Here is a 57671-nt window from a genome sequence, read left to right on the forward strand (position 1 = left end):
TCGTTCAGTATCGATGGCATCGATAATCAGGCGGTTTATGAGGCGCTGCAACAGCAACAGGTGGTGTGCATCCCCCGCGGCCCCGGAGTTAGATTTTCACCGCATTTCTATACCGAAAAACGCGTGATCGACGAAACTCTCGCCATTGTGGCTGACATCGCCCGGCAATGAGAACTCAAGCGAAGCGCTCGTATTCCAAATTTGTTTAAAAAACGAGCAAGGCCAACTGGACTGAATTCAATAGTGATCAATACTTGAACTGTCGGCGTGACATCTCCCCCAAGTGAAGCGCCGATGAAGGTACCAAGGGATGGCGTGCCTTTGTTTTACTCCTAATGGTCTTAACCCGGATTCACCCCCCAGAACCCGGGTTTTTTTTGCCTGCGATTCAGCCCTTGACGTGCGCCAGCGGGAACAGACGCTTGAAGTTCTCGGTGGTCTGCTCGGCAAAACGCTCGTAGGGCTCCCCACGCAACATGGCCAGGAACTCGGCGACTTCACGCACATACTGCGGCAGGTTGGGCTTGCCGCGATAAGGAATCGGCGCCAGGTACGGCGAATCGGTTTCCACCAGCAAACGGTCGGCCGGCACCTGGCGTGCCACGTCCCGCAGCGCATCGGCATTGCGGAAGGTGACGATTCCAGACAGGGAAATGTAGAAACCCAGGTCCAGAGCGGCCTTGGCCATGTCCCAGTCTTCGGTGAAGCAGTGCAGGACCCCGGCTTGCGGCAACGCCGCTTCGCGCAGCAGGGTCAGGGTATCGGCGCGCGCGCCACGGGTATGGACGATCACCGGCTTGCCGGTCTGCTGGGCGGCTTGCAGGTGCAGGCGGAAAGACTCCTGCTGCAACTGCGCGGCTTCCGGTTCGTAGTGGTAATCCAGGCCGGTCTCGCCGATGGCCACCACCCGCGGGTGGTTCAGTTCCTGCAGCAGCCAGTCGAGGGCTGGTGCGGCGCCGGGCTGGACATCCAGGGGATGGACACCCACCGAGCAGTCGACATCGTCATAACGCTCGGCCAGGGCTTTGACGTCGGCCGCATTGTCGGCACTGACGCCAATACACAGGAAATGCCCGACACCGCGCTGACGAGCCGCGTCCAGGGCGGCGTCAAGGGAGCCGTCGTGCGCGGCAAGGTCGAGGCGATCGAGGTGACAATGGGAATCTACAAGCATAAGAAGCGACAACCACATTCGGTCAATGAACAGGCCGGCCCGAGCGGCAGCCGGCGATTCGGTTTGTTTCCAGGTGCCGCCGTCAGTTGCGGCCAGGCAGTGCGGCCCACTGCACCAGCAAGGCTTCGAGCAACAGCACCCGATTGAGGTTGGCCTTGTTCAACACCTTCTGGCGTTGCGCAAGGATCCAGTCCTGGATCTCCAGAACCTTGGCCTGGGAGGATTTCTGCGCGAGGTACTGCACCACTTTGCGCATATCGGCCAACCCCAGCCCCTCCTCGTCCTGCGTCAGCTGATAACGCAGGATCAGGCTCGACCAGTCGCAAAACCAGTCGAACAGCAACAGCAAGGGTATCGCATTCCAGCCTTCGGCCAGCTGGGTCGGCGATTGCTGCTGCTTGAGCAACTTCTTCACCCCGTCGACCACCTGCGCCCGCTGCTCGCGCGCGCCCTGGGCTTGCAGGCTGACAGCTGCCAGGGGCGAACCGGCCGCCAGGGTCAACAGCTCGACCCGCTCCTCTTCCGAGCAGTCCGGCAGGGCCTTGCTCAGCCATTGCAGGCTCATGGCCTCACTGGGCAGAGGACAGGCCTGCTGCACGCAGCGACTCTTGATGGTCGGCAACAAGCGGCTCGGCTGGTGGCTGACCAGCAGTAACACCGTATCGCCGGACGGCTCTTCGAGGCTTTTCAGCAGCGCGTTGGAAGCGTTGATGTTCATCGACTCCACCGGCTCGATCAGCACCACCTTGCGCCCGCCCAGCTGCGCGGTCTGCACCACGAAGCTGACCAATTCGCGCACCTGATCGACCTTGATCGCCTTGTCCGCTTCTTCCGGCTCCAGCACGTAGTTGTCCGGGTGGCTGCCGGCCTGCAGCAGCAGGCACGATTTGCACTGCCCGCAGGCATCCAGCCCCGCCGGATGCTGGCACAGCAGGCGCGCCATCAGGCGCTCGGCCAGCGCACGCTTGCCGATGCCCGCCGGACCATGGAGCAGATAGGCATGGGCATGCTGCGCACGGCCCGCCAGTTGCTGCCAGAGCTCGTCCTGCCAGGGAAAGGCCTCAGCCACGGTGCAACTCCAGCAATTTCGGCAACAGGGCGTCCAGCGCCTGCTGGACCTGGGACAGTGGTTGCGCCGCATCCACCAACAGGTAACGCGCCGGGTCGGCCGCCGCACGCTTCAGGTAGGCCTGGCGTACCGCGTCGAAGAACACCCGACCTTCCTGCTCGAAACGATCCAGGCGGCCACGGGCGCTAGCGCGGGCCAGCCCCACCTCGACCGGCAGGTCGAACACCAGGGTCAAATCAGGCCGCAGCTCACCCTGAACGAACTGCTCCAGGGTCGCGATGCGCTCGACGGACAAACCACGACCACCGCCCTGGTAGGCGTAGGTGGAATCGGTAAAACGGTCGCACAACACCACTGCGCCACGCGCCAGTGCCGGACGAATCACCTCGGCCAGATGCTGGGCGCGCGCGGCGAACACCAGCAACAACTCGGTATCGGGATTCATGACCTCGTCGCCGGGGGTCAGCAGTACCTCGCGGATCCGCTCGGCCAAAGGCGTGCCGCCCGGCTCGCGGGTCAGCAAGACCTCGATGCCGGCCGCGCGCAGGCGCTCGGCCAGGTATTCGCGGTTGGTGCTTTTACCCGCGCCTTCCGGGCCTTCCAGAGTAATAAACAAGCCAGTCACAGGCAGTCCTTAATCAAAGTCATTGCGGGCTTTTCGGCTCGGGCTCGACGGGAGTTTCGACCGGTGCTTGCGGCGATGCTTCCGGGCTCACCTGGGGAGCCTCCTGAGAGGGCTCTTGAGGAGGCTCTTGAGGCGCCACTTGCGGAACCGCCTCGGGCGCCGTATCGGGCGACGGCGCCGGAGTCGACTCCGGAGTCTCGGAAGCTGCCGGGCTGCCCGTCGGTGCCGGGCTGGAACGATAATCGGCGCGACGCTTGAGCTGGAACTCGCGCACGGCATTGTTGTGCGCATCCAGATCGTCGGAGAACACGTGACTGCCATCGCCACGCGCCACGAAATACAGACTGCTGCCCGGCACCGGGTTGAGCGCGGCATGGATCGCCTCGCGGCCAACCATGGCGATCGGGGTCGGCGGCAAGCCACTGATCACGTAGGTATTGTAAGGGGTCGCTTCCTTCAGCAGAGCGCGGGTCAACTTACCGTTGTAACGCTCGCCCAGACCATAGATCACCGTCGGATCGGTTTGCAGCAACATGCCAACCTGCATGCGGCGCACGAATACCCCGGCAATCTGTCCACGCTCCTGGGGCACGCCGGTTTCCTTCTCCACCAGCGAGGCCATGATCAGCGCCTGATAAGGCTCGGTGTAAGGCACATCGGCCGAGCGCTTGTTCCATTCCTTGGCCAGCACCTCGTCCAGGCGGTTGTAGGCCTTTTCCAACAACTCGGCATCGGTCATCCCGCGCACGAAACGGTAGGTATCGGGAAAGAACCGGCCCTCGGGGAAAACGCCGCCGTGGCCGAGCTTTTCCATGACTTCGCTGTCACTCAACCCATTCAGGGTCTGCTCGAGCTTGTCATGCCTGGCCAGCGCGGCACGCACCTGGCGGAAGGTCCAGCCCTCCACCAGGGTCAGGCTGTACTGCACCACTTCACCGCGCTGCCAGACCCCTATCAGGCCTTGCGCGGTCATCCCAGGAGTCATGCGGTATTCGCCGCTGTGCAGCGGCTGCCCTTCCATGTTGAAGCGCCAGTACAGGCGCAGCCAGAACGCGTCCTTGAGAACGCCATTGGCTTCCATACGGTTGAAGGTACCGCCAGGCGTCGAACCGGCCGGCACGTCGAGCAATTGCTCTTGGGTCAGGTTGAGAGGCTGCTCCAGCGCCGAATTCAACTTCCAGGCCGAGGCGCCCAGCGCCAGACCTGCCAGAACCAGTCCGGTCTCCAGCAGAAGCAATAGTTTACGTCTCACAAATCAGGCATCCAGTAGCGTGCGGGCAATGCGTTGCAGTTTACGGGTGAGCGGTCCGGCCGACCAGCGCAGCGCGCCACAGGCAAGCACCGGCCAAATGCCATAAACGCTGTTGCAGACAAAGACTTCGTCGGCCTGTTGCAACTGTTCGAGACTGATGTCGGCGATTTCCGTGGGGATCCCCAACGACGCGGCCTGAAACAATATTTCAGCGCGCATCACTCCGGCGACCCCGCAACGGCTCAAATCGGCCGTGAACAAGGCACCGTCGCGCACCAGGAACAGATTGCTGAACACCCCCTCGATCACCCGTCCGGAAACATCGAGCATCAAGCCTTCGGCATGCTCGCTGTCCTGCCACTCGGAACGGGCGAGAACCTGCTCCAGTCGGTTGAGGTGCTTGAGGCCGGCGAGCAGGGGCTGCTCGGACAAACGGGTGGTGCAAGGGAACAGTCGAATCCCCAGCTCGGCATGCGCTGCCGGGTAAGCCGCTGGCGCATTGCCTTGGAGGATTCGCCGCGGCTGCGCTCGCGGGTCGGCGGCATAACCGCGCAGGCTATCGCCACGGGTGAGGATCAGCTTGAGCACGCCCTCCCCCAGCAGCGAGGCGTAGGCCGTGAGTTCGCTGCGGATCAAGGCTTGATCGGCAGCGATGGCCAGGCGCGAACAGCCCTCGGCCAGGCGCAGCAGGTGTCGCTCCAGCAACAAGGGCTGGCCCGCCTTCACCGCGATGGTCTCGAACAGACCATCGCCATAAGCCAGGCCGCGATCCTTGAGCGACAGAACGTCAGCCGGCTGACCGTCGACCCAGCTGTCCATCAGCCGGCGAACCGGCGGAACACCAGGGAGCCGTTGGTACCACCGAACCCGAAGGAGTTGGACAGCACCACGTCGATGTCCATGTTGCGTGCGGTGTGCGGCACGAAATCCAGGTCGCAACCTTCGTCCGGCTCATCGAGGTTGATGGTCGGCGGCGCTGCCTGGCTGTTGATCGCCAGCACGCTGAAGATGGCCTCGATCGCGCCCGCCGCACCCAGCAGGTGGCCGGTCATGGACTTGGTGGAGCTGACGGCCAGTTTGTAGGCGTGATCGCCGAACACGCTCTTGATCGCCTCGGCTTCCGCCAGGTCACCGGCAGGGGTCGAGGTACCGTGGGCGTTGATGTACTGCACCTGCTCGACGTTCAGCTTGGCGTCACGCAGCGCATTGGCGATGCAGCGCGCCGCACCGGCGCCATCGGCGGGTGGCGAAGTCATGTGGTAGGCGTCGCCGCTCATGCCAAAACCGATCAGTTCGGCATAGATGGTCGCGCCACGGGCCTTGGCGTGCTCCAGCTCTTCGAGCACCAGCGCGCCGGCACCGTCGGACAGCACGAAGCCATCACGGCCTTTGTCCCAAGGACGGCTGGCACGGGTCGGCTCGTCGTTACGGGTCGACAGCGCGCGGGATGCGCCAAAGCCGCCCATGCCCAGGCCGCAGGCGGCCATTTCAGCGCCACCGGCGATCATCACGTCGGCTTCGCCAAAGGCAATGTTGCGGGCCGCCATGCCAATGCAGTGGGTTCCCGTGGTACAGGCCGTGGAAATGGCGTAGTTCGGCCCCTGGGCACCCAGATGGATGGACAGGAATCCGGAAATCATATTGATGATCGAGCCAGGCACGAAGAACGGAGAAATTCGACGCGGGCCGGATTCATGCAGCGTGCGGCTGGTTTCTTCGATATTGGTCAAACCGCCAATACCCGAACCCATGGCAACGCCGATTCGCTCACGGTTGGCATCGGTCACTTCCAGGCCGGCATTACGCACTGCCTGAAAACCGGCCGCCAAGCCGTATTGAATGAACAGGTCGAGCTTGCGGGCCTCTTTGACCGACAGGTACTCCTCGACATTGAAGCCCTTTACCGAGCCGCCAAAACGGGTGGAATAGGCAGAAAGGTCGGTGTGTTCGATCAGACCAATGCCACTGCGGCCAGCCAGAATGCCCTGCCAGCTGCTCGGAACATCCGTACCCAGTGGCGACAACATACCCATACCGGTGACTACGACGCGTCTACGCGACACAGCACTCTCCTTTTTTCTAATGACGACACTTTGCATCAGGCCTAAAGAAAAAACCGCACGCCGTGACGGCAGTGCGGTTTTTCCATGACAGCAAAAGACGACTAAATACGATTAAGCCTGGTGGCTGGTAACGTAGTCGATAGCTGCTTGAACGGTAGTGATCTTTTCAGCTTCTTCGTCAGGGATTTCGGTCTCGAATTCCTCTTCCAGAGCCATCACCAGCTCAACGGTGTCAAGGGAGTCGGCACCCAGGTCTTCAACGAAGGAAGCGGTGTTAACAACTTCTTCTTCCTTAACGCCCAGTTGCTCAGCAACGATTTTCTTGACGCGCTCTTCGATGGTGCTCATACCTTGTTTTCACTCCTAATGGACAAATTCAGGCAGCTGGCCAGTGGGTAAGTGTATAGAAAGGCTTTTCAGCTTTTCAACTGAAAGCTTCACTCCTCAAACCCTTTGGCCACCTGCCCTATAAATTGATTGCAGCTTTATAACGGATTTTAGACAGCTCGTATGACATTTTTTTGAAGCAATCCGTCACATTTAACTCACATGTACATCCCGCCGTTCACCGGGATTGTAGCCCCGGTCACGTATGCCGCACCGTCGGATGCAAGAAAAGCGACCACTTGCGCGATCTCTTGAGCCTGCCCCAGACGACCCAGCGGAATTTGGGTTTGCAGCGCTTCACGCTGCGCTTCAGGCAAATCGCGGGTCATGTCGGTATCGATGAAACCCGGGGTCACCGAGTTCACGGTAATCGACCGCGAGCCAACCTCACGCGCCAGAGCACGACTGAAACCTTCCAGACCGGCCTTGGCGGTGGCGTAGTTTACTTGGCCAGCGTTGCCCATGGCACCCACCACCGAACCAATACTGATGATTCGACCCCAGCGAGCCTTGGTCATGCCGCGCAGAACGCCCTTGGACAGGCGATACAGACTGTTCAGGTTGGTATCGATCACGTCGTACCACTCGTCGTCTTTCATGCGCATCATCAGGTTGTCACGGGTAATACCGGCGTTGTTCACCAGGATCGCCGGCGCGCCGAACTGCTCCTGGATGCTGGCCAGTACGGCAGCAACGGACTCGTCGCTGGTGACGTTGAGCTCAAGGCCGGTGCCTTGAATGCCGTTTTCCTTCAAGGTGGCAGCAATGCCCTCGGCACCCGAAGCGGAAGTTGCGGTACCCACAACGATCGCGCCCAGGCGACCCAGTTCAAGGGCGATGGCCTGGCCAATACCGCGGCTGGCGCCGGTAACCAATGCAACTTTACCTTGCAGACTCATGCAGGCTTCTCCTAATTCAGACCAACACTGCGCGAGCGGCAGCGAAGGCATCTGGGGTGTTCAGGTTAGAGGTCGATACGCCTTCGGCGCAGCGCTTGTTGAGACCCGCCAGGACCTTGCCCGGACCGCACTCGACCAATTGGGTAGCGCCCTTGGCTGCCAGAGTCTGCACCGACTCCACCCAACGCACCGGCTTGTACAGCTGTTCCAGCAGATCGCGCTTGAGGGTTTCGAGATCCGGCGCCACATCGGCGCTGACGTTCTGTACCAATGGAATCTGTGGTGCCTGCCAGTTGATGGCGGCAATCGACTCGGCGAAGCGCTCGGCGGCCGGACGCATCAGCTCGCAGTGCGATGGCACGCTGACCGGCAATGGCATGGCGCGCTTGGCGCCACGCGCCTTGCAACCCTCGATGGCGCGCTCGACAGCGGCCTTGGCACCGGCGATCACCACCTGGCCCGGGGAGTTGAAGTTGACCGCGCTGACCACTTCACCTTGCGCGGCTTCGGCACAAGCGGCCAGCACATCGGCATCTTCCAGGCCGAGAATCGCCGCCATGCCACCCTGCCCCGCAGGAACGGCTTCCTGCATCAATTGACCGCGACGCTCTACCAGCTTCACGGCCTCGCCCAGAGTCAGACTGCCAGCGGCAACCAGTGCGCTGTATTCACCCAGGCTGTGGCCGGCGACGAATGCCGGGCGCGCACCGCCTTCCGCCAGCCACAGACGCCACAGGGCGATGGAGGCGGTCAGGATGGCCGGTTGGGTTTTATCGGTTTGATTGAGCAGCTCTTCGGGACCCTCTTGGGTCAAGGCCCAGAGATCGTAGCCCAGAGCATCGGAAGCTTCTTTGAAGGTTTCGAGGATCAACGGGTACTGCGCGCCCAACTCGGCCAACATGCCGAGGGACTGCGAGCCCTGTCCTGGAAAGACGAATGCGAGGGATGCAGACATGTAACAAGCCCCTAATGATCTTGTCGTCGGAGAATTGACGCCGCACCGTGGTGGACGCAAGAAACTGAGAGTTGGATGGCCAATTGAACTGAGCGGTCACATTTAAGCATTTCCGAGTGCAAACGCCTAAAGCAACAGATCTTCGAGCCGGCCGTGCAGGCGCTCCGGGAGGTTTTCCTGGATCTCAATCAATGCCCGTTGAATCGCACTCTGGAAGCCTTGAACCCCTGCCGAACCGTGGCTTTTCACGACTATTCCCTGCAAGCCGAGAAAGCTCGCACCATTATGCCGCGCCGGCGCCAGATCGGCCTGCAGGCGCCGCATCAGCGGCAACGCCAGGGCGCCGACCACACGGGAAACCGCGTTTTGCTTGAACAGCGATTCGATACGCGCAGCAATCATGGTCGCCAACCCCTCGCTGGACTTGAGCAGGATATTGCCGACAAAACCGTCGCATACCACCACATCCGCCTCGCCGCGATACAAGCCGTCACCCTCGACAAAACCGATGTAATTCAGCCCCCTGGCATTCTGCAACAGGCTCGCCGCCAGCTTGACCTGCTGATTGCCCTTGATGTCTTCGGTACCGATGTTGAGCAATGCCACTCGCGGACGAACGACCCCCAATGTCTCGGCCGCCACCGATCCCATGACAGCGAACTGGAACAGGTGCTCGGCACTGCAATCGACATTGGCACCCAGATCCAGCAGCTGACAATAACCGCGCTGGGTCGGAATGGCCGCCACCATCGCCGGACGATCGATGCCCGGAAGGGTTTTCAGCACATAGCGCGACAACGCCATCAGCGCTCCGGTATTGCCGGCACTGACACAGGCCTGGACCTTGCCATCGCGCAGCAGCTCGAGCGCCACCCGCATGGAGGAATCCGGCTTGCCACGCAGAGCCTGGGAAGGCTTTTCATCCATGCCAATGACTTCTGCGGCGGGCACAACCGTCAGGCGCGCGCGATCCACAGCCGAATGACCGGAAATCAGTTCTTCTAGAAGGAAAGGTTGGCCGACGAGGGCCAGGTGCAACGAGGGGGTGGCAGACAGGCAAGCAAGGCTGGCCTGAACAATGCTGCGGGGACCGAAGTCCCCGCCCATTGCGTCAATCGCGATGACTTGAGCGGACAAGGATTACTCGTCAGCGCCCTTGTCGATCACTTTACGACCACGGTATACGCCTTCTGGCGATACGTGGTGACGCAGGTGAACTTCACCAGTGGTCTTTTCTACGGACAGGGTGCTAGCCTCGAGAGCGTCGTGCGAACGACGCATGTCACGGGCAGAGCGGGATTTTTTGTTCTGCTGAACAGCCATAATTGATTAACTCCTAAACGTTTGGGTCACGCTTTAACTGCGCCAATACACTGAACGGGTTGGACCGCGTTACCTCGTCCTCGCTCGGTTCGGGCTCATCGAGACCCGCCGGCTGCTGGCATTCTTCCGGATGATGAGCAGGCACGATGGGCAAGGCGAGCAAAAGCTCCTCCTCGATCAAAGCCTGCAGATCCAAAGGATCTTCGCCCAGTTCCAGCACGTCATAACCTTTCGGCAACGACTGGGTATTCGCACCCTCCTTCACCACAGCATAACTGCACTCGCTATGGATCGGCAGGGTGACCAGCTCAAGACAACGCTGGCAAACCATTTTGACTTCGACGTCGATGGAGCTGTGGATAACTACAGCTTTACGTTCGTCACGCTCGAAAACGAATTTAGCCTGCACCATACCGACATTGTCGGAAAGCGGGTCGCAGAGTCTCTCCAAATCAGCCAGCAGCAGTTCACCTTGGAGGGTGGTGCCACGGTCAGCCAATTTGCGCGGGTCAACGTGAGGTGGAATCGGGTCATTCAACATAGGCGCAGCATTATAGGGATGCCCCCGGCCATGTCAAAGGAAATTCAGCCCTGTCCGTCACTTGCAAGCCCCGCTAGAATTCGCGGCCAGCCTCAGGAGATGTGCATGCTGCCTTTATTACTTGCCTCAAGCTCGGCCTACCGCCGCGAACTGCTCACCCGCCTGCGCCTGCCATTCACCTGCTGCTCACCGGATATCGATGAAAGCCACCGTCCCGCGGAATCCGCCACCGAGCTGGTCAAGCGTCTCGCCGAAGAGAAAGCCCGAGCGCTGGCCGCCACCCACCCAGGACACCTGATCATTGGCTCGGACCAGGTCGCGGTGCTCGGCGAACGCATTATCGGCAAGCCCCACACTTTCGAAAAGGCGCGCGAACAGTTGCTCGCTGCCAGCGGCGCCAGCGTGACCTTTCTCACCGGCCTAGCCCTGCTCAACAGCAAGAGCGGCCATTGCCAGGTCGACTGCGTACCCTTCACCGTGCACATGCGCGACTTGAACCCCGCCGGCATCGAGCGCTACCTGCGCGCCGAACAGCCTTACGACTGCGCCGGCAGCTTCAAGGCCGAAGGCCTGGGCATCAGCTTGTTCCGCAGCACCGAGGGCAGCGACGCCAGCAGCCTGATCGGCCTGCCACTGATCCGCCTGGTAGACATGCTGCTCGCCGAAGGCGTGGAAATCCCCTGACCGACCACCCATAAAAAAGCCGGCCACAAGGCCGGCTTTTTTTGAAAGCAGCGCATTCAGCGCAGCGTTGGCCCCTGAAACCCCATCCACATGGCCAGATGCTCGGCAACACTGGCACCCAGCTTTCTCGAGAAGCGATCGAAAGGCGACTCCTGAACGGTGAAGTCCACCAACTCCTTCTCGCCGACCACATCCCGGGCAACCGAGCTGGCACTGCCCAGACCATCGATCAAGCCCAACTGCAGCGCCTGCTCGCCGGACCAGACCAGACCGGAGAACAGCTCCGGATGCTCCTTGTCCTTGAGACGCTCGCCACGCCCCTGCTTGACGCTGGCGATGAACTGGCGATGAGTGGTATCCAGCACGCCCTGCCAGAACTGGGTTTCCTCGGGCTTCTGCGGCTGGAACGGGTCCAGGAACGACTTGTGCTCACCCGAGGTGTAGGTACGACGCTCCACCCCCAGCTTCTCCATGGTGCCGACGAAACCATAACCGGCTGCCGTGACACCGATAGAACCTACCAGACTCGCCTTGTCCGCGTAGATCTGATCGGCAGCACTGGCAATGTAGTAGGCGCCGGAAGCCCCCAGATCGGAAATCACCGCATAGACCTTGATATCCGGATGCAGGCCGCGCAGACGACGGATTTCGTCATAGACATAACCCGACTGCACCGGACTGCCGCCAGGGCTGTTGATACGCAGCACAATGCCCTTGACCTTCGAATCCTCGAAAGCGGCACGCAAGCCGGTCACGATGTTGTCGGCGCTCGCCGATTCCTTGTCCGCGATCACACCCGTCACCTCGATCAATGCCGTGTAACCGGCCCCGCGGGTGGCGGTTTTTTCCATATCCATCAACGGCGTAAACAGCGCCAGGGCCACAAGCAGATAAACAAAGGTCAGGAGCTTGAAGAAAATCCCCCAGCGCCGCGAGCGCCGCTGCTCCTGCACACCGGCCAGCAGGGTCTTTTCCAGCAGCTTCCAGCTCTTGTCGTCAGCACTGTCGGCAGCCGATTTGCTCGGCGCTTTCCATTCGTCGCTCATGCTTCTTTACCCCAAAAGGCTCAATTGCCCCGCTGGCTGAGCCAGGCATGCAATTGAGGAAAACTATCGATAGACAGGCGCGGCCCATAAGCCTGCAAGGCTGCCAGCGATTGCGCGCCATAACTGACCGCAACCGATGCCATGCCCGCGTTACGCGCCATCAGCAGGTCGAAGGAGGAATCCCCAACCATCAACGCTTGCTCGGGGCGCACCTCGCAATGCGCCAGGATCTGCTCGAGCATCAGCGGATGAGGCTTGCTCGCGGTTTCGTCGGCAGCGCGAGTGATGTCGAAATAATCTTCCCAGCCATGGGCCTTCAACACCCGATCCAGGCCGCGACGCGCTTTACCGGTCGCTACCGCCAGATGATATCCCTCGCGCCGGAAAGCTTCGAGAGACTGCACTACCCCGGCAAACAACGGAGAAGGCTCGGCCTCCAGAGCAATGTAGTGATCGGCATAGTGCTGGCGGAAATCCACCAGCTCGGCATCGCTGATGTGTGGATACAGCGTGCGGATCGCCTCCGGCAACCCCAGGCCGATGATGCCCTTGACCGCAAAATCGTCGCACCGGGCAAACCCCGAGCGATCGGAAGCCACATGCATCGCCTCGACTATCCGACCAATGGAGTCGGCGAGGGTGCCGTCCCAGTCAAAGATCAGCAGCTTGTAATCAGGGTGCACTCAGGCGCTCCACGGTCTTGGCCCACATTTCATCCACCGGTGCCTGCAATTTCAGCTCGCCGCCATCGGGCAGCGGCACGGTCAGCATGTAGGCATGCAGAAACAGGCGCTTACCGCCCAGGTCACGAATTTCCTTGGTGAAATCGTCGTCGCCGTACTTGCTGTCGCCAGCAATGCAATGCCCGGCATGCAGGGTATGCACACGGATCTGGTGAGTACGGCCGGTTACCGGTTTGGCTTCGACCATGGTGGCGAAGTCACCGAAGCGGCGCAGCACCTTGAACACGGTCAAGGCCTCCTTGCCCTCCTCGTTCACTTCGACCATACGCTCGCCGGAACGCAGGTTGCTCTTGAGCAATGGCGCACGGACCTGCTTGATCGAGGTCGCCCAGTTCCCACGCACCAGCGCCATGTAGCGCTTGTCGACACCATCGCCGCGCAAGGCTTCATGCAGATGGCGCAGCATGCTGCGCTTCTTGGCGATCATCAGCAGACCGGAAGTATCGCGGTCGAGGCGGTGAACCAGTTCCAGTTCCTTGGCGTCCGGGCGCAACTGACGAAAGGCTTCGATCACCCCGAAATTCAGACCGCTGCCGCCATGCACGGCGATGCCAGCGGGCTTGTTGATCACGATCAGGGCCTTGTCTTCATAGACAATCGAAGCCTCCAGGCGCTGCAACAGCCCCTGCGCCACCGGCACAGGTTCGTCGCGCTCAGGCACGCGCACCGGCGGCACGCGCACGATATCGCCGGCCTGCAGCTTGTATTCGGGCTTGATCCGGCCCTTGTTCACTCGCACTTCGCCTTTGCGCAAAATGCGGTAAATCAAGGTCTTGGGCACGCCTTTGAGCCGAGCGAGGAGGAAATTGTCGATTCGTTGGCCGGCATATTCCGGCGAGACCTCAAGCAGTTGAACGCCTGGGGTCGAGGGGGCAGTAGTCGTCATGGCGCAAATGATAACAATTTTTTATGGAATTGAAGCACTTAATGATTACTGCTATAGTCGCGAACGCCGCCAAAAGCGGCCTGGACAGCGGACCAACGGCCAACAGCCGGCCCTGACCAACGCAATTCACCAGGATGCGAGGCCGTCCTACGGGGCTTTTGCTACGAACGGTGGAGTTTTGCAGTTGTAACAAGCGCAGGTGACATGAGGCCTGAAGCACGCAGAAAAGCAGAGTTCCCACTCGCCTTTCGAGCAAATATTCACGGCCAGTTCACAAAGTGCAGTCAGCTACGAACGAACCCGAGCGAGCGCTTCGGAAACACCGCCTAAATTAGCCATGATGCGTGAGCTCCCCTTTCGGAGCTCACGGTAAATGCCAACCCGCTGCGGATTCTGCGCGCGGCAGCACCCGAATTATCAGGGATACGTGTAGGGTGGAGATGCACAACCGTCGGACTGTGTAGCATTAGGCTTTATCAAGACGCTTCATCTCGTCCACAGTCGCCGGTTGATTCCTCCTCCTGATTGAGCTTTTGCTTAAGAGGTGCCTTTTGTCACCCCAGCAAGCAGGACGCGTGAGTCGCGAGTTCGCCCCAACTGGCCGGATTTCGCTAGACACTGGAGCGGCCAACCGCTCCTGACGCACCTGACACCGACCGTGAGAAGTCGTGTGTGCCGAACGCCGTTTCCGGCAGCCCGGAAACCGACGGTACTACATGAAAAGAATGCTGATTAACGCAACTCAACCCGAAGAGTTGCGTGTTGCACTGGTAGATGGCCAACGCCTCTACGACCTGGACATCGAATCCGGTGCACGCGAGCAGAAGAAGGCCAACATCTATAAAGGCCGCATCACTCGCATCGAACCAAGCCTCGAGGCTGCCTTTGTCGATTTCGGCTCTGAGCGCCACGGCTTCCTGCCCCTCAAAGAAATCTCCCGCGAATACTTCAAGAAAGCCCCCGAAGGCCGCGTCAATATCAAGGACGTCCTGAGCGAAGGCCAGGAAGTCATCGTCCAGGTCGAAAAAGAAGAACGTGGCAACAAGGGCGCCGCCCTGACCACCTTCATCAGCCTGGCCGGTCGTTACCTGGTGCTGATGCCGAACAACCCGCGTGCCGGTGGCATCTCCCGCCGCATCGAAGGCGAAGAGCGCAACGAACTGCGCGAAGCCCTGAACGGCCTGGTAGCCCCTGCCGACATGGGCCTGATCGTGCGCACTGCCGGCCTGGGCCGCAGCAGTGAAGAAATGCAGTGGGACCTCGACTACCTGCTGCAACTCTGGACCGCCATCAAAGAAGCCTCGCTGGACCGCGCAGCGCCGTTCCTGATCTACCAGGAAAGCAACGTGATCATCCGCGCCATCCGCGACTACCTGCGCCAGGACATCGGCGAAGTGCTGATCGACAGCGTTGAAGCCCAGGACGAAGCCCTGACCTTCATCCGCCAGGTGATGCCGCAGTACGCCAGCAAGATCAAGCTGTACGAAGACAGCGTCCCGCTGTTCAACCGTTTCCAGATTGAAAGCCAGATCGAAACCGCCTTCCAGCGCGTCGTCGAACTGCCTTCCGGTGGTTCCATCGTTATCGATCCGACCGAAGCCCTGGTGTCCATCGACATCAACTCGGCTCGCGCCACCAAAGGCAGCGACATCGAGGAAACCGCCCTGCAGACCAACCTGGAAGCAGCGGAAGAAATCGCTCGCCAGCTGCGCCTGCGTGACATCGGCGGCCTGATCGTCATCGACTTCATCGACATGACCCCAGCCAAGAACCAGCGCGCCGTGGAAGAGAAAGTCCGCGAATGCCTGGAAGCCGACCGCGCTCGCGTCCAGGTCGGTCGCATCTCGCGCTTCGGCCTGCTGGAAATGTCCCGTCAGCGCCTGCGCCCATCCCTCGGCGAAAGCAGCGGCATCGTCTGCCCACGCTGCAACGGCACCGGCATCATCCGCGACGTCGAATCGCTGTCGCTGGCGATCCTGCGCCTGATCGAAGAAGAAGCCCTGAAAGACCGCACCGCCGAAGTTCGCGCCCAAGTGCCGATTCCGGTCGCGGCCTTCCTGCTCAACGAAAAACGCAATTCGATCACCAAGATCGAACTGCGCACCCGTGCTCGTATCGTCATTCTGCCGAACGACCATCTCGAAACGCCGCACTTCGAAGTCCAGCGTCTGCGCGATGACAGCCCGGAAGCCAGCATCAACCAGTCCAGCTACGAAATCGCCGCTGCCGCTGCCGAGGCCGAAGAAGTCCAGCCAGCCGCCGCGACCCGCACCCTGGTTCGCCAGGAAGCCGCCGTCAAGACTGCTCCAGCCCGCGCCAACGCGCCGGTTCCAACCGAAGTTGCCGCCGCTCCTGTTGCCGCCCCGGCCGCCGTTGCCGAGCCAAGCCTGTTCAAGGGCCTGGTGAAGTCCCTGGTCAGCCTGTTCGCCACCAAGGAAGAGCCAGCCGCTCCGGTCGTGGTTGAAAAACCGGCCACCGAGCGTCCTGCGCGCAACGAAGAACGCCGCAACGGTCGTCAGCAGAGCCGCAACCGTAACGGTCGCCGCGACGAAGAACGCAAGCCACGCGAAGAACGCGCCCCTCGTGAAGAACGCGCACCGCGCGAAGCCCGCGAAGAGCGTCAGCCACGTGAAGTCCGCGAGGCTCGCGAGGAAGTCCAGGCCACCGCTCGCGAAGAGCGCGCGCCACGTCCGCCACGGGAAGAGCGTCAACCACGCCCACCACGCGAAGACCGCAAGCCACGTGGCGAGCGTGAAGAGCGTGTGCGTGAACTGCGCGAACCGCTGGACGCTGCTCCTGCCGCTACCGCTACCGCTGAAGAGCGTCCGGCTCGCCAGCCACGCGAAGAGCGTCAACCGCGTCCACCGCGTGAAGAGCGTCAACCACGCGCCGAACAGGCCGCTGCCGTCGCTGAAGAAGAGCTGCTGCCGAACGAAGAGCAACTGCAGGAAGACGGTCAGGAGAACGCCGAAGGCGATCGTCCGCGCCGCCGCTCCCGTGGCCAGCGTCGTCGCAGCAACCGTCGTGAGCGCCAGCGTGACGCCAACGGCAATGTGATCGAAGGTTCGGAAGAAAACAGCGAAGAGCCAAGCAGCGCCGATCTGGCCGCGGGCCTGGCGGTAACCGCCGCCGTTGCCAGCACCGTGATCAGCGCCCCGGCCGAAGCCCAGGCTCACGAGCAGGCCGAACGTGCCACCGCTGCCGTCCAGGAAGCCGCACCGACCGTCGAAGCACCAGTCGTCGAGGCCACCACTGCGGTAGAGATTCCAGCAGCACCTGCTGTTGAAGTAGCCCAGGCCCGTGAAGAACAGCGCGAAGAACAGACCGCGCAACCTGCTGTTGTTGCAGAACAACCCGCAGTGGTTGCCGAGCCAGTGGTCGAAGCGCCAGTCGCAGAAGCACCAGCGGCAGAGCCAGCTCAGGAAGCGCCTCGTGCCTTCGAGCGTGCCGCCGAAGCGATCGTTGCCGAAGCGCCTGCGCCAGTCGCAGAAGTCGTGGCTGCTGAGCCTGTAGTTGCCGAGCCTGTGGTTGCCGCACCGGCAGCACCGGTTGAAGCACCTGCCGCCGAAGTGGCTGCGCCGGTTGTCGAGGCCGCTCCGGTCAGCGCCCTGACCAGCACCGGTCGCGCACCGAACGACCCACGTGAAGTCCGTCGTCGCAAGCGCGAAGCCGAGCGCCTGCAGAAGGAAGCCGAACTGGCTGCCGCTGCCGCCGCTGAAGCTCCGGTAGAAGCCGTAGTGGCTGCCGAGCCTGCGCCGGTGGTTGCCGAGGTGGTCGAGGCTGCTCCTGCTGCCGAGCCAGCCATCGAGCAACCTGCCCCTGCTGCCGACGAAGCCCCGCGTTCCGTCGAAGAAGTGGTAGAGCACAAGCCCAAGGCCCAGGAAGAAGAGCACGAGCCTAAACCCCTCGTCTGATTCCTAGCCCGATAAAAAGCCCCGCCCGGTCACCCAGGCGGGGCTTTTTTATGCCTGCGATTCTTTGATCATCAGGCCCGCTGCGAGAGCGGGCACAGCGATCTCAACCGGTAAAAACCAACGCCTGCGGCACATCCACATCCCACAACACGCCGGCATCCGCCAGTTCCACTTCGACAATCTGCCCCGCGGCAAACAATGGCTTGGCTCCCCGATCCCCGGACAGGCCCTGCAACGCCTGCCCAAAAGCCGCGCCAAAAGCCACCGGATGACCATAGTCCCCCTCGAAAACCGGAACCCGGATCATCCGCTCGCCCAACCCCCGCGCCACACTTTCGATACTCGACGGCAGGATAAAGGGCATGTCCCCCAGCACCACCAGCCAGCCACTGGCATCGGCGCAGGCCCCAACGGCGGCCGCGAGGCTGTCGCCCATGCCCGGCGAATCCAGAAGCACCACCTGGCAGCCATAGGCTTCAGCCAGGGCAATCACTTCGCAGCGATCCGGCGTTGTCACCAACACCCTACGAGCCAACAACGCGGGCAAGTTCTTCAAGACCTGTTCGATTACCGGCCTGATTACCCTGTCCCGCCCCTGGCATGGAGCCAGCAACTTGTCCTGCCCGGCCCCTGCCGCCTGCCGATAACGGCTGCCCTGCCCCGCGGCCAGGACCACCGCGCACAGCGACTGACTCAAGCGCTCACCTGCGCAGTGACTTGAGACGGCTTTTTCTGCAGCAGGTCGATGCCGTTCTTGATGGCGACGATCTCCGACATCACCGACAAGGCAATCTCCGCCGGCGTATGGCTGCCGATATGCAGGCCGATAGGCCCGTGCAAGCGTTCGATGGCCTGCGGCTCCAGTCCCAGCTGGGCTAGGTTCTCCCGACGCTTCTGACTGTTGACCCGAGAACCCAGCGCCCCGACGTAAAACGCCCGAGAGTTGAGCGCGGTCAGCAGCGCCATGTCATCCAGCCTCGGGTCATGGGTCAGCGCGACAATGGCGGTACGCTCGTCGGTCTCGATGCTCAGCACCGCATCGTCCGGCATCCCCGCCACAAAACGCCCATGCTGCTCTTCCCAGCCGTAGACGAACTCCTTGCGCGGATCGCAGATCAGCACTTCGAAGTCCAGCAGCCGCGCCATTTCCGCCACATACCGCGACAACTGCCCGGCGCCGATCAGCAACAGCCGCCAGCGCGGGCCATAGATCGCCCGCAGGGTCGTGTCATCGAAGCTCAGCACGTCGGTCTTGCTGGCCGGCTTCAGCAGCACTTCGCCGCTGCTCAGGTTCAACTCCCGGGCAACAATCTCATGCGCCTCGCAACGCGCCAGCAGTTCGGCGACCCAGGCCGGATCGCCAACCCGCTCCTCGGTCAGGCGCAGGGTGCCGCCGCAAGGCAGGCCAAAACGCGCAGCCTCCTCGCGGGTCACGCCATAGGTCACCAGCTGGACCGGCGGCCCGTCCTGAGGCAGGCGGCCATCGTGCAAACGGGCGATCAGGTCGTCCTCGATACAACCACCCGAGACCGAGCCGATCACCATGCCGTCTTCGCGCAAGGCCAGCATGGCGCCCGGTGGCCGCGGCGCGCTGCCCCAGGTCTGGACCACGCTGTACAAGGTCACGCGCTGCCCCGCGCGGCGCCATTCCAGCACACTGCGCAGGACATTCAGATCAACGCTGTCCATCAGGCCTTGCTCGCTTGTTGCCAGCCTTGCAGCTGGTAACGCACTGGTAGGTTGCGGATGCGCTTGCCGGTGGCGGCAAAGATCGCATTGCACAGGGCTGGCGCGATCGGCGGCACGCCCGGCTCACCGACACCGCCCAACGGCACATCGCCCGGCGGCGTCACCAGGTGCACGGCAACCTCCTTCGGCGCCAGGGACATGCGCGCCACTTCATACATATGGAAGTTGTCCTGCTGGACCTTGCCGTCCTTGAAGCTGATCTCGCCCACCACCGCATTGCCCAGGCCCATCACACAGGCGCCCTCGAATTGCGAGCGGATACGCTCGGGGTTGATCTGCGGACCGCAGTCCACGGCGATATCGGCCTTGTGCACGATCAGGGTGCCATCATCCTTGACCTCGACCTCGATCACCGCCGCCACATAGGTGACGAAGCTGTAGTGCACCGCCAGCCCCAGGCCACGGCCCTTGGGCAGGCTGCGTCCCCAGCCCGCCGCCTTGGCCGCGGTCTCCAGCACGCCGCGCATGCGGGCGGTGTCGATCGGGTAACGCTCCGGCGACTCACCGTAGTTCCATTCTTCGCTCAAGGTCCGTGGATCGATCCGGCGATCCGGCCCCAGCAGCTTGAGCTGGTACTTCAACGGGTCCTGACCGGCCTTGTGGGCCAGTTCGTCGACAAAGCTCTGGATGGCGAAACCGTGGGGGATGTTCGACACCGAGCGATACCAGCCAACCCGGGTATGCGCGGCGGCCTCGGGGTTTTCCAGGCGCACGTTGGGAATCGCATAGGCCAGGTTGGTAAAGCCCATGCCCAGCTCGAAGGCGGCCTCATGGTTCATGCCCGGGGCGAACAGCGCAGTGATGCTCGGCGCCACGGTGCGGTGCAGCCAGCCGGACGGCATGCCGTCCTTGTTCAGGCTGGCCTTGAGGTATTCCGCCGACACGGTGTGGAAGTAAGAGCTGTGAATGTCGTCTTCGCGGGTCCATTGCACCCGCACCGCCTTGCCCGGCACTTCCTTGGCGAGGATCGCCGCCTCGAGGATGAAATCGGGCTTGGATTTCCGCCCGAAGCCACCGCCGAGCAGGGTGATGTTGACCGTCACCTTGTCGAAGGGAATACCCAGGCGCTCGGCGATACGTTCGCGGGTCACCTGTGGCGCCTGGCTCGGGGCCCAGGCTTCGCACTGGCCGTCCTTGAAGCGCGCCACGGCGACCATTGGCTCCATCGGCGCCTGCGCCAGGTGTGGCAGGTAGTAGGAGGCTTCCAGGCTGCTGTCGGCGCTGCTCATGGCTTCGTCGATATTGCCGGTGCTGCGTACTACCTTGCCCGGCTTGAGCGCCGCGGCTTCCAGCTCCTTGCGGTAGGCAATCGAGTCGTAGCCGGCGTTGACGCCATCGTCCCATTCGATCTTCAGCGCCTCGCGGCCCTTGATCGCCGCCCAGGTGTTGCTGGCGATCACCGCCACGCCTCCCAGCGGCTGGAACTCGGACGGCAGCGGACGGCTGTCGATCTGCAGCACCTTGATCACCCCCGGGACCTTCAGCGCCGCGCTGCCATCGAAGGATTTGACCTTGCCGCCATAGACCCGTGGGCGCGCAACCGTGGCGAAGAGCATGCCGTCGAAATGCACATCGGCGCCGTAGACCGCCTGGCCGTTGACGATGTCCGCACCGTCGATGGCGCGGGTGCCCTCCTTGCCGATGTAACGGAATTCGCTCGGCTGCTTCAAGCGCAGACTGTCACGGGCCGGCACCGCCAGGGCGCTCGCCGCGGCGGCCAGGGCGCCATAGCCCAGTTCACGGCCGCTCGGCTGGTGAACCACTTTATGCAACTGCGCCCGGCACTCGGCCAGTGGGACTTTCCACTGCTCGGCCGCTGCCTGCTCAAGCATGGTCCGGGCAGCCGCACCGCAGCGCCGCATCGGCTCGTACCAATGGCGCATGCTGCGCGAGCCGTCGGTGTCCTGGTTACCGAACAGCGCCTCGTCGCCCGGTGCCTGCTTGACCTTCACCAGCGCCCAGTCGGCCTCAAGCTCGTCGGCGACCACCATGCTCAGGCTGGTACGCACGCCCTGGCCCATCTCCGAACGGTTGCAGAGCACGGTCACGCCGCCATCGGCGGCGATGCTCACGTACACCTTGGGGTCATCGACCCAGCCATGGGGCATGCCGTCGGCACCGAACTTCTTCTCTTCGGCAAAGGCATCCTGCCACCCCCAACTGGCCGCCAGCACCAGTGCACCGGTGGCGCCGACGCCCTTGAGAAAACCGCGGCGGCTGAGGTTGCTCAAGGCAAAATCATTCGGCAGCTGGCTCATGCCTTGGCCTCCTTCAGGTGGGTGGACGCCTGGCGGATCGCGGTCTTGATCCGGTTGTAAGTGCCGCAACGGCAGATGTTGCCGACCATGGCGGCTTCGATCTGTTCGTCGCTGGGGTTGGGGTTGACCTTGAGCAAGGCGGTGGCCGACATGATCTGCCCGCCCTGGCAGTAGCCGCACTGGGCCACTGCGCTGTCCAGCCAGGCCTGCTGTACGACTTTGCCGACCGGGTCGCTGTGCAGGTTGTCGATGGTGCTGACGTTCTGCCCGACCACCGAACCGATCGGCGTGATGCAACTGCGCGCCGGGGAGCCGTCGATATGGATGGTGCACGCGCCGCACAGGCCCATGCCGCAACCGAACTTGGTACCGTTGTAGCCCGCCACGTCGCGGATGGCCCAGAGCAGCGGCATGTCCTCGGTGACATCCAGTTGGTGATCTTGACCGTTGAGTTTCAGAGTAATCATGGGCACGCCCGCATATTTTCCGTTTATGGGGTCGAGCAATCTGCCGTTGAGTACAACGACTTGCAGGAGCAGATCGACTCAGGCTAATGGGCTCTCTTATGAAGACGGGACGTCTTCACCGGGCCTTTGGAGGTACAAATAGTTGCATTGTTAGCAGGCTAAGTTAAGCCGCGATTAACAAAAAAGCCTTGCAGGGTGTGAACCCGTGCAAGGCTTTGCTAGTGCGCTCTGAGCTTAGCTCAACGGGCTCAATAGAGATTGGGCTCCATCTCCAGCTGAACATGGAAGCGCTCGGCGATATCCTGCTGGATCCTTCGCGCCAGGCTCAACAACTGCAAGCCCGTGGCACCGCCATAGTTGACCAGCACCAGCGACTGCAAGCGATGCACCCCGGCATCGCCATCGCGAAACCCTTTCCAGCCCGCCTGCTCGATCAACCAGCCAGCTGCCAGTTTCACCTGTCCATCCGCCTGTGGATAACCCACCAGCCCCGCATGCCGCTGCCTGATCTCGGCCGCCAGCGCCGCGGGCACCACCGGGTTCTTGAAGAAGCTGCCGGCATTGCCCAGCACGGTCGGGTCTGGCAGCTTTTCGCTGCGGATGCTGCAAATGGCGCGACTGACATCGCTGGCCGTCGGCTGCTCGATGCCCTGCTCGCTCAAACGCTGGCGCACCGGGCCGTACTCCAGATGCAGATGCTCGCTGCGGGCCAGGGCAAACCGCACCCGCAGAATCAGCCAGCGGCCGGCCTCTTGCTTGAACAGGCTGTCGCGGTAGGCGAACTGGCATTGTTCCAGGCTGAAATCGCGCAGCTCGCCGCTCTGCCGATCCAGCGCGGTCAGGCCGGCGAACACATCCTTGATCTCGACCCCATAGGCGCCGATGTTCTGCATCGGTGCCGCGCCCACGGTCCCCGGGATCAGGCTGAGGTTTTCCAGGCCGGACAAGCCCTGCTCAAGGGTCCATTGCACGAACGGATGCCAGGTCTCGCCGGCCTCGGCCTCGACCACCACTTGCTGGCCATCGTCGCTCAGCAGGCGAATGCCCCGGGTACTCATGCGCAAGACCAGCGCCGGAATATCAGCGGTCAGCAGCAGGTTGCTGCCGCCGCCGATCACCAGCAGCGGCAGTCGGTGCTGCGCCGAATAGGCCAGCGCCTCACGCACGTCGGCGTCACTGTGGGCCTCGGCGAACAGCTGCGCGCGCACATCGACACCGAAAGTATTGAAGGGCTTGAGGGAAACCTGGGACTGCAGATGCAAGCTCATAGGCGCCCCTTCAGCTCGATGACCAGCCGGTCGCTGGCGTACTCGATCAAGTCCAGCACTTGCTCGAAACCTTGCTCACCGTCGTAGTAAGGATCCGGCACCTCGTCCACCGCCGCTTCGTAGCGGCGCAGGAACAGGTCCAGCTCGGCCTTGCCCTGGGCCGGCTGCAGCGCCTTGAGATTGCGCAGGTTGCTTTCGTCCATGGCCAGGATCAGGTCGTAGCGGGCAAAGTCCGCACTGCTGACCTGCTGCGCGCGCTGGGCCGACAGGTCGTAACCGCGCAACAGCGCTGCGCGCTGGCTGCGCTTGTCCGGCGCCTTGCCGATGTGCCATTCGCCGGTCCCGGCGGACGCGACTTCGACCCGATCGGCCAGCCCCGCTTCGCGCAACTTGTGGCGCAATACGCCTTCCGCCGTCGGCGAACGGCAGATATTGCCCAGGCAGACAAACAGAACCCGCATCAGGCCTCCAGCAGGCGACGAACGCGCTCAAGGTCTTCGGCGGTATCGACGCCACCGGGCGGTGCTTGCAGGGCATCGGCGACATGGATGCGCACGCCGTGCCACAAGGCCCGCAACTGCTCCAGCGACTCGGTGTTTTCCAGCCAGCACGGGCCCCAGCTGACGAAGTCATGCAGGAAGCCGGCGCGGTAGGCATAGATGCCGATATGGCGGCGATAAGGCACGCCTTCCGGCAGCAGGTCGCGGTTTTTCGCAAAGGCGTCGCGCGCCCAGGGCAACGTGGCGCGGCTGAAGGTCAGGGCCAGGCCGTTGATGTCACTGACCACCTTGACCACGTTCGGGTTGAACAGGGTTTCGACGTCTTCGATCGGCTCGGCCAGGGTGGCCATGCTCGCTTCGGTGTGGGCGGCCAGGTTGGCGGCCACCTGATCGATCACCGCCGGCGGGATCAACGGCTCGTCGCCCTGGACATTGACCACGATGGCGTCTGCCGCCAGGCCCAGCTGGCTGGCGACTTCCGCCAGGCGATCGGTCCCGGAATTGTGGTCTTCGCGGGTCAGCACCGCTTCGGCACCGAAACCCTGGCAGGCCTCGACGATCCGTGCATCGTCGGTCGCCACCACCACGCGCTGGGCGGCGCTCTTGCAGGCCTGTTCCCAGACGTGCTGGATCATCGGCTTGCCGGCGATCAACTGCAGCGGTTTACCCGGCAGGCGGGTGGAGGCGAATCGGGCTGGAATGACAACGGTAAAGGCTGTGGTCATTTATCCAGGCGCTCGTCGGTGCTGAGGGTGCGGGCTTCGCTTTCCAACATGACCGGGATGCCATCGCGAATCGGATAGGCCAGGCCAGCGCCCTTGCTGATCAGCTCGGTCTTGTCGGCGCTGAGCTTCAGCGGTCCCTTGCAGATCGGGCAAGCGAGGATATCGAGCAATTTGGTGTCCATGAGAATTCCCTGGATAGAAGCGTTTAAGGCAAAAGACGAGCGGGCAACAGGCGCATCAGCTGTGTATCGAACCAGGCCACGAAGGCCGGGGATGGCACAGCATCCACCGCCAGATACCACCAGTCGGAAGCCGCGAAGGTGCGGCACTTCACCGCATCCTTTTCGGTCATGACCAGCGGCAGCGACGGGGTGAAACTCAGCGCCTGCGCGCTGTATTCGGCGTGGTCGGCAAAAGCATGCGGGACAGGCTGCCAGTGTAGCGTTTCAAGGGTAGTGAAGAAACGTTGCGGATTGCCGATACCGGCCACCGCATGTACCGCCTGCCCTGGCGCGAAGTGCTCAAGCCCGCGGCGTTCGCCGCTTTGCAGATTGACCAGGGCGGTGGGCGCCAGGCGAAAGGCAAACCCATCCTCACGATCGTCGCTGGCGCCGTTGTAGAGCACTGCGTCGACACTTTGCAGGCGCTCGACCGGCTCGCGCAGCGGCCCGGCCGGCAGGCAGCGCCGATTGCCCAGGCCGCGCGCGGCATCGATCAGCACCAGTTCGAGGTCGCGGGCCATGCGGTAATGCTGCATGCCGTCGTCGGAGAGAATCAGGTCCAGCGGCTCGGCGGCCAGCAAGGCCCGCACGGCGCGGCTGCGGTCGGGGTCGATCATCAGCGGCACGCCGGTGCGCTGGACGATCAGCAAGGGTTCGTCGCCAGCGATATCGGCGCTCTGCTCGGCGGCGACCCGCCATGGCAACTGCGGCGGCTTGGCGCCGTAACCACGGCTGACCACGCCAACCCGCAGCCCGCTGCGCTGGCAATGCTCGATCATCCACAGGATCAGCGGCGTCTTGCCGGTACCGCCCACGGTGATATTACCCACCACCACCAGCGGCACCGGCGGCTGGTAGACATTGCCCTCGCCGGCCAGGAAGCGTTCGCGCTTGCGCACCACCACCCGGCGATAGAGCCATTCCAGGGGCCGCAACAGGCTCAGCGCGGGATGGCCGTTGTACCAGGCAGCGAGCAAACGATCGGACATGGCCATCAGGGTGCTGGCGCCGCCTCGACGGTGGTCATGCGCAGATGGCTGAAACCGAGCTTGCCGGCGGCGTCCATCGCGGTAATGACGGCCTGGTGCTGGGTCTTGCCGTCGGCGCTGATGGACAGCGGCAGGTTGGTGTCACCCGCCGACTCCTTCTGCAAGGCTTCGATCAGGCTGGCCAGGTCGCTCTTGGGCAGCACCTGGTTGTTCACCGAAAACACCCCGTCGGCGCTGATGGCGATATCCAGCTGCTTGGTCTGTTGGTCTTCGGCCGGCGAGCCGCTGACGGCCTCCGGCAACTCGACGCGCAACTGGGTTTCCCGGGTAAAGGTGGTGGTCACGACGAAAAACAGCAGCAGGATAAACACCACGTCGATCAACGACGCAAGGTTGATATCAATGGTTTCCCGTGGCTTGCGGCGGAATTTCACGCTTTGCCCTCGGCCAGATCGACGTCGCGGTCGCCCTGCACCACTTCGACCAGCTTGATGGCTTCCTGCTCCATGCCAACCACCAGCTCATCGACCCGGCGTTGCAGGAAACGGTGGAAGAATACCGCCGGGATACCGACCATCAGGCCGGACGCGGTGGTAATCAGCGCCTTGGAGATACCACCGGCCAGCACCGCGGCGTTGCTGGTCATGCCCGAGCCCATGAACGAGCTGAAAATATCGATCATGCCCAGCACCGTCCCCAGCAAGCCCAGCAGCGGCGCCATGGCGGCGATGGTGCCGAGGGCATTGAGGTAGCGCTCCAGTTCGTGAATGACCCGGGCGGCGGCTTCCTCGATGCACTCTTTCATGACCTCGCGACCATGCTTGGAGTTGGCCAGGCCGGCGGCCAGGATCTCGCCCAGGGGTGAATGGGCGCGCAGTTCCTTGAGCTTGTCCTTGTTCAGCTGTTTGTCCTTGATCCAGCGCCACACCTGGCCCAACAGATGTGGCGGGGTAACGCGGCTGGCCCGCAGGGTCCACAGGCGCTCGGCAATGATGCCGACCGCGACAATGGAACTCAGAATGATCGGCAACATCATCCAGCCGCCGGATATGACCAATTCCCACACAGTGACAGTCCCCTCGAAAAAGTGCGCCACTCTAACATAGGGGCCGAATGCACCGAAGAACCTGATGTCGCATGCCTTCAGGCTTTAATAACTCTCGGTTATTTAAGGAGATAGTGGCCATTTGCGCCAAAAGCGTCGCTGCGCCCGCAGGCTCGTCGGTTCGGTGTAGGTGCCCAGCATCAACCGCAGCGCTCCTTGCTCCGCGCTGTCGTAAATGGCGGTCCCTTGCTGGCGATAACGTTCGACGACCTGCGGGTGCGGATGCCCGAAGCCATTGCCGTGCCCTCGGGAAATCAGCACTGCCGAAGGCGCCAGGGCCTTGAGCAAGGCCGGGGACGACGAGCTGCGGCTGCCATGGTGTGGCGCCTGCAACCAATGGGTCTCGACGGCCAGCGGAGTATCCAGCAACGCGCGCTCCGCCAGGGCGTCGATATCCCCCGTCAGCAGCAAACGCTCGCCCTTGGCCTCGACCTGCATCACGCAGGACTTCTGGTTGCCGTTCTGCGCATCCGCCCATTGCCACAGGGCAAAACGTACCCCGTCCCATTGCCATTGCTCGCCGCTGGCGCAAGGCTCTGCCGGCAAATAGGCCGGCAAGCCCTCGGGATCGCCGCTGACCAGCCTGGCCACCGGCAAGCCGCGCTGGACGGCATCGGCACCACCGGCATGATCAGCATCGGCGTGGCTGAGCAGCATCAGGTCGAGGCGCGCAATGCCCAGCTTGCGCAATGATGGCAGTACCACCCGCGCGCCCAGGTCGGAGTCGCCCAAACGCGGGCCGGCGTCGTACAGCATTGCGTGCTCGCGAGTCCGCACCAGTACCGCCAGCCCCTGCCCGACATCCAGTTGCCAGACTTCCGCCTCGCCGTATGGCAGAGTGTTTTTCGGCGGAAACACCATCAACAGCAGCATCGGCCATCCCAAGGGACGCAGCGGCACACCAGCGGGCAGCAACAGCAGAAAGGCCCCCAGCGCACTGATGCTCCAGGCCCAGAGCGGTATGGCCGGCGCTACCCATGCCGGCCATTGGGCAGCCAATAGCGTCAGACCGCGGAACAGCAAGTCCAACAAACCGCCGGCCAGCCAGAGCAGGCCTTCGCCCAGGTAGGGCACCGCCAGGAACAAGGTGCCGAGCAACGCCGGCGGCAGCACCAACAGGCTGATCCAGGGTTCCGCCAGCAGATTGGCCAGCGGCCCGCTGAGGCTGATGGGCAACCCCAGCGCCAGCAGCACCGGGCACAGGCCGATGGCGATCAACCATTGAATACGGGTCCAGGACTGCCACCAGCGCCAGCCCCCCAGACGCCCGCCAAAGATCAGGATCAGCACCGCCACCGCGGTAAAGGACAGCCAGAACCCTGGCTGCAGGCTGGCCAGGGGCTCGAACAACAGCACCGCATTCAACGCCAGCAGGAACGGCCACCAGGCCCCCAGGTGACGAAAGCGCAGGCGCCAGATCAGTACCAGAGCAACCATCACGCAGGCACGACGCACCGGCACATCGAAGCCCGCCAGCAATCCGTACCCCAGGGCCGAAGCGAACGCCAGCCCACAGGCCCAGGGCAGCCAGGGCCAACGTCCGGGCCACAGGCCGTAGCGGGCCAGCCCCGCCACCAGGGCATACATTACGGCAGCCAGCAAACTGATGTGCTGCCCGGAAATCACCATCAGGTGCACGGTCCCGGTGTCTTGCAGGACACGCCAATCCTCCCGGCTCAGCCCCGAGCCGTCACCCAGCACCAGGGCCGCCAGGCCACCGGCGCGCCCCTGGGCATCGACTTGCAGCAAGCGTTGGCGAATGCGCGCACGCCAGCTCTCCTGCGTGGCGGCCAGCAGTTGCCCATCCTTGACCGTGCCCGTGGCGCCAATGCGCTGAGCCAGCAGCCAGGCCTCGTGATCGAAGGCCTGCAGATTGACCAGCCCAGCGGGCCGCTTGAGTTTTACCGCCAGGCGCCAGCGTTCGCCGCTGTGCACCGGCGGCCCGCCATACCAGGCCAGGCGCAGGCGCTGGGGAATCCGTCCGCGCCGTGCCCGCCCGCCTTCCAGTTCGAAACGCAGCACGCCCTCGGCCTGCTGCGGCAGTCCCACTACCCGGCCCTCAAGCCAGCGGGTCTGTCCGTCGAGCGGTTCCGGCAAACGATCGTCCAGCGCCCATTGCGCACTCACGCAAGCCCACGCCAGGCCCAACAGGAAAAAAGCCAATGGATAGGTGCGAAACGGCAGCAGCATCAAGGCCACCACCGGCAGCACTGCCAGCCATCCGATCGCTGGCAGCGCCGGCAAAAAGCGCAGGCTCAAAAGCCCCGCCGCCAACGCCAGCATCCCTGTGCGCATAAGCCCGTCCTTGAGCAGTTTTTGAGTGTTCCCACTCTCTGGCTTAGCTCAGCGGACAGGGCGCCAGCTTTATCATTTGTCACAAAGTCTGAATGGGCGCCTTCTAGAATCCGGGCATACTTGCCGCTTGAACTGACCGAGAAGCCTTATGCCCCGGCGCCTATTCAAACGTTACATGCCAGATCCAACCAGCATCAGGGAACACAAGTCCTTACGCTTTCTTGGCACGTTGCTGCATGACCCCAACCTCTGGCACCTCAACCGGCACTCCGTGGCACGCGCCATGGCGGTCGGCCTGTTCGCGGCCTTCATGCCGATCCCGGCGCAAATGTTGCTGGCCGCGGTGCTGGCCATTTCCGTGCGCGGCAACATGCCGATTGCCGTGAGCCTGGTCTGGCTGACCAATCCGATCACCATGCCGCCGGTGTTTTTCTGCACCTATCAGGTCGGTGCCTGGTTGATGAACGTGCCCGCCCGGACCCTGCCCGACGAGCTGACCTGGGAATGGATCAGCGGCGAACTCTCGACTCTCTGGCAACCCTTCCTGCTGGGCTCGGTGGTGGCCGGCCTGGTGCTGGGCGCCCTCGCCTATTGCCTGACCATGCTGTATTGGCGCTGGTGGGTCGGCCGGCAATGGCGCCGCCGCAGGCAGAGCCGGCTGTAGAAACGCAAACGGCCTCCCGAGGGAGGCCGTTGTTGTATCTGCGCAGGCTTACTGGCGCATGCCGCGACCGCTGACCAGCAGGCGGGCACAACCGAAGTACAGGACCACGGTGGCGACCAGCATGAAGGTAATGGCCACGCTGATCTGGATGTCGGAAACCCCCAGGATGCCGAAACGGAACGCGTTGACCATGTGCAGCACCGGGTTGGCCAGCGACACCGTCTGCCAGAACGGTGGCAGCAGGGTGATGGAGTAGAACACGCCGCCCAGGTAGGTCAGCGGGGTCAGCACGAAGGTCGGGATGATCGAGATATCGTCGAAGTTGCGTGCAAATACCGCGTTGATAAAACCCAGCAGCGAAAAGATGGTCGCGGTCAGGACCACCACCAGCAAGGTAATGCCCAGGTGGTGCACTTGCAGATGGGTGAAGAACAGCGACAGCAGCGTCACGATCACGCCCACCGCCAGCCCCCGCAGCACACCGCCCAGGGTGTAGCCGATGAGGATGGTGTGCGGCGATACCGGCGACACCATCAATTCCTCGATGGAGCGCTGGAACTTGCTGCCGAAGAAACTCGAGACCACGTTGCCGTAGGAGTTGGTGATCACCGACATCATGATCAGGCCCGGCACGATGTACTCCATGTAGGTGAAACCGCCCATGTCGCCGATCTGCCGGCCGATCAGGTTGCCGAAGATCACAAAGTACAGAACCATGGTGATCGCCGGCGGCAGCAGGGTTTGCGGCCAGATCCGGGTAAAACGCCGGACTTCGCGATAGACGATGGTGTTCAGCGCGACAAGGTTGGGCCGTAGCTCGGAACTCATACCGCCACCTTCGACAGGTTTTTCTCCACCAGGGACACGAACAACTCCTCAAGGCGATTGGTTTTGTTACGCAGGCTCAGCACTTCGATGTTCTGCTGGGCCAACTGGCTGAACAGCGCGGTGATGCCCACGGCCTTGTCGACCTGGACTTCCAGGGTGTGACTGTCGACCAGCTTGCTCGGATAGCCGATCAGTTGCGGCGCCACCTTCATGTCGGTCTTCAGGTCGAGCAGGAAGGTTTCCACATGCAGCTGGCTGAGCAGCTGGCGCATGCTGGTGTTCTCGACGATGGTGCCGTGATCGATGATGCCGATGTTGCGGCACAGCTGCTCAGCCTCCTCCAGGTAATGGGTGGTGAGGATGATGGTGATGCCTTTCTGGTTCAGTTCGGTGAGGAAGGTCCACATCGAACGACGCAGCTCGATGTCCACGCCAGCGGTTGGTTCGTCGAGGATCAACAGGCGCGGCTCGTGCACCAGGGCGCGGGCGATCATCAGCCGGCGCTTCATGCCGCCGGACAGCGAGCGCGACGGCACATCACGCTTGTCCCACAGCCCCAGCTGGGTCAGGTACTGCTCGGCCCGCTCCTTGGCGACCTTGGTCGGGATGCCGTAGTAACCGGCCTGGGTCACGACGATGTCGAAGGTCTTCTCGAACTGGTTGAAGTTGAACTCCTGCGGCACCACGCCGATGCAACGCTTGAGCGCGGCGGGCTCGCGGTCCAGGTCATGGCCGAAGACACTCACCGTGCCGCTGGTCTTGTTTACCAGGGTCGAGAGGATGCCGATGGTGGTGGATTTGCCGGCACCGTTGGGGCCGAGCAAGGCGAAGAAGTCACCTTCGGCGACATCCAGATCGATACCACTCAGGGCCTGGAAACCGTTGCCGTAGGTTTTGGTTAGCTGCCGGATGGACAGAGCGGAACTCATATCGGATTTACGCACCAAGAAGGGAGAACATTATAGGTAAGGGCGGATCGCCTGCATTGCAACGGCGCCGGATACACCCAATGGTGCTTGCCGACGCCGCACAAGTACAGTCACCTGTGTTGATAGTCAGTATTAAGTCAACGCGGTCATCACCGCCTTGCGATAGGCCGGACGCTGCTGCAAGCGTGCGTACCAGGCTTGCAGATTAGACAATGGCGGGCGCTCGATGGGCATTTCGAACCAGGCATAAATGAAACTGCCCAGGGGGATATCGCCCATGCCGATTTCGTCGCCGGACAGGTAGGGATGTTCGACCAGGGCCTGGTCGACCACCGCCAGCAATTCGCCGCAGCTGTTCAGCGCGGCATTGATCTTGTCCCAGTCCTGCTGGTCCGCCGGCGTGCGCAGCACACCCCAGAACAGGTGGCGGAAGGGTTCGGCAAAGGTCGAGGTGGTCCAGTCCATCCACTTCTCGGCCGAGGCCCGCGCCCGCACATCGTCCGGGTACCAGGCCGTACCGGCGGCATGGCGCGCGACGAGATAACGCACGATGGTGTTGGATTCCCACAGCACGAAGCCGTCGTCCTCGATCAGCGGAATCCGCCCATTGGGGTTCATCGCCCGATACGCCGGGGTGTCCACCACACCGAAGGCACCACCGGCATCCACCGCCTCGTAGGTCAGGCCGAGTTCTTCGGCGCACCACAATGCTTTCCTGACATTCGACGAGTTTTTCCGACCCCAGATCTTCAGCATGACCGCTCCTCAGTGATGAATGCCGAGGCAGTCTACGCCGGATCAGACCTGACTCAAATCACTCTGCATGTCGCCCAGCAGCATCGGCATCTGCTCGCCGAACAGATGTGGATAACAGGTTTCCAGGTGTTTGAAGAAGAAGGTCTCGGGGACGTCGGCGAACTGTCCGTGGTCCAGCACGTACTCCATCATCTGCTCACCCTGGCGGTTGAAGGGATGGAATACGCTGTCATGACGGCCATCGAACTCCAGTGGCGCCACATCGTACATCTCGCAGAGTTTCCGGTTGAACGCCGGCGTGGCCTTGACCCAGCGCCCTTGCAGGTAAAGCTCGGTATAACCGTGCATGGCAAACACGTCGCTGCGCAGCAATTCCAGCAAACGCGGGGTCGACAGGTGATTGCGCACGTCCGCCAGGCCGATCCGCGCGGCAATCCCGCAATGCCGCGCACAACCGGCGAGCAGGGTGGCCTTGGGCACGCAGTAACTTTCGCCCGCGGCCAGGGCATGGCTGCCACGCAGGGTCTCGGGGTCGCGACTGAAGGTGTAGGGGTTGTAGCGCACGGCCTCGCGCACCGCGTAATAGAGGTTCACCGCCTGCTCCAGCGGATCGCTGCTGGGGCCACGATGAGTTTCCGCGAACTCCACCACCGCGGGATGGTCACTATCGATGAAGCGGCTGGGACTCAAGTACTCGTGCATGGGGATATCTCCGAGTGAAGTCTCGAGTCTAACGACGGCCTCATCCCAGCGATAACGACGTTTCGGCCAAACATCAGAGGCTGCCGCTTCGAGCCTGACAAGATCGACAAGCTGCTGACCCGATGCCTGACGCGCTGCGTCCGCTTCTTCTTACCGCTTCAAGCGCACTGCCCTGTCACCCCTTTTGTCGGATGCCGACTAAGCTCTTTGGGTGATTTTGCCCCTGGCTTCACGGAGGATTAAATATGCTGTTGTTGTGGATACTGGTTCTGCTGGTCGGTATTGCCTACCTGGCCCACCGCCGCATCGCCCCCCTGCCCGCCCTGGGCGTGGTGGCCGTCTACCTGCTGGCCATGGGCGCCTTCAGCCATGCACCGGGCTGGTTGCTGCTGATCTTCTGGGTATTGCTGGCCGCGGTGGCGGCGCCCTTGCTACTGCCCGACCTGCGCCGCAAGTACTTCAGCGCCCCGCTGTTCAGCTGGTTCCAGAAAGTCCTGCCGCCGATGTCGCAAACCGAACGCGACGCCATCGATGCCGGCACGGTCTGGTGGGACGGTGAACTGTTCAGCGGCCGTCCGGACTGGAACAAACTGCTGGCCTACCCGAAAGCGCAACTGAGCGAAGAGGAACAGGCCTTCATCGACGGCCCCACCGAAGAACTGTGCGCCATGGTCAGCGACTGGCAGATCGGCCAGTCCATGGACCTGCCGCCCGCGGCCTGGGAGCACATCAAGCAACACGGCTTCTTTGCCCTGATCATTCCCAAGGAGTTCGGCGGCAAGGGTTTCTCCGCCTATGCCCACTCGCAAGTGGCGATGAAACTGGCAACCCGCAGCGGCGACCTGGCGTCCACCGTGATGGTCCCCAACTCCCTCGGCCCGGCCGAATTGCTGCTGCATTACGGCACCGACGAACAGCGTAACCACTACCTGCCGCGGCTGGCCCGTGGCGACGATATCCCGTGCTTCGCCCTCACCGGCCCGCTGGCCGGCTCCGACGCTGGCGCCATGCCCGATACCGGGGTGATCTGCAAAGGCCAATGGCAAGGCGAGGAAACCATCGGCCTGCGCCTGAACTGGGAAAAGCGCTACATCACCCTGGGCCCGGTCGCCACCCTCCTCGGCCTCGCCTTCAAGGCCTACGACCCGGACCACCTGCTGGGCGAGGATGAAGACCTGGGGATCAGCCTGGCGCTGATTCCGACCGACACCCCCGGCGTGGAAATCGGCCGCCGCCACCTGCCGCTCGGCGCCGCCTTCATGAACGGCCCGAACTCCGGCAAGGACGTGTTCATCCCCCTGGACTTCCTTATCGGCGGCCAGGAAATGCTCGGCAAGGGCTGGATGATGCTGATGAACTGCCTGTCGGTCGGCCGCTCCATTTCCCTTCCGGCCGTCGGCACCGGCGCGGCCAAGTTCACCAGCCTGGTGACCGGCCAATATGCCCAGGTGCGTGAGCAGTTCAACGTCCCGCTCAACACCTTCGAAGGCATCCAGGAAGCCCTGGCCCGCATCGGTGGCAACGCCTGGCTGATGGACAGCGCGCGCATGCTCACGGCCAATGCCGTCGACCTGGGGGAAAAACCCTCGGTGCTGTCGGCGATTCTCAAGTACCACCTGACCGAACGCGGCCGCGAGTGCATCAGCCACGCCATGGACGTGCACGGCGGCAAGGCCATCATCATGGGCCCGAACAACTACCTGGGCCGCAGCTGGCAAGGCGCGCCGATCTTCATCACCGTGGAGGGCGCGAACATCCTCTCGCGCAACCTGATGATCTTCGGCCAGGGCGCCATTCGCTGCCATCCGTTCGTGCTCAAGGAAATGGCCCTGGCCGGGCGCGAAGACCACGATCAGGCGCTGGTGGAATTCGACGGCCTGCTGCTCAAGCACATCGGCTTTGCCGTGAGCAACGCGGCCAGCACCCTGGTGCTGAACCTGGGCCTGGGGCACTTGGAACAAGCGCCGGGGGACAAGCTCAGCCAGGGTTATTTCCGAGCCCTCAATCGCCAGGCCGCGGCCTTCGCCATGCTGGCCGACCTGAGCATGATGCTGCTGGGTGGCGAACTGAAACGTCGCGAACGCCTGTCGGCACGCCTCGGCGACGTGCTCAGCCATATGTACCTGGCCTCCGCCGCCCTCAAGCGCTACCACGACCTGGATTCGCCGGAGCATCTGCAGCCACTGTTCACCTGGGCCATGGAAGAAAGCCTCGGCCAGTCGGAACGGGCGCTGGACGAACTGCTCGAGAACTTCCCGAACCGGGTGCTGGGTTGCCTGCTACGGGTGGTGGTCTTCCCCTTCGGCCGCCGCCACAAAGGCCCGTCCGATGAACTGGATGCCGAGGTCGCCGCGATCATCGGCCGGGCCAAGGGCGACCCGACCCTGGAAGAACTGCTGGCTGGCTGCTACCGCCCACAATCGGCAGAGGACCCGGTCGGCGCCCTGCAACAGGCCTTCGACTTGTTGAGCGCCAGCCATCCTCTGCAGAAAAAACTGCACGAGGCGCTGAAAAGCGGCCAGCTCAAACCGGTCGCCGGCGAACATGCCATCGACGCCGCGCTGGAAGCCGGCGTATTGCAACCGGTGGAAGCCCAGACCCTGCGCGAGGCTGAAGCCGCCCGCCGCAAAGTCATCGACGTCGATGACTTCGCCAAGGAAGAGCTGACCCTGAGCGAAGGGAAAACCCGCTAAGGCGCAAGACCGTCAGGCGGATTATGAAACCGGGCGCGGGAGCTATATACTCCCGCGCCCGTTTTGCTGTTGAGGACTCATGTCATGTCCAACGTCGTCGCCGATCACCTCGTCCTGCTCGACCATTTGCGCAGTATCCTGGTCGCCGTGGGTGAAGCCGAGCAGGTTCCCGAAGAAAGCCATGCCTTGTTCCTGGAACGCTTCGACGAACTGCGCGCCTCGCTGCCGATCGACCCGATCGAAAGCCAGTACCTGGGCCAGGATCTGCTGTGCCAGGTGATGCAGCGTTATCCACAGGTCGCCCATCTGGTACCGCGCGACCTGCTGTGGTTCTTCGCCGGGGATTGCCTGCACTACATGCCCGACGAAGAAATCGACCTGTACCAGGCGCTTGAAGAACGCCGCTACGAGGCCGAGCAGAACGATGAACCGTTCGACTGGAACCAGGAAAAGCAGCTGCTGGCGCTCTCCGCCCAGGACAGCAAGCACTGAGTCCGGCCCGGACACTCCAAAGGCCCGCACGGTTGAACCGGCGGGCCTTTTGTTTTTCTGCCCATGAGCGGCTGGCTCAGCCGGCGCCATCGCCTTCGGGCTGTTCGTAGCCTTTGGCTTCCTGCTTGCCCTGCCGACTCAAGGTCGGCTCCTTGGCCAGGCACTCCACCAGGTAATCGATGAATACCCGCAGCTTCGGCGGCAGGTAACGGGTCGGCGAATGCAGCAACCAGGCGCCGCCATGGTAGGAGGCGAGAAACGTCCAGTCCGGCAGAACCTGCACCAGCAAGCCCTGCTCCAGGGCATGCCGCGCGGTGAAGTACGGCAAGCTGCCGATGCCAATATGCTCCAGCACCGCCCCCAGCCTTACCCCGGTGTGATTGGCCGCATAACGCCCGCGCACGCCGACGGTCACCGACTTGCTGCCCTTCTTGAACTTCCAGCGCGCATCGCTGGGGGTTTCGCCCAGGTAAATGCAGCTGTGGTTGAGCAGGTCGTGGGGATGGCTCGGCGTCCCGTGCTCGGCCAGGTACTGCGGCGTGGCGCACAGCATATGGTCGATGGTCAGCAACTGGCGCCCGACCAGCCCCGCCGGCGGTCGATCGGTGATGCGGATGGCCAGGTCGACGTTATCGTCGATCAGGTCGATGTTGCGATCTTCCAGCAACAGCTCGACATCGACCTTGGGATAGCGTCGCAGAAACTCGGGCATATAGGGATGCACGACAAAACGCCCCACCGCCTTGGGCACGCTGACCCGCACCAGCCCTTCGGCCTCATGGGTGAATTGACCGCTGATTTCCATCACCGACTTGGCGGCGCTGACCATCTCGCTGCAACGCTTGAACACCTCCTCGCCCCCTTCGCTCAAGCGCAACTTGCGCGTGGTGCGTTGCAGCAGGCGAATCGCCAGCGCCTTCTCCAGCCGAGAAATGCTGCGGCTCACCGCCGACGGTGAAGAGCCCAGCTGGCGCGCGGCTTCGGAGAAGCTGCCGACCTCGACGACCTTGACGAAAATCGCCATTTCACCCAGCAGCGGAAGGGGGAGATTTATGCTCACAGCACAACAGTCCTTTGAGGTTTGAACGGATTATCACGCAATTCCGCCGCACCATATAATTAAAAAAGACATTTTAATAAGGGCACGGAATATGACGCTTCGCCTCTTTTTTCATAATGATGAACTCAAGGCCAACGTTGAAGTGCTCGAATGCACCCCGCAGGACAACGAATTCGCGGTGGTCCTGCGTGCCACGATTTTTCATCCCCAAGGCGGCGGCCAACCCTGCGATACCGGCTGGATCGGCGAAAGCCAGGTATTGCGCGTGGTCCAGGAACCCGAGCGGATCGTTCATTACGTCAGCCAGCCGGTGCAACCGGGCATGGTCCAGGTCCAGGTCGATGAACAGCGCCGCCAGTTCAATACCCGCATGCACTCGGCCGGGCACCTGATCGGCCATTTCGGCGAAACCCGCGGCTGGGTCCCGGTCAAGGCCCATCACTGGCCTGGCGAGGGCCGCGTGTCCTTCAAGCCCGGCGACAGTCCGCAGGAACTCGACGTCGACAGCCTGCAGAATGGCATCGATCACTGGATTGCCGCCGACCTGCCGCGCCTGGTCTCGCTGCGTGAAGGTTCGCGGGAAATCGGTTTTGGCGAGCTTCCCGCCTATGGTTGCGGTGGTACCCACGTGAAGCGCCTGAAGGAATTGGGCAACGTCACTATCGCCTCCCTCTCGCAAAAGAAAGGAATGCTTTCGGTTCACTACCACGTGGACTGATTCATCGGCGGTGTCGCCTTGCACATCACACGACGCATCGCCTGACACAGGGGAAACCCGCGTGCGCGGGTTCGACGACTATCGGATAGAGGGATCTGCAGATGATGCTTGACGTCGAGCGTCTCGATGAGACGTGCATAAAAAAACTGGCCCAGGAACAAGTGCTCGCCCTGCGCATCAAGAACTTCCTGCCGCACGCCCAGGCGATCCAGCTGGGCGACAAGATTCTCGCTCCCGGCTTCGAGGGCTACATCAACGCTCCCAGCATCGGCCGTATCGGCATGGCGTTTTACGAAGCGGAAAACCAGCCGCTGCTGATCGAGGACTATTTCGAGCGCGCCACCGCCAACATCGACGAACTGCGTTCGCGCTGCGCGCCCTACGCCTCTCCTGTCGACACCCTGCGCTGCATGCTCGACGAGTCCTGGCCCGCTGGCGCCCACCTGGAAAACCTGTACGGGCGCAAGATGTACGTCGGCCTGTCCCGGGTGGTGAAGCCCGGCGTGTGCTTCCTCGCCCATCACGACATTTTCGCCAAGGACGCCCCCGACAGCTTCCAGGCCCACAGCCTGGAAGCGCAGTTCGCCTGCAACCTCTATCTGAACATGCCCGAGGCCGGCGGCGCCCTGCAGATGTGGAATCACGATATTTCACCCGACCAGTTCGACGAGATGCGCGGCGACAGCTACGGCATCGATCCCACCCTGCTCGGCACACCCTCGCTGGAAGTCCGCCCGGAGCCCGGGGATTTCATCATGTTCAATTCAAGGCGCATGCACGCCGTCACCCCGGGGGTGGCCAACCCGCGCCTGAGCCTTTCCTTTTTTGTCGGCTATCGCGGCAGCTCGTCCCCCCTGACCTTCTGGAGTTGAAATGCTTTCCAACTATCTAGGCGAATTCCTGGCCCTGGCGACCATCCACTTTCTCGCCGTGGTGGCTCCCGGGCCCGACTTTGCCGTGACCATCCGCCAGAGCGTGCGCTTTGGCCGGGTGGTCGGGCTGTGCACGGCCATCGGCATCGGCGCGGGGATTTCCGTGCATGTGCTGTACACCCTGCTGGGGGTCGGTGCGCTGATGCACACCACGCCATGGCTGCTGAGTGTGGCCAAGGTGGTGGGCGGTGCCTACATTCTTTATCTCGGAGTCAGCCTGCTGCGCAGCAAGCCCAAGACTTCGATCGAAGGCAGCGATGCGGGTAATGATCAAGCACAGCGGCAGACTTTGCCCAAGGCCTTCATGACCGGCTTTCTGACCAACGCCACCAACCCCAAGGCCACGCTGTTCTTCCTGGCGATTTTCACCACGGTGATCAGCGCCACCACGCCCCTCAAGGTGCAGGCGCTCTACGGCGTGTGGATGTGTTGCGTGAACGCGCTGTGGTTCGTGATCGTCGCGCTGTTCTTTTCCAGCCCGCGGGTGCGCTTGCTGTTCATGCGCATGGGCCATTGGTTCGAACGGACCATGGGGGTGATCCTGATTCTGTTCGCCGGGCGCCTGATCCTGTCGATGTAAGCCTCCCAACGCCCTGCTCGATCGAGCCGCCGGCAACTGGCGGCTCGATCCAGGCTTTGCTCAGTGCAGATCCACGGTCAACGGATGGATGACAGGGCCTGAAGCAGGGCTCCCTGCGGTTTTGCCATTTCATCCAGTACTGAAAAGTGCGTGCAACCCGGCACGTGAACCAGCCGCACAGACTCTCCTCGAGCCAAGGCCTGCTTGGCGTATTCATCGGACTGGCGGACCAGTTCCGACAGCTCGTCGGCGCCTACCGCCACCCATGTATTCGCGCCATTGTCGATATGGTGCAGCGGGCTATACGCATCGATTTCCGCCTCCGAGAGACTCAGCTTCTCGTTCAGCCACGACAGGCTGATGGGTTCCAGGTCGACCAGTGCGCTGATGGCCAGGACATCGGTCACCCATGGGTGCGAGCGGAACTGCAGCGCCAGGTGTCCGCCTGCCGAGTGCCCGCTCAAGACCACCTTGTGCCCTGCGATCCCCAGTTGATCGGCGTCGGCCTGGAGATGCTCGAGCAGGCTGCCAATCTCGCTGACGATCTGGGTCATCGAGGCTTGCGGCGCAAGCGTGTATTCGGCCAGGACGACGTTGAACCCCGCCGCCAGGGGCCCGGCGGCGATAAATGCAAAGTCTTCCTTGCTGCAATTCTGCCAATACCCGCCATGGATGAAGATGAGCGTCGGGGCGTCGGCTTTTCCACAAGGCAGCCAGTCATAACGCTGTCGAGGCGCCGTGCCGTAAGACAGGTTGAGGCGACCGGCCGCAGAGGCATAGAAACTGGCGCTACGCGCCTGCAAGGCGGCGTAGATACCGGGGAAATCCGGCACCGCTTGCGTATTGTTGTACGCCGCATCGAGTTGGGCTTGATTCATGTCGCGATAGAGAAGGGTCATTGTCATCTCCGGTGGAAGGAATGTTTGAAAGAGCTTGGCCAGCGATCTGCGGTTCGTTCGGACTTATCCGTATTGGCCAGGGTGACTTCAGGGGATCGGCTTCGCTGTCCACGGCTGCTCTCTGTGCGAGGAGTGCCACGCGTGGTGGGGGTTGTAGGCAGGAAGGTGGGCAGAACGCGGCGCGAATGCGTTAAAGAGTGAGTGGAGCCCATGTCAGACGTAAATCAGTCGATTCTTAAAACTTATAGGATTTTTCTTACCAGCCACCTTGAGCGAACGGGCGGCGCTGGGCGAGCTCAACCAGCGCCGCCATCGTCCGTGATGGGATTGTCGGAATGCTTTCCTGGTGACCGGTTCGTCGTGTTCAGTCCAGCCCTGGGGCTCATTGAGTATTCTCCAGCGCCTGGCGCAGCACCTGCTGCGTCAGGGGCTTGAACACCACATCGTCCATCCCGGCGGACAGGCAGCGCTGGGTTTCCGCATCCTCGGCGCTGGCGGTCGCACCAAGGATCCAGCAGCGCCTGCGCCCCTCCTCGCGCTCCTTCTGGCGGATGCGCAGGGTCAAGTCATAGCCGCCCAGGCGCGGCATCTGGCTGTCGGTGATCAACACGTCGTACTCGGCAGCCAGCCAGGCTTCCCAGGCCGCCTGCCCATCCTCGACCAGCGTCACGCGATGCCCCAGGACCAGCAATTGCTCTTCCAGCGTCAGCCGGCTGAACGCATTGTCTTCGGCAACGAGGATGTTCAGCGAAAGCGCCTCCGTGATCGCTTGTGGCACTTCTGCCGCGGCTTCGGCAGGCGCCTCGGCCAGGGGCAGTTGCAGGGTCACGCTGAAGCAGGAGCCGATATCCGGCTCGCTGCTCAGGACGATGCAGCCGCCCATGAGTTCGACCAATTGCCGGGTGATATTCAGCCCCAGGCCGCTGCCAAAGGTTTGCCCGGCCTGGGCCGAGCCGACCTGGGAGAATGGCTGGAACAACCTGGCCTGATCCTCCTCCGAGATACCGATACCGCTGTCGATCACCTCCAGCACCAGGTGCAGATGCTCTGCCTCCCGGCGGCCCGAGGCATGCAGCGTCACCCTGCCCCGCTCGGTGAACTTGATGGCGTTGCTCAACAGGTTGAACAGCACCTGTTTCAAATGCAGCGGATCGATCAGTACCCATTGCTCCATGTCGCCCGTGAACTGCATCTCGAACGCCAGGTGCTTCTGCCGCGCCATGCCGACCACCAGGGGCGCGATAGCTTCAATCTGCGCCTTGAGCTGCACCGGCTCCGGTGCGGAATCGATCATGCCGGACTCGATCCGGGTCAGGTCGAGCACATTGCCGAGCAGCAACAGCAGCCCCTGCGCGGCCTCTTGCGCGATCGCCAGCGAAGCCTGGTCCAGCTCGCCCCGTTCGGCCTTCTGCTGCACCACTTCCTGCAGGCCGATGATGGCGTTCAGCGGGGTTCGGATCTCATGGCTCATGGTGGACAGGAACACGCTCTTGGCCTCGTTGGCTGCTTCGGCCTTCTCCCGCGCCAGCGCCAGCTCGCCTTCGGCCTGGCGAGTCTTGCGCACCTGGCGGGTCAGGTAGAAACCCCAGATCAGCGACAGCAGGACCAGCAAGCCGAATACACCGCCGAGCCGCAGGATATTACTGCGGTGATCACGCCAGAAATGGCTGCCGGTGGTAGAAATACGAGGTTCCCAATGCGCCACGATGTCCGCCACCTCCTCCGGGGTAATGGCGACCTGAGCCTTCTCCAGGATGCTGCGCAACTCTTCCTGCCCCTTCAGCACCCCAAGGCTGACCGGCCGGGAGAACTCGTCGAGAATGCCGATCACCCGCAAGCGATTGTTGAAACGCTGCGCGGACAGGAAACGGCCGGTGTAGTCACTGCCGATGAACGCGTCGCTACGTCCGTCATCGACACTGCGCATGGCCTCCAAAAAGTTGGGATAGATCTGTAGCCGGATATCTGGATAGTCCTGCTGGATGATCGGGTTGATGAAGTAGCCGGGGACGCTGGCCAGGCGCTTGCCTTGCAGGTCTTCAAGGCTATGAAAAGGGCTGCCCTGGGTGCGGGCGGATCGTGGTCCGGCCATCAGCACGACCGAGCTTCTCAGATAAGGAAGGAGGATATCCATATCCGCCTCGGTATCAGGATCTGCCGAGGTGACCGAGGTCATCAGGGTCTGGCTCTGGGTTATCTGCGCCTTCATCTCGGTATAGTTCTGCGCCCGGACAGGGCGAAACGTCAGGCCGCTTCGCTGGCTGATCAACTTGAGGTAATCGGGGCCGATACCCCGTACCTGCCCACCGCTGTCCAGTTGCCCCAATGCTCCGAGAGAGTCACTGACGCTCACCGGGATTTCCGGGTGTGCCGCCAGCCAACGGTTCTCGGCGGGCGTCAGTTTCACGCGCTGCTGGGTCAGGCGCAGGCTGCTCCCCGCACTCCAGTTACGCAGGATCTTTTCGCTATGCCGCGAGCGTATGGACGGCAAGGCGCGTTCGATCACGCCATGCAATCGCGTATCGGAAGCGCGCACCAGGAAACCAAAACCACGGCTTTCCACCGGAGCGAAGTTTTCGATATGCAGGTCCAGCAGGTAGTTGATGTTGATCAGGTAGTGAGCCGACACCGCATCGTCGATCACCCCATCGACCTCACCCAGGCTCAATGCCTCGAGCGCGCGCAGCGGCGAGATAAAGGGCAGGACCTGGCTGTTCGGATAAGCGGCGGAGACTTTTTCCTCGGCACGATAGCCGGCAAATACGCCCAGCCGGGTGCCGGTTTTCTCTGGGTCGAAGGGGCGGCTCTCGGCTGTTACCAGCACGGGTTGGTTCGGTTCATAGGCCTGGGTCAGTAGCAGGCCGTGGTCCTCGGCATCCACCGCGGAGCCACCGCCGACCAGGTCGATCTCGCCATTGTGCAAGGCGGCCAACGCCGCCTGCCGGGAAGCAAACAGACGGACGTGAGGGGGGACTTCGAACAGCAAGGCCAGATAGTCCGCGGTGATTCCCTGAAAGCGATTGACGTCGAGCATGCCCAGCGGCGGGTAGTCGGGCAGTGCCACGCCGATCGTGAGCGGACCTCTGCTTGCCAGCCACTGGCGGTCTGCTTCGCTCAGCCATGGTCGGCTGGTCACTGCCACCCTTGCGATAAGCGAGATGTCTGATTCCTGCGCGAGCAGTAGCGGCGATGGAGCAAGTAACAGGCAGAGAACGACAATCCGACAGCACGCTGGAATCATGGAATACCTTCCTGGAATTCGAACCCCGGCAACCGGCGCAAGCGGGCCATTGCCCCACGAACAACAGCATCACCCTCTTATGGAAAGTGACGCTTTGATCTGTGGCAAATAGGGGATGGATCAAGAGTGATCCGTCGGTATTCTAGCCGGGCGCCGGCTGTTGTGAAATCAGCGGCGAGAACCTCTCTTGAGCGGCCTTCCATTTGCTCTCTGGCGCGCTCGGAAAAGCTGGATAACAGCGGGCTGGCGACAGAGATCCGGCCGGGCTGGGAACAGGTCGGCGAGCAAAAGGATTTGTGCCCGCCGCCAATAGCAATCAGTTGTAGTTGATAACGAAGCTCATGGTCGCATCGCCTTTGCCCGGTTTCATCTCGTCCCCTGTCGGAGCGTACTTGGCTTTGCCGGAGAATCGGTAAATGGAGCCATCGGCAGCATCCCTGTTCCAGTCGAGAGCGACGGATCGGGCGATGTCGAACGGCAACTTGACGCCCTTGTCGTTGACCAGGGAAATTCCCCCCCCCGATGCGACACCGGACTGGCCCAGATTGGAAAGCTTGAGCATGCCGTCGGCCTGGGAGGTGCCTTCGAAGTAGACTTTCACCGGAACTTTTGCACCAGACGTCAACCCGCTACAGCGCACATCGAAGTTGAACGGCACCTCCCTGGCGCTACCATTCTTGATGTGCTGGATGGTTTGTTTACCCATCTGCACATTGACCGCCGCGCCCACCGACTCGCATCCGGAAAAATACACATCGTTGACCAGTTCGGTAGTGCCTTGCCCTTTGACCTGAAGGGCAGCACCTCCGGCTACCCAATCTATGGTGAACGCCATGGGTACACTTTTTCCTGACTCTACATCGCGGCCCGTGCGGATGATCCTCGTTACTAGATACGAAGGGAGCGCCTTACCTCCCAAGTTATGAAGCCCCTGGCTATAGAAAGGACACACCAAAGAACCCCACCAGTTCAAACAGAATTGAACGCCAAGGCCTTTGACACCTGTTTCATAAACCTTAGGTATCGCCGATGGTTTCAGTGCAGTACTGATGCGGATAGTGAGCTCCTGGTAATCATCAGAGCACGTAAAAGAACCACTCCAGAGCCTCACCTCATGCCTGGCAAGTTCCCCTCCAATAGGAGCTTCCTTAATGGCGGCCTGAGAGGGTAAAACGATGTCCAGCGCTCGCGGGATATCTGGATACGTACAAATTGCAAACGCCTCCCGAACAAACAGACCGGATAAAAACATCAAGACAAGTACCAGTTTTCGCATATAAATAGAATTCCTTCCCACGCCCCGTTAAGTGTCCGAGTACAAATCGATGATGGCCAAAAGAAGTAGCAAGAAAGTTTCCGTCGCTACCAAAAAGACGCCAAACCTCAGCCGGAGATAGTGCTGTCGTATTTGAGGATTCCGCCGTAATCACCAATGACTTCGAATTCAACCTTGAGGTCGTTGGCCTGGACGCCGTTCGGCAGTTCGGGAATCTCGACCTGGGCAGTGGTGGTCGGCGCGACCATATCGATCGGTGCAGTGAAACTCTTGCTTCCCATCCGCAACGTGATCGCGGCAAAAGACTGATGGAAAGCCGATGGATTGGTCACTTCCAGATAGGGTTTGCCGTCTTTGGCCAGCAGCCGCCACTTGAGCTGTTGCGGGGCCTGCACGACCTTTCCCGGTAGCCCGGCTGGCCGGTAGAACAGCTTGAGACGCTGCTGCACGGCGATTTGCAGGGTATTGTCCTCCCGGGACTTTTGCGGGACCTCGCGCACGTTCAGCCAGAACACCGACTCCTTGTCGGTCGGCAAGCCCTTGCCGCTGTAGAGGATGCGCAGCACTTGCTGCTGCTCGCCACTCAGGCGCTTGAGCACCGGGGTGAGGGCGAAGGGCACATCCTCGCTCTTGTCAGCCCCCTCTATCCAGGCCTGGAACATCAGGTCCTCGGCCGCGCTGTTCTTGATCACCAGGGAGGCTTCCTTGCTCGGTGCCGCAAGCACCACACGGGTGTTTTCCAGATTGATGCCAGCCTGGGAAGAGGTAGAAAAAAGCAGGGACAAGCTGGCCAGAATCACTCCGGCGATGACTGGAATCTTCACGGTAAATGCTCTACTCCGTGTGAATCGAACGGCTGAGGCCCAGTGTTTCGCCTTAGTGAAAAATATCGATGGCGCGATAAGGCCACTGTGCCGATATGAGTAACGTTCGAATGGATCGTGGGGAGGAAATTTACATGAGATAATTCTTATTATCAGTAGGACGACTCTCAAAATCCCCCTGATTCTGGGCCGTCGCGCCAATATCCAGCGCGGAAATCGTAAGCACAGGCAGCGCCCCCCAGGACGACTCCTTGGGTATTTGCAACCCTGAATTTTCAGGTCGATATGAATGTGCGGCCGTTATTTAAATAATATGACTGCTAACTTCATGCCCCATCGACCTGACTACCGACAAAAACAAACGCAATATAAAAATCTGGAGATCAAGCGAATATAGGTCGACTCCCTCAAGACAAATAACCGCCCCATCATTTATATCCGAACCTCAATTCCAACAATCACCACGCAAAACTTTCAGCGACACTGAAACTTCCCAATACCGCCGCGCCTCGCCTCCAAAAAAGAGGCTAGCCAGAAGCGGTCCGAGCATGCAGCCAAAACAAAAGCAGCGCGGGGTATGGCACAAAGCCCGTCAATGCGGCCCTTTTACAGCGTGAGGCAGGACAAGCCTCAACAGCAGCGAGCAAGAGCCTCCTGCCTCCCCATTCAAACAGGAAAGGGCTAACCACCAGTTAAGAAAGTTCTGGTTTTTTTGCCCCCTGCCTTTTGCTTAATTAATCACCCCGGCCCAACCAGCAAATACAAGCAACTCCCAGAAGGCTCCACAGCCGCGCCAATTAATGCTTGAAGCAAACAAGTCAATCGAACATCGAAAGTATGGAACCCCCTTTAAAGCCCATGACTCGATAAAGGTTTTTCATACCCCATCCAAACAATCGGTCCCAAGTGCACGAAATCCAATTTGGTTGAGAGAAACAGCCCGCGATTGCGTATTGGCGCAGCACCCGACGGACCAAGCGTTCTTCCCTCCTTCTCCCTCACCCCATGGCTTGGGAGGGCTGATACACGGCCTTTCACGATCGCTTCGGAGCAGGCCGTCATTCCTGCTCCGCACCCGTAGTACCCGTTCTGCTGGGGGGACCAGCAGAGTATTCACATAGAGGACGCACCATGAACAAAAGTTATGCATTGATCTGGAACCAGGCCACTGGTTGCTGGAACGTCGCCAGCGAAGGCACCCGGCGCCGGGGCAAATCAAGCCGACTCAAGGTCGTGATCGCCGCCGGCTTCTCGCTGCTGGGCCTGCTGGCCCAAGCCCCGGTCTTCGCCCTGCCGGGAGGAGCGGCGATAGTCGCGGGCGAGGCCGGCATCCACACCAGCAATGACGGCAAACACATGACCGTCGAGCAGCAGAGCAACAAAGTGATCGCCAACTGGAACGACTTCAGCGTCGCCGGCGACGAAAGCGTCAGCTTCCATCAGCCCGGCAGCCAATCGGTCGCCCTCAACCGAGTGGTCGGCACCCAGGGCAGTGATATCCAGGGCCGCATCAACGCCAACGGCAAGGTGTTCCTGATCAACCCCAATGGCGTGGTCTTCGGCAAGTCCGCCCAGGTCAACGTCGGTGGCCTGGTGGCCTCCACCCAGAACATCAGTGACAAGGATTTCCTCGACGGCACCTACCGCTTCACCGGCAACTCCAGCGCTGCCGTGAGCAACGCCGGCCAGATCACCGCCAGCGAAGGCGGCAGCGTCGCCCTGCTCGGCGCCCAGGTCAGCAACAGCGGAGTGATCCAGGCGCAGATGGGTAGCATCGCACTGGGCGCGGGCAAGGACTTCAGTGTCAACTTCGACGGCAACGGCCTGCTCAACCTGCAGGTGAACGGTGCCGCGGTGGATGCCCTGGTGCAGAACGGTGGCCTGCTCAAGGCCGACGGCGGCCAGGTGTTGATGACCGCCAGCAGCGCCAGCAGCCTGCTGAAAAACGTGGTGAGCAACCAGGGCGTGATCGAGGCCAAGACCTTGCAGAACAAGGCCGGCAAGATTGTCCTCGACGGTGGCGACAACGGTATCGTCCAGGTGGCCGGACGCCAGGACGCCAGCGCCCTGGGTGGCCAGGGCAACGGCGGCGTGGTGGAAAACCGCGGCGCCCGGGTCGAAGTGCAGCTGGCCGCGCAAGTGGACACCCGCGCCGACAAGGGATCGACCGGTACCTGGAAGATCCGCTCGGACGAGGTGAGCGCTTCCAAGGCAGAAAACAGCACCCGCGGCCTGGTCATCGGTGGCGGTATCAACGGCAACAACGGAACAGGTGGCACCACCGGTGCTGCCCCGACACTGCATGCCGACACTCTGGCCCAGAACCTGGACCGGACCAACGTCGAACTGAGCAGCAAGGGCAACCTGTCGGTCAACAAGGCGGTTTCCTGGAACAGCGGCAACAAGCTCGGCCTGACCGCCGAACGCGGCGACGTCCAGCTGAATGCGGCATTGAACGCCACCGGCGCCGGCGCAGCCCTGGCCCTGAATGCCGCGCAGGGCGGCATCCGCCTGAATGACAATGTCGCGTTGAGTGGATCGGGAGCCAGCCTGGAGTTGAATTCCAAAAACGGCCACAGCCTCAAGGATGACAAGAGCGTCACCCTCTCCGGTGCGGATGCCCGCTTCAGTGCCAACGGCGAGTCCTACCAGGTGGTGCAGAACCTGAAGCAACTGCGCGATATCGAAAACAACTTGAATGGCCGCTATGTGCTGGGTAACAAAATCACCGGCCAAGGTAGCTTCAAAACCCTTGGCGAAGACAGCGCCTTCACCGGTGCCCTCGATGGCCTGGGCAATACCATCAGCGATCTGTCGATCTATGGCACCACCGCCTTTGTCGGACTGTTCAGCGCGAACCTGGGTCAGATCAGCAACCTGAACCTCGAACGCATTTCAACCAATGGCTCCTCCTCCAGCTACAGCATCGGCACCCTTACCGGGTTGAATATGGGCAGCATCCGCAATGTCAAAGCCAAGGATATACGGGTGACCGCGGGGTCTTATTTCAACTCCCTGGGTGGCCTGGTCGGTCTCAACCTGAACGGCGAAATCGCCAACGCCTCGATCAGCGGCCAGGTGATCGGCAACAGGTACACCATGGCAATGGGTGGCCTGGTGGGTGAAAGCGTCTCCAACCCCGATGGCACGGCGAGAATCACCAATAGCCATGCCGATATCACTCTCGCGGGCCAGGCGAATGATGGTTTCAGAAGCGCGGGTGGGTTGGTGGGCTCGAACCGCGACAGCGTCATCGCCAACTCCTCCAGCACCGGCACGATCAACCTCGCCGGCGTCAACCTGAACATCGGCGGCCTGGTCGGGGAGAACACCGGCAATGGCCGCATCAGCAACTCCAGCTCCAGCACTAATGTCTCGGCTAGCCAGGCGCGTCGGATCGGAGGCCTGGTCGGGTTCAACCAGGGTTCGCTGGTCAACGCTCACGCCAGCGGCGAGGTCACCGGCAATGGCACGGAAGCGATCGGCGGCCTGGTGGGCAAGAATCAGGGTGGCCGAATCGCCAACAGTTCTGCCAGCGGCAAGGTGTCCGACCTGTACGGTAAAAATGTGGGCGGCCTGATTGGCCACAACCAGGGCGGCCGCATCGATAACGCGTCGGCCTCTGGCACAGTGAAGGGCGGCAGGAATGCCAATATCGGCGGCCTGATCGGCACGAATCAGAACGGTTCGATCAGCAACAGCTCGGCCAAAGGCAATGTGTCCGGTCTGTACGGTAGCAATGTGGGTGGGCTGATTGGCTACAACCAGAACAGCCGTATCGATAACGTAACGGTCACCGGCACGGTGAAAGGCAACGACAGGGCAAACATCGGCGGACTGATCGGCTATAGCGAAAAGTCCTCCATCGCTAATGCCTCTTCCACCTCCCTGTCTGTTACAGGCGGCGATGATGCCCATATCGGCGGTCTCGTCGGCCATAGCCAAAATGACAATATCGCCAACTCATCGGTATCCACCACCGTGACCGGCTACCACCATAGCCAAATCGGCGGCCTGGTCGGTTACAGCAAAAACACCGATATTACCAACACCTCGGTATCCGCCATGGTGAAGGGCCGCAACGATAGCCTGGTCGGCGGTCTGGTCGGTCACAGCCAGGATAGCCGTATCAACAATTCCTCGGCATCGGTCACGGTGGAAGGCGGCAACAATAGCCAGGTCGGCGGCCTGGTCGGCTATAGCCAAGGTAGCGATATCAACAATGCCAAGGTATCCGCCACGGTGAGCGGTGGTATAAGCAGCCTGGTCGGCGGCTTGGTCGGCAGGCAGCAGGGCAAGGTCGGCAATGCCTCTGTCGAAGGCTCGGTCAAAGGCGGCGCTCAAAGCAACGTGGGAGGTCTGGCCGGGCAGAATGAAGGAGAAATCAGCAACTCCAGAACTACCAGCAACCTCAGCGGCGGTTTTGGCGCACGCATGGGCGGGCTTGCGGGGGTGAACTTCGGCAAGGTGAACCTGTCATCGGCAGGCGGCAAGGTCAATGGCTCTGCCTCCGCCGGACAGTTCTACGGTGGTCTGTTCGGTTTCAACTTCAGCTCGAATCTGCAAACCAACAACAGTGTCTTTGGTGAAGCGACCAAGGTGCCGCCGGTTGGCATGCAGTTCTAAGAGCAGAAACCCTGCCCCTCGTCATAGGGGAGCAGGGCTTGTTGTCTGAATGAAAAAAAGGGGGCAATGATTCAGCCGAATCATTGCCCCTTTTTTTTATCTGCCTCCTCTCGGCGCCCTCCTCCCGGACTCTACTTCTCGACCGCGGCCTCAACAGGGCCGACACCCGAAACGCTGGACCGGGTGAGGCGGTAGATGGATGCGCAGTAGAACAGCAGCGCCAAGGTCGCCAGCAAGCCGCCGGCCAAGCCGATGTAGGCGAACCCGAGCTGGCCCCCTACCCAGCTGCCAAGCAGTGCGCCGCCACCGATGCCGATGTTGTAGATCCCCGAAAACAGCGCCATTGCCACATCGGTCGCGTCCGGCGCGAGCACCAGGACCCTGGATTGCAGCGCCAGCCCGAAGCCCATGATCGCCATCCCCCAGATCAGGCTGAGCCCGCCCAGATACGAAACCTCCCCGCTCAACGGCAGCAGCAATGCCAGGCACAGAATGAGCAAGGCCACCGTCACTAGCAGAAAGCGCTGTGGGCTGTAGCGGTGAAACCTGCTGAACAATAGCGAGCCGACAATACCCGCCCCACCGAACAGCAGCAGGATGAGGGTCACCACATCACCACTCAATCCGGCTACCCCCTTGATGAAAGGCTCGATGTAGCTGTAGGCAGTGAACTGCGCGGTAACCACCAGGGCCGTCAACACATAGAGCGCCACCAGCGCAGGCCGCTTGAACAATATTGGCAGGCTCCTGAGAGAACCCGAGTTCTGGCTGGGCAACAACGGCAAGCTCCTGGCCAGCCAGAACACCAGCACAGTGGCCAGGCCGGCAATCACGATAAAGGTGGTGCGCCAGCCCATGGCCTCGCCCAGCAATCGGCCGAGGGGAATACCCAGCACCATCGCCAGGGAAGTACCGGTGGCCAGCAAGCCCAGGGCCTGGACCTGTTTTCCCGGTGGCGCCAGACGCACCGCCAGAGACGCGGTGATGGACCAGAACAGCGCATGGGACAAGGCCACACCGATCCGGCTCAGCAACAGCATGCCAAAACTCGTGGCCAGCCCCGACAGGATGTGGCTGGCGATAAACATCCCGAACAGCACGAGCAACAGCTTGCGCCGCTCGACGTTGCGCGTCAGCAGCATGACCGGCAGCGAAGTCAGGGACACGATCCAGGCATAGAGAGTGAGCATCAGGCCGACCCGGTCCGTCGACAGATCGAAGCTGCTGCCGATCGAGCTCAACAGCCCGACGGGAACGAACTCCGTGGTGTTGAACACAAAGGCCGCCAAGGCCAGTGCGATGACTGCCCGCCAATTACCCTTAGTTGTCGCCACGCAGATACTCATTTAAAGGTTGCACCACGCTATCGATGGTCAATCAGGCCCGGACCGTCGCAAACCCCGTGCCAAGCGCACACTCACAAAGGCTGGGCGCATGGTCGGGAGCATGCAGGCGCCGAACAGGACTGCGCCAGCGTACAGGACAAAGGGAAAAACAGCGCCATCCCGCGCTACAGGGGACAAATGGACCGAAGCTCGGCCACTGCCGACAGAAACGAAAAAAGGGTCCCGAATGGGACCCTTTTTCGATGAACTACAGACCTTTGAAAATCTGTAGCTCTATGTTTGGAGCGGGAAACGAGTCTCCCATCAACGATATAACTAACTGATTCCAAAGGACTTTTTTGTTAGCCCGTCGAATCAATGGACCGAATTATGGACTAATCGAGCAATCTTGGCAACCCCACCCACAGAAGAAATACGCAAGGCGTGTGCCGATTGCCAGTTCTTTGGTCCACAGTGGCGCAGGCGCATCCCCCTCCCCCCCCTCTAAACGTAGATCACACGAAAAACGGGCACAACAAGTGTAGCGCCCGCTAATGCGATGTCCTTCGCTTCCGAATCGGCTACTGGATATCCCCATACGAACCCCAGCCGGGCGAGTAGCTCAGGTCCACCAGCACACGGACGTTGCGGTTGTTGCCCAGCGCCTTCCGATAGTCCATGCTTTTCCAGCCATACGTCGCCTCCATCGCCGCCTAGTCCGGGCGCGGCGACATGCCACCGATGCGATCGACGATCACCGTGCCATGGGACAGTTCCTCGCCAAGAGGGACCCGCAAGACCAGATGCATCTCGGTGGTACTGGACATGTTGACCAGATCCGAGGTCTCGCCCCAGGCAGTGACAAGTTCCTCGCTGTTCCACAGGCTGAGTGCGGAATCACCGCCGACATCGCTCTTGACGAAGTCCTGCACCTGTTCGGCATTGATCCGTTCGACAAAGCCGGCAACCTCTTCAGTGGAGAGCTTGCACTCGATCAGGCGCGACAGGGTCGATGACGTGCTTTCCTAGGCCTGGGTGAGCGCCGGGGCAAGCAGGGCCAGTAGTGCGGCAGCTGCGATGGTTCCAATATTCACGCTCATGGCGTCCCTGCAGTTGGGGGTGCATGCATCCGGATCTGTGAAAGCGCGGCCATTCTAGTTGGAGTTTCCCTGCGTCTGTGCCTTGCGGAACACCCAATCGCGCGGAATTCGTTGCCAACGATAGTGCCGTAGCTGGCCTCGCAGCAGCCACTGTTCGACCTCCGAGGCAGCTGTGCGGGCTGGGCGCGCGCCAGCCGACAATGGCTTCTCCTTTCATCACTGCGGGGGATACCGACGAAGGGCGGCTTCCGATCGCTCTGGCGGGATCATGTCGGCAGTGGCATAGGCGCGTGCCTTTACACGGAACGGGGCGATACTTCCGGTAAGGGCGACGCCAATGGAGAGGGAAAATGCGATCAAAGCCAAGGCTTTCATCGTAGGTTCATGCGGTGGTGAGCTTGTTCTTCTTCAGGAATTTCTGTCGTGCGTTCGGGGGCCGTCATGGAGGCACCAGATGGCAGGTATCCCTCGCGGCAGAGGGGATTCATCACGCGTTCCCAGCCTCCGGACCCTGAGCAGCTGAAACACCCTGCGCAGAAAAGCGGAAGTACGGCACAGACAAAGAGTTGTGCGAGAGGTTTGATGCGCTTTCCATGCATGTGTTGCTCCTGCTGTCTACGGGAGTGTCAGTATCTTTGTGTTTAAGACACTCAGTGCCTGATCCTAGGGAGGATAAGACGTGTCGATGCTATCTCAGCGATACGGGTCAGTGAAGCTTGGGACGGTTCACGTTGGGTAGCCCTGCCCGGGGCGAATGAGCTATAACCCCATTGCCTTCATAAAACGGAACCCCTCCCTTGGCCCTTACGACCCTTAAATCGCTAGACGCCGAAATCAAACTGCTCGAAGCCCAAAAGAAGCTGGTGGAAAAGCGTGACGGCGAGGTGCCCAAAGCACTGGCCGTGCTCCAGAAGTATGCGAAGGTCCTCAGTACTGCCCAACGTCGTCAGGTGGCCAAGCTCATTGGCGAAACCATCGACGCTACACCTGCGCGCACCGCCAGAGCCGCCGTTGGTGTCCGTCGGGGCCGAAAGCTCGGAAAAGTGGCGCCGAAATACCGACTTCCTACCGGTGAAACATGGGCGGGGCGCGGGCTGACACCCAAGATATTTGCCACCTGGGCGAAGTCCGCCGATGGCAAAGCCTGGGCGAAGACCAACCCGGGCGCCAAGTTCCCGCCAGCCGAGGGCACTGTGAAGGACTCCTCCAAGGTGGTTAAGAATGCGGGCGAGGCTCCGAAAAAGACCGCTCGGAAAGCCGTCAATAGACCCACTAAGAAAGCCAGGAAAAAGGCCGACCAGAAGGTCTGATCCAGCTCGGGCTCCTGTTTACGACGCCCTTCTGATGCACCAGAACAAACTGAGTGGAAGCTGCGTGATTGACACCGGGCACTTCCGGAACATGTAGAGCGTGGTCCACCTGGTCCGCGCTGCAATCGATGCGTCGGAGATTGACTTGACCGATATCTACTCATTTGGCCTATGCCTTGCCCTGGCACTGCTCGCATTGAAGCAGTGCCAGGATTCACGCATCGATTGGGCGACATCTATTCGCTCTGGCGCAAGTCTTTCCTGGTAGCAGATATCGTGCTCTGCGGGCCCCTCCGAGAGCGATCAGGCTTGCCCAACGGGAACACCTAAGGCGCCCACCTCTGAATCCTGAGCGAATGGTCGCTGGTTCGCACGCGCAGCGCTGAGCTCTCGCGTTAGGGAACGTTCTGAAAATACGGCAGATTAATCCCGAAATGTCTCTGCGTCGTGGCAGCCGAGCTGTCCTGGTGTATGAAGTCATAAATCATGCCTCGGCCCATTCCGTGCAGACTAATTCGACGGAGCGGACTAGTGGGTGGTGGGTAGGACAAGCACTGGCGTCCCAACGCCCTCTGACTTCTCCGGCATGAGGATGTGCAATTCAAACGATGGGGCTTGTGCGAAGGCGAATGACATGATCGTGCTGCGATGATCGATTGACTTCGTATTGAAGAAACGCATTTCTATGGAGATGCCTCTACTCGGGGCCATGCGGCTCTTCAAGATGCGATAGAGGAGCGTGCGCACTACGATAAGGAATAACTACAGAAATGATGGCGTCCTTCTGATTAGCCTCAGAAATGCCGGACCTCCTTGGTGCCTAGGCCTCGCTCTGTTCGATCGAACTGAAGAGCCCCTGCAGAACAACAAGGAGCACATAGATGAACATTCGGCAGATTCAGTATTTCCTAGTTGTTGCAGAAGAGCAGAACTTCACGCGCTCTGCAGAAAGGGTCCACATCCACCAATCAGCACTTTCTCGGGTCATAAAAGAACTAGAGGAAGAGCTTGGCGTCGCCCTCTTCGAACGAGGCAAGGGCAGAATCCGACTGACCTGGTCTGGCGAGGTATTTCGCGAAGATGCCCGGCGCCTTCTCTCATTTCTAAAGAGCGTGCGCTCGCGAACCAAAGCCGCCGAGCATGGCTATCGCGGACACTTGCGCATCGCCTTGACTGACGGACTAGCTCAGCCTCGAATGACGGAACTACTCTCCAGGTGTCGATCGGAGGAGCCTCTCACTGAGATACGCGTGCTGGAGATGACGGCAAAAGAAATGTTCCAAGCCCTCAAGTTCGACCAAGTTGATGCCGGCTTCACTACTCTTGCCGGCTGCGAAGCGGAAGGGCTTATCAAAGAGGTGGCGTGGACTGACCGATTAGTGTTTGTGATCCCGTCCCATCACCCGTTGGTGACGAGAGATAAGCTGCCACTGAGCGAAGCCATCCAGCATCCGATGATCATGTGCGACCCGGAACGCTGCGAGGGGGGATACGATGTCCTGAACCGAGTCTTTCGCAACGCTCGGCTTCCCGAGCCTATCGTGTCAGCCTATGTGTCTGGTCACGAGACAACGATGATGTTCGTTGCCGCAGGATACGGCATCGGCTTGGCACTCGAATCACAAGTGGCACTCTACTCCCATCCGAGTGTGGTCATCAGGGAAATACGGGATGAGGTTGCGGATGCAGAGACCTTGCTAGTGAGGCCGGATCGTCCCGCATCGCCTGAACTTGACCGTTTCGTGCAACGCATGAAGAAGGTCGGCAACACAGAAACGTAGACGCACCGCACAAATCTATCAACTTCTGTGCCAGTCGATGGCCGAAAAGTTATGCAAAATTCGACTGGCCCTATCGTTGTTTCACGGGTACTTCTTCGCGCGATACAGCCCTCCTGTGCACCTTTTTTAACCATGCGCGTGTGCCTGGGTGCCCAGAGCCCTAGCGAGTCCACGACGAGTTCTTCCATCATCGACACTGCCATATTCGTCAGTGATGATGCGCGAAGAGCATGCCCTAATTGGCGGATGGCTCAAACAGCAGCAAGTAAGCTCAATCTCGCTATTTCTAAAAGCAACGATGCGGCCAGACTCTCATTACAACAGTGACAGAGGTCTGGCAGAACACACAACGAAAAGAATAGGGAGTGTTGTCGTTCCCGATTGATCAGGGAAGCCAGTGCGTTGGTGTCTCCTAATACGTGTCACGACCAAGCGATGCCACCGAGCATTAAGGAGTGATCACGATGTTGCAGAAGAACGAAGCTGAGGCACATCCCGTAGAACGCGAGCGCCGCATCCTCCGCCGGCCTGAAGTCGAAGCCAAGACTGGCTTCAAACGCGCACACATCTACAACCTTATGCAGGAAGGGAAATTCCCAAAGCCCATACGGCTTGGGATCCGGGCAGTCGGTTGGGACTCATTCGAAATCGATCAATGGATCGCCGAACGCTTGCTAGAGCGAGCCTGACCATGCTGGTCCTATCCGTGATCTCCACGAAAGGCGGCGTTGGCGCAACCACGGTCGCCGCGAATTTGGGTGGCATTGCTGCTGACGCAGGTCTCCGTGTGCTGCTGCTCGACCTCGACATGCAACCAACTCTCTCCTCCTATTATCAGCTCGCGCACCGAGCTGAGAGCGGAATCTACGAGCTACTTGCCTTCAATGAGCGAAACCTCAAGGCATTGGTGTCTCGCACCACCATCGATCGCTTGGACGTAATTCTCTCGAACGATGGGAACCGCCAGCTCAATACGCTGCTGCTTAACGCTCCCGATGGCAGGCTCAGGTTGCGCAACCTGTTATCGAACTTCGAACCCTACTACGACCTGGTGCTTATCGACACTCAAGGCGCGCGCAGCGTGACGTTGGAGATGGCAGTACTCGCCTCCAGCCTCTGTGTCTCACCTGTCACACCGGAAATTCTTTCAGCCCGTGAGCTTCGGCGCGGCACATTGCAATTGATGGAAGATATTGCGCCGTACAGCCGTCTAGGGGTCGACCTTCCACCTCTGCACCTACTGATCAATCGAATGCCGGCGGTATCAACCAATGCCAGATTGATCCGGCAGGCGTTGCGGCATTTGTTCCAGGAAAGGCCTGGAATCCAAATACTTCGAAGCGAAGTTCCTGCAAGCGAAGCCATTCAGCGTGCGGCAGTGCGGGGGCTGCCAGTCCACCGCGTAGAAACGCGGCGTCCAACGGGCCGCGTATCGCCTGCAGCCCTGGAGGTAATGCAGGGACTGGGCAGTGAGCTCTTTCCTCAATGGAAGGTGCGTTTCGACAGTGTGACCGGCAAGACTGCACCGGGAGGCGTCCATGGCTAATGCGCGGAATCTGTGCCGCGGGCACAAGCAGCTACTACCGCTCGTCGAATACGCCCTGAAGGAGGGCTGGACTGTAAATCGTACGCCGGGGGGGCACTTGCGGTTCGTCAAGCCCGGCCTGCCTCCGATCTTCACCAGTTCGACCGTCAGCGATCACCGTGGTGGACGCAATGCCCAAGCCATGCTGAAGCGCGCTCAGCGTCAAGCTGAGGCAGACGCTGACGACAACAAGATCGATACGGACTACGGAG

The 57671-nt window shown here is 61.4% G+C and carries 52 protein-coding genes (2 of these 52 cut by a window edge); 15 read left to right on the plus strand and 37 right to left on the minus strand.

Annotated elements, in window-relative coordinates; all coding sequences use genetic code 11:
* Nucleotides 1–171 carry the 3' end of an aminotransferase class V-fold PLP-dependent enzyme gene (locus PVZ78_RS00520; protein WP_103331015.1) on the plus strand. The gene continues 963 nt to the left of window position 1, outside the view, so only the last 171 of its 1134 coding nucleotides appear in the window; its start codon lies off the left edge, out of view; it ends in the stop codon at nucleotides 169–171.
* Between the two features lie 217 nt (nucleotides 172–388).
* On the opposite strand, the gene PVZ78_RS00525 is transcribed toward PVZ78_RS00520, so the two are convergent.
* From PVZ78_RS00525 to PVZ78_RS00580, 12 genes are all read right to left on the minus strand, one after another.
* Complete coding sequence (locus PVZ78_RS00525; RefSeq protein WP_007928065.1) at nucleotides 389–1174, minus strand: TatD family hydrolase; 786 nt, start codon at nucleotides 1172–1174, stop codon at nucleotides 389–391.
* 82 nt (nucleotides 1175–1256) lie between these two features.
* Complete coding sequence (locus PVZ78_RS00530; protein WP_016702167.1) at nucleotides 1257–2243, minus strand: DNA polymerase III subunit delta'; 987 nt, start codon at nucleotides 2241–2243, stop codon at nucleotides 1257–1259.
* Nucleotides 2236–2868: a dTMP kinase gene (tmk, locus tag PVZ78_RS00535; protein WP_009047839.1), complete on the minus strand. Its 633-nt coding sequence runs from the start codon at nucleotides 2866–2868 to the stop codon at nucleotides 2236–2238. Before tmk ends, PVZ78_RS00530 begins: the two co-directional genes overlap by 8 nt.
* A 19-nt stretch (nucleotides 2869–2887) precedes the next feature.
* On the minus strand, nucleotides 2888–4120 hold the full coding sequence (gene mltG, locus PVZ78_RS00540) for an endolytic transglycosylase MltG (protein WP_009047838.1): 1233 nt from the start codon (nucleotides 4118–4120) through the stop codon (nucleotides 2888–2890).
* A 3-nt stretch (nucleotides 4121–4123) separates the two neighbouring features.
* Complete coding sequence (pabC, locus tag PVZ78_RS00545; RefSeq protein WP_009047837.1) at nucleotides 4124–4939, minus strand: aminodeoxychorismate lyase; 816 nt, start codon at nucleotides 4937–4939, stop codon at nucleotides 4124–4126.
* Nucleotides 4939–6183: a beta-ketoacyl-ACP synthase II gene (fabF, locus tag PVZ78_RS00550; protein WP_016702169.1), complete on the minus strand. Its 1245-nt coding sequence runs from the start codon at nucleotides 6181–6183 to the stop codon at nucleotides 4939–4941. Before fabF ends, pabC begins: the two co-directional genes overlap by 1 nt.
* Before the next feature lie 111 nt (nucleotides 6184–6294).
* Nucleotides 6295–6531 carry an acyl carrier protein gene (acpP, locus tag PVZ78_RS00555; protein WP_003175607.1) on the minus strand — a complete coding sequence of 79 codons (237 nt, stop codon included), beginning with the start codon at nucleotides 6529–6531 and terminating at the stop codon, nucleotides 6295–6297.
* Nucleotides 6532–6728: 197 nt separating this feature from the next.
* Complete coding sequence (gene fabG, locus PVZ78_RS00560; RefSeq protein ID WP_009047835.1) at nucleotides 6729–7469, minus strand: 3-oxoacyl-ACP reductase FabG; 741 nt, start codon at nucleotides 7467–7469, stop codon at nucleotides 6729–6731.
* Nucleotides 7470–7485: 16 nt separating this feature from the next.
* A complete protein-coding gene (gene fabD, locus PVZ78_RS00565; RefSeq protein WP_257374589.1) occupies nucleotides 7486–8424 on the minus strand; it encodes an ACP S-malonyltransferase in 939 nt (312 codons plus the stop codon).
* Between the two features lie 126 nt (nucleotides 8425–8550).
* Nucleotides 8551–9561 (minus strand): phosphate acyltransferase PlsX, encoded by a 1011-nt coding sequence (gene plsX, locus PVZ78_RS00570; RefSeq protein WP_080577934.1) that lies wholly within the window; start codon nucleotides 9559–9561, stop codon nucleotides 8551–8553.
* 3 nt (nucleotides 9562–9564) lie between these two features.
* A complete protein-coding gene (gene rpmF / locus PVZ78_RS00575; RefSeq protein ID WP_003179396.1) occupies nucleotides 9565–9747 on the minus strand; it encodes a 50S ribosomal protein L32 in 183 nt (60 codons plus the stop codon).
* Between the two features lie 13 nt (nucleotides 9748–9760).
* Nucleotides 9761–10288 carry a YceD family protein gene (locus tag PVZ78_RS00580; protein WP_273828077.1) on the minus strand — a complete coding sequence of 176 codons (528 nt, stop codon included), beginning with the start codon at nucleotides 10286–10288 and terminating at the stop codon, nucleotides 9761–9763.
* Between the two features lie 105 nt (nucleotides 10289–10393).
* Between PVZ78_RS00580 and PVZ78_RS00585 the strand changes: the two genes are divergently transcribed.
* Complete coding sequence (locus PVZ78_RS00585) at nucleotides 10394–10972, plus strand: Maf family protein (protein WP_273828078.1); 579 nt, start codon at nucleotides 10394–10396, stop codon at nucleotides 10970–10972.
* A gap of 56 nt (nucleotides 10973–11028) precedes the next feature.
* On the opposite strand, the gene sppA is transcribed toward PVZ78_RS00585, so the two are convergent.
* Genes sppA through rluC form a run of 3 tightly spaced genes read right to left on the minus strand, consistent with a single transcriptional unit; the run spans nucleotide 11029 to nucleotide 13647 of the window.
* Nucleotides 11029–12018: a signal peptide peptidase SppA gene (gene sppA / locus PVZ78_RS00590; RefSeq protein WP_009047830.1), complete on the minus strand. Its 990-nt coding sequence runs from the start codon at nucleotides 12016–12018 to the stop codon at nucleotides 11029–11031.
* 20 nt (nucleotides 12019–12038) lie between these two features.
* The gene (locus tag PVZ78_RS00595) at nucleotides 12039–12701 is read right to left on the minus strand and encodes an HAD-IA family hydrolase (protein ID WP_273828079.1); all 663 of its coding nucleotides are present in this window, start codon (nucleotides 12699–12701) and stop codon (nucleotides 12039–12041) included.
* Nucleotides 12691–13647, minus strand: coding sequence for a 23S rRNA pseudouridine(955/2504/2580) synthase RluC (gene rluC / locus PVZ78_RS00600; protein ID WP_007928042.1), 957 nt, complete (start codon nucleotides 13645–13647; stop codon nucleotides 12691–12693). Before rluC ends, PVZ78_RS00595 begins: the two co-directional genes overlap by 11 nt.
* A 716-nt stretch (nucleotides 13648–14363) precedes the next feature.
* Between rluC and rne the strand changes: the two genes are divergently transcribed.
* Nucleotides 14364–17561, plus strand: a complete 3198-nt coding sequence (gene rne / locus PVZ78_RS00605) for a ribonuclease E (protein WP_198919952.1) — start codon at nucleotides 14364–14366, stop codon at nucleotides 17559–17561.
* 103 nt (nucleotides 17562–17664) lie between these two features.
* Here the strand turns inward: rne and PVZ78_RS00610 are convergent, their stop codons facing one another.
* The 12 genes from PVZ78_RS00610 to PVZ78_RS00665 all read right to left on the minus strand — a co-directional run bounded on the left by PVZ78_RS00610 (nucleotide 17665) and on the right by PVZ78_RS00665 (nucleotide 29138).
* Nucleotides 17665–18258, minus strand: coding sequence for a nucleotidyltransferase family protein (locus tag PVZ78_RS00610; protein WP_273828080.1), 594 nt, complete (start codon nucleotides 18256–18258; stop codon nucleotides 17665–17667).
* Nucleotides 18255–19250 (minus strand): XdhC family protein, encoded by a 996-nt coding sequence (locus PVZ78_RS00615; protein WP_016702175.1) that lies wholly within the window; start codon nucleotides 19248–19250, stop codon nucleotides 18255–18257. Before PVZ78_RS00615 ends, PVZ78_RS00610 begins: the two co-directional genes overlap by 4 nt.
* The gene (locus PVZ78_RS00620; RefSeq protein WP_273828081.1) at nucleotides 19250–21568 is read right to left on the minus strand and encodes a xanthine dehydrogenase family protein molybdopterin-binding subunit; all 2319 of its coding nucleotides are present in this window, start codon (nucleotides 21566–21568) and stop codon (nucleotides 19250–19252) included. The genes PVZ78_RS00615 and PVZ78_RS00620 overlap by 1 nt, the downstream gene beginning before the upstream one ends.
* The gene (locus PVZ78_RS00625) at nucleotides 21565–22035 is read right to left on the minus strand and encodes a (2Fe-2S)-binding protein (protein ID WP_016702177.1); all 471 of its coding nucleotides are present in this window, start codon (nucleotides 22033–22035) and stop codon (nucleotides 21565–21567) included. The genes PVZ78_RS00620 and PVZ78_RS00625 overlap by 4 nt, the downstream gene beginning before the upstream one ends.
* Nucleotides 22036–22283: 248 nt before the next feature.
* A complete protein-coding gene (gene murB, locus PVZ78_RS00630; protein WP_103331299.1) occupies nucleotides 22284–23303 on the minus strand; it encodes a UDP-N-acetylmuramate dehydrogenase in 1020 nt (339 codons plus the stop codon).
* On the minus strand, nucleotides 23300–23764 hold the full coding sequence (locus PVZ78_RS00635; protein ID WP_007931667.1) for a low molecular weight protein-tyrosine-phosphatase: 465 nt from the start codon (nucleotides 23762–23764) through the stop codon (nucleotides 23300–23302). The genes murB and PVZ78_RS00635 overlap by 4 nt, the downstream gene beginning before the upstream one ends.
* On the minus strand, nucleotides 23764–24528 hold the full coding sequence (gene kdsB, locus PVZ78_RS00640) for a 3-deoxy-manno-octulosonate cytidylyltransferase (RefSeq protein ID WP_016702178.1): 765 nt from the start codon (nucleotides 24526–24528) through the stop codon (nucleotides 23764–23766). The genes PVZ78_RS00635 and kdsB overlap by 1 nt, the downstream gene beginning before the upstream one ends.
* On the minus strand, nucleotides 24525–24710 hold the full coding sequence (locus tag PVZ78_RS00645) for a Trm112 family protein (protein ID WP_007931663.1): 186 nt from the start codon (nucleotides 24708–24710) through the stop codon (nucleotides 24525–24527). Before PVZ78_RS00645 ends, kdsB begins: the two co-directional genes overlap by 4 nt.
* Before the next feature lie 23 nt (nucleotides 24711–24733).
* The gene (gene lpxK, locus PVZ78_RS00650; protein ID WP_124339769.1) at nucleotides 24734–25744 is read right to left on the minus strand and encodes a tetraacyldisaccharide 4'-kinase; all 1011 of its coding nucleotides are present in this window, start codon (nucleotides 25742–25744) and stop codon (nucleotides 24734–24736) included.
* Nucleotides 25744–26172: an ExbD/TolR family protein gene (locus PVZ78_RS00655; RefSeq protein WP_009047818.1), complete on the minus strand. Its 429-nt coding sequence runs from the start codon at nucleotides 26170–26172 to the stop codon at nucleotides 25744–25746. Before PVZ78_RS00655 ends, lpxK begins: the two co-directional genes overlap by 1 nt.
* Nucleotides 26169–26804 (minus strand): MotA/TolQ/ExbB proton channel family protein, encoded by a 636-nt coding sequence (locus PVZ78_RS00660; protein ID WP_009047817.1) that lies wholly within the window; start codon nucleotides 26802–26804, stop codon nucleotides 26169–26171. Before PVZ78_RS00660 ends, PVZ78_RS00655 begins: the two co-directional genes overlap by 4 nt.
* Before the next feature lie 102 nt (nucleotides 26805–26906).
* Nucleotides 26907–29138 (minus strand): DNA internalization-related competence protein ComEC/Rec2, encoded by a 2232-nt coding sequence (locus PVZ78_RS00665; protein ID WP_273828082.1) that lies wholly within the window; start codon nucleotides 29136–29138, stop codon nucleotides 26907–26909.
* A 148-nt stretch (nucleotides 29139–29286) separates the two neighbouring features.
* Here PVZ78_RS00665 and PVZ78_RS00670 point away from each other — a divergent pair, with 148 nt between their 5' ends.
* Nucleotides 29287–29802: a DUF2062 domain-containing protein gene (locus tag PVZ78_RS00670; protein ID WP_009047815.1), complete on the plus strand. Its 516-nt coding sequence runs from the start codon at nucleotides 29287–29289 to the stop codon at nucleotides 29800–29802.
* A gap of 48 nt (nucleotides 29803–29850) precedes the next feature.
* Here the strand turns inward: PVZ78_RS00670 and PVZ78_RS00675 are convergent, their stop codons facing one another.
* From PVZ78_RS00675 to PVZ78_RS00690, 4 genes are all read right to left on the minus strand, one after another.
* Complete coding sequence (locus PVZ78_RS00675) at nucleotides 29851–30630, minus strand: ABC transporter permease (RefSeq protein WP_007931651.1); 780 nt, start codon at nucleotides 30628–30630, stop codon at nucleotides 29851–29853.
* Nucleotides 30627–31559 carry an ABC transporter ATP-binding protein gene (locus PVZ78_RS00680; protein WP_009047814.1) on the minus strand — a complete coding sequence of 311 codons (933 nt, stop codon included), beginning with the start codon at nucleotides 31557–31559 and terminating at the stop codon, nucleotides 30627–30629. The genes PVZ78_RS00675 and PVZ78_RS00680 overlap by 4 nt, the downstream gene beginning before the upstream one ends.
* A gap of 132 nt (nucleotides 31560–31691) precedes the next feature.
* Nucleotides 31692–32315 carry a glutathione S-transferase family protein gene (locus PVZ78_RS00685; RefSeq protein ID WP_273828083.1) on the minus strand — a complete coding sequence of 208 codons (624 nt, stop codon included), beginning with the start codon at nucleotides 32313–32315 and terminating at the stop codon, nucleotides 31692–31694.
* Nucleotides 32316–32357: 42 nt separating this feature from the next.
* Nucleotides 32358–33017 (minus strand): transglutaminase-like domain-containing protein, encoded by a 660-nt coding sequence (locus PVZ78_RS00690; RefSeq protein ID WP_009047812.1) that lies wholly within the window; start codon nucleotides 33015–33017, stop codon nucleotides 32358–32360.
* Nucleotides 33018–33262: 245 nt separating this feature from the next.
* Between PVZ78_RS00690 and PVZ78_RS00695 the strand changes: the two genes are divergently transcribed.
* Nucleotides 33263–35710, plus strand: a complete 2448-nt coding sequence (locus tag PVZ78_RS00695) for an acyl-CoA dehydrogenase (RefSeq protein ID WP_273828084.1) — start codon at nucleotides 33263–33265, stop codon at nucleotides 35708–35710.
* An 84-nt stretch (nucleotides 35711–35794) separates the two neighbouring features.
* Entirely contained in the window at nucleotides 35795–36202 is a 408-nt protein-coding gene (locus PVZ78_RS00700; protein ID WP_007931642.1) for a PA2817 family protein, read from the plus strand.
* Between the two features lie 76 nt (nucleotides 36203–36278).
* Here the strand turns inward: PVZ78_RS00700 and PVZ78_RS00705 are convergent, their stop codons facing one another.
* Nucleotides 36279–37262 carry a LysR family transcriptional regulator gene (locus PVZ78_RS00705; protein ID WP_009047810.1) on the minus strand — a complete coding sequence of 328 codons (984 nt, stop codon included), beginning with the start codon at nucleotides 37260–37262 and terminating at the stop codon, nucleotides 36279–36281.
* 91 nt (nucleotides 37263–37353) lie between these two features.
* Between PVZ78_RS00705 and PVZ78_RS00710 the strand changes: the two genes are divergently transcribed.
* The 3 genes from PVZ78_RS00710 (at nucleotide 37354) to PVZ78_RS00720 (ending at nucleotide 39492) form a co-directional block, all read left to right on the plus strand.
* Nucleotides 37354–37980, plus strand: a complete 627-nt coding sequence (locus tag PVZ78_RS00710; protein ID WP_009047809.1) for a hypothetical protein — start codon at nucleotides 37354–37356, stop codon at nucleotides 37978–37980.
* 101 nt (nucleotides 37981–38081) lie between these two features.
* Entirely contained in the window at nucleotides 38082–38852 is a 771-nt protein-coding gene (locus tag PVZ78_RS00715; protein WP_009047808.1) for a 2OG-Fe(II) oxygenase, read from the plus strand.
* A 1-nt stretch (nucleotide 38853) separates the two neighbouring features.
* Nucleotides 38854–39492 carry a LysE family translocator gene (locus PVZ78_RS00720; protein WP_016702183.1) on the plus strand — a complete coding sequence of 213 codons (639 nt, stop codon included), beginning with the start codon at nucleotides 38854–38856 and terminating at the stop codon, nucleotides 39490–39492.
* A 77-nt stretch (nucleotides 39493–39569) separates the two neighbouring features.
* Here the strand turns inward: PVZ78_RS00720 and PVZ78_RS00725 are convergent, their stop codons facing one another.
* From PVZ78_RS00725 to PVZ78_RS00740, 4 genes are all read right to left on the minus strand, one after another.
* The gene (locus tag PVZ78_RS00725; protein WP_273828085.1) at nucleotides 39570–40391 is read right to left on the minus strand and encodes an alpha/beta hydrolase; all 822 of its coding nucleotides are present in this window, start codon (nucleotides 40389–40391) and stop codon (nucleotides 39570–39572) included.
* 382 nt (nucleotides 40392–40773) lie between these two features.
* Nucleotides 40774–43632, minus strand: coding sequence for an ATP-binding protein (locus PVZ78_RS00730; protein WP_273828086.1), 2859 nt, complete (start codon nucleotides 43630–43632; stop codon nucleotides 40774–40776).
* A 316-nt stretch (nucleotides 43633–43948) separates the two neighbouring features.
* Nucleotides 43949–44908: a fimbrial protein gene (locus tag PVZ78_RS00735; protein ID WP_273828087.1), complete on the minus strand. Its 960-nt coding sequence runs from the start codon at nucleotides 44906–44908 to the stop codon at nucleotides 43949–43951.
* Between the two features lie 107 nt (nucleotides 44909–45015).
* Nucleotides 45016–45732: a fimbrial biogenesis chaperone gene (locus PVZ78_RS00740; protein WP_038631098.1), complete on the minus strand. Its 717-nt coding sequence runs from the start codon at nucleotides 45730–45732 to the stop codon at nucleotides 45016–45018.
* A gap of 1131 nt (nucleotides 45733–46863) precedes the next feature.
* On the opposite strand from PVZ78_RS00740, the gene PVZ78_RS00745 reads away from it, so the two are divergent.
* Nucleotides 46864–50358: a GLUG motif-containing protein gene (locus PVZ78_RS00745; RefSeq protein WP_273828088.1), complete on the plus strand. Its 3495-nt coding sequence runs from the start codon at nucleotides 46864–46866 to the stop codon at nucleotides 50356–50358.
* 131 nt (nucleotides 50359–50489) lie between these two features.
* Here the strand turns inward: PVZ78_RS00745 and PVZ78_RS00750 are convergent, their stop codons facing one another.
* Nucleotides 50490–51704 carry a sugar transporter gene (locus PVZ78_RS00750; protein ID WP_273828089.1) on the minus strand — a complete coding sequence of 405 codons (1215 nt, stop codon included), beginning with the start codon at nucleotides 51702–51704 and terminating at the stop codon, nucleotides 50490–50492.
* Between the two features lie 1876 nt (nucleotides 51705–53580).
* On the opposite strand from PVZ78_RS00750, the gene PVZ78_RS00755 reads away from it, so the two are divergent.
* From PVZ78_RS00755 to PVZ78_RS00775, 5 genes are all read left to right on the plus strand, one after another.
* Nucleotides 53581–54093, plus strand: coding sequence for an H-NS family nucleoid-associated regulatory protein (locus PVZ78_RS00755; protein ID WP_273828090.1), 513 nt, complete (start codon nucleotides 53581–53583; stop codon nucleotides 54091–54093).
* 881 nt (nucleotides 54094–54974) lie between these two features.
* On the plus strand, nucleotides 54975–55874 hold the full coding sequence (locus PVZ78_RS00760) for a LysR family transcriptional regulator (RefSeq protein ID WP_273828091.1): 900 nt from the start codon (nucleotides 54975–54977) through the stop codon (nucleotides 55872–55874).
* A 464-nt stretch (nucleotides 55875–56338) separates the two neighbouring features.
* Nucleotides 56339–56563: an AlpA family transcriptional regulator gene (locus tag PVZ78_RS00765; RefSeq protein ID WP_273828092.1), complete on the plus strand. Its 225-nt coding sequence runs from the start codon at nucleotides 56339–56341 to the stop codon at nucleotides 56561–56563.
* Nucleotides 56564–56565: 2 nt separating this feature from the next.
* On the plus strand, nucleotides 56566–57420 hold the full coding sequence (locus PVZ78_RS00770) for a ParA family protein (protein WP_273828093.1): 855 nt from the start codon (nucleotides 56566–56568) through the stop codon (nucleotides 57418–57420).
* On the plus strand, nucleotides 57413–57671 hold the 5' portion of the coding sequence (locus PVZ78_RS00775; protein ID WP_273828094.1) for a type II toxin-antitoxin system HicA family toxin. Its footprint extends 17 nt past the window's final position; only the first 259 of its 276 coding nucleotides appear in the window; the start codon lies at nucleotides 57413–57415; its stop codon lies beyond the right edge, outside the window. Before PVZ78_RS00770 ends, PVZ78_RS00775 begins: the two co-directional genes overlap by 8 nt.

Origin of the sequence: Pseudomonas sp. SBT1-2 (genome assembly GCF_028640875.1) — a bacterium.
Lineage (GTDB): Bacteria > Pseudomonadota > Gammaproteobacteria > Pseudomonadales > Pseudomonadaceae > Aquipseudomonas > Aquipseudomonas chlororaphis_I.

Bases quoted from the DNA above. Each gene is read 5' to 3' on its own strand.
- PVZ78_RS00525 (WP_007928065.1), bottom strand. From the start codon at position 1,174: ATGCTTGTAGATTCCCATTGTCACCTCGATCGCCTCGACCTTGCCGCG.
- pabC (WP_009047837.1), bottom strand. From the start codon at position 4,939: ATGGACAGCTGGGTCGACGGTCAGCCGGCTGACGTTCTGTCGCTCAAG.
- acpP (WP_003175607.1), bottom strand. From the start codon at position 6,531: ATGAGCACCATCGAAGAGCGCGTCAAGAAAATCGTTGCTGAGCAACTG.
- fabG (WP_009047835.1), bottom strand. From the start codon at position 7,469: ATGAGTCTGCAAGGTAAAGTTGCATTGGTTACCGGCGCCAGCCGCGGT.
- fabD (WP_257374589.1), bottom strand. From the start codon at position 8,424: ATGTCTGCATCCCTCGCATTCGTCTTTCCAGGACAGGGCTCGCAGTCC.
- rpmF (WP_003179396.1), bottom strand. From the start codon at position 9,747: ATGGCTGTTCAGCAGAACAAAAAATCCCGCTCTGCCCGTGACATGCGT.
- PVZ78_RS00580 (WP_273828077.1), bottom strand. From the start codon at position 10,288: ATGTTGAATGACCCGATTCCACCTCACGTTGACCCGCGCAAATTGGCT.
- PVZ78_RS00585 (WP_273828078.1), top strand. From the start codon at position 10,394: ATGCTGCCTTTATTACTTGCCTCAAGCTCGGCCTACCGCCGCGAACTG.
- sppA (WP_009047830.1), bottom strand. From the start codon at position 12,018: ATGAGCGACGAATGGAAAGCGCCGAGCAAATCGGCTGCCGACAGTGCT.
- rluC (WP_007928042.1), bottom strand. From the start codon at position 13,647: ATGACGACTACTGCCCCCTCGACCCCAGGCGTTCAACTGCTTGAGGTC.
- rne (WP_198919952.1), top strand. From the start codon at position 14,364: ATGAAAAGAATGCTGATTAACGCAACTCAACCCGAAGAGTTGCGTGTT.
- PVZ78_RS00615 (WP_016702175.1), bottom strand. From the start codon at position 19,250: ATGGACAGCGTTGATCTGAATGTCCTGCGCAGTGTGCTGGAATGGCGC.
- PVZ78_RS00620 (WP_273828081.1), bottom strand. From the start codon at position 21,568: ATGAGCCAGCTGCCGAATGATTTTGCCTTGAGCAACCTCAGCCGCCGC.
- PVZ78_RS00625 (WP_016702177.1), bottom strand. From the start codon at position 22,035: ATGATTACTCTGAAACTCAACGGTCAAGATCACCAACTGGATGTCACC.
- murB (WP_103331299.1), bottom strand. From the start codon at position 23,303: ATGAGCTTGCATCTGCAGTCCCAGGTTTCCCTCAAGCCCTTCAATACT.
- PVZ78_RS00635 (WP_007931667.1), bottom strand. From the start codon at position 23,764: ATGCGGGTTCTGTTTGTCTGCCTGGGCAATATCTGCCGTTCGCCGACG.
- kdsB (WP_016702178.1), bottom strand. From the start codon at position 24,528: ATGACCACAGCCTTTACCGTTGTCATTCCAGCCCGATTCGCCTCCACC.
- PVZ78_RS00645 (WP_007931663.1), bottom strand. From the start codon at position 24,710: ATGGACACCAAATTGCTCGATATCCTCGCTTGCCCGATCTGCAAGGGA.
- lpxK (WP_124339769.1), bottom strand. From the start codon at position 25,744: ATGGCCATGTCCGATCGTTTGCTCGCTGCCTGGTACAACGGCCATCCC.
- PVZ78_RS00665 (WP_273828082.1), bottom strand. From the start codon at position 29,138: ATGCGCACAGGGATGCTGGCGTTGGCGGCGGGGCTTTTGAGCCTGCGC.
- PVZ78_RS00670 (WP_009047815.1), top strand. From the start codon at position 29,287: ATGCCCCGGCGCCTATTCAAACGTTACATGCCAGATCCAACCAGCATC.
- PVZ78_RS00675 (WP_007931651.1), bottom strand. From the start codon at position 30,630: ATGAGTTCCGAGCTACGGCCCAACCTTGTCGCGCTGAACACCATCGTC.
- PVZ78_RS00680 (WP_009047814.1), bottom strand. From the start codon at position 31,559: ATGAGTTCCGCTCTGTCCATCCGGCAGCTAACCAAAACCTACGGCAAC.
- PVZ78_RS00685 (WP_273828083.1), bottom strand. From the start codon at position 32,315: ATGCTGAAGATCTGGGGTCGGAAAAACTCGTCGAATGTCAGGAAAGCA.
- PVZ78_RS00690 (WP_009047812.1), bottom strand. From the start codon at position 33,017: ATGCACGAGTACTTGAGTCCCAGCCGCTTCATCGATAGTGACCATCCC.
- PVZ78_RS00695 (WP_273828084.1), top strand. From the start codon at position 33,263: ATGCTGTTGTTGTGGATACTGGTTCTGCTGGTCGGTATTGCCTACCTG.
- PVZ78_RS00700 (WP_007931642.1), top strand. From the start codon at position 35,795: ATGTCCAACGTCGTCGCCGATCACCTCGTCCTGCTCGACCATTTGCGC.
- PVZ78_RS00710 (WP_009047809.1), top strand. From the start codon at position 37,354: ATGACGCTTCGCCTCTTTTTTCATAATGATGAACTCAAGGCCAACGTT.
- PVZ78_RS00715 (WP_009047808.1), top strand. From the start codon at position 38,082: ATGATGCTTGACGTCGAGCGTCTCGATGAGACGTGCATAAAAAAACTG.
- PVZ78_RS00720 (WP_016702183.1), top strand. From the start codon at position 38,854: ATGCTTTCCAACTATCTAGGCGAATTCCTGGCCCTGGCGACCATCCAC.
- PVZ78_RS00725 (WP_273828085.1), bottom strand. From the start codon at position 40,391: ATGACCCTTCTCTATCGCGACATGAATCAAGCCCAACTCGATGCGGCG.
- PVZ78_RS00730 (WP_273828086.1), bottom strand. From the start codon at position 43,632: ATGATTCCAGCGTGCTGTCGGATTGTCGTTCTCTGCCTGTTACTTGCT.
- PVZ78_RS00735 (WP_273828087.1), bottom strand. From the start codon at position 44,908: ATGCGAAAACTGGTACTTGTCTTGATGTTTTTATCCGGTCTGTTTGTT.
- PVZ78_RS00745 (WP_273828088.1), top strand. From the start codon at position 46,864: ATGAACAAAAGTTATGCATTGATCTGGAACCAGGCCACTGGTTGCTGG.
- PVZ78_RS00750 (WP_273828089.1), bottom strand. From the start codon at position 51,704: ATGAGTATCTGCGTGGCGACAACTAAGGGTAATTGGCGGGCAGTCATC.
- PVZ78_RS00760 (WP_273828091.1), top strand. From the start codon at position 54,975: ATGAACATTCGGCAGATTCAGTATTTCCTAGTTGTTGCAGAAGAGCAG.
- PVZ78_RS00765 (WP_273828092.1), top strand. From the start codon at position 56,339: ATGTTGCAGAAGAACGAAGCTGAGGCACATCCCGTAGAACGCGAGCGC.
- PVZ78_RS00770 (WP_273828093.1), top strand. From the start codon at position 56,566: ATGCTGGTCCTATCCGTGATCTCCACGAAAGGCGGCGTTGGCGCAACC.